Origin of the sequence: Sphingomonas sp. M1-B02, from assembly GCF_026167525.1 — a bacterium.
Taxonomy (GTDB): Bacteria; Pseudomonadota; Alphaproteobacteria; order Sphingomonadales; family Sphingomonadaceae; genus Sphingomonas.
The window spans coordinates 1303014-1360684 of the sequence record NZ_CP110679.1 but is presented as its reverse complement, the minus strand read 5'-3'; the positions used below and the strand labels follow the sequence as shown (position 1 = coordinate 1360684).

At 66.8% G+C, this 57671-nt stretch carries 51 protein-coding genes and 1 tRNA gene (1 of these 52 only partly in view); 29 read left to right on the top strand and 23 right to left on the bottom strand.

All coding sequences use genetic code 11. The features are described 5' to 3' along the window. The first annotated feature begins 163 nt into the window (after positions 1–163). The 3 genes from OKW87_RS06510 (at position 164) to OKW87_RS06500 (ending at position 3293) form a co-directional block, all read left to right on the top strand. On the top strand, positions 164–1552 hold the full coding sequence (locus OKW87_RS06510; RefSeq protein ID WP_265544020.1) for an amidohydrolase: 1389 nt from the start codon (positions 164–166) through the stop codon (positions 1550–1552). Further along, positions 1552–2856, top strand: a complete 1305-nt coding sequence (locus OKW87_RS06505; protein WP_265543249.1) for an amidohydrolase family protein — start codon at positions 1552–1554, stop codon at positions 2854–2856. Before OKW87_RS06510 ends, OKW87_RS06505 begins: the two co-directional genes overlap by 1 nt. Positions 2857–2924: 68 nt before the next feature. Beyond that, positions 2925–3293 carry a hypothetical protein gene (locus tag OKW87_RS06500; protein WP_265543247.1) on the top strand — a complete coding sequence of 123 codons (369 nt, stop codon included), beginning with the start codon at positions 2925–2927 and terminating at the stop codon, positions 3291–3293. Positions 3294–3383: 90 nt separating this feature from the next. On the opposite strand, the gene OKW87_RS06495 is transcribed toward OKW87_RS06500, so the two are convergent. Further along, on the bottom strand, positions 3384–5831 hold the full coding sequence (locus OKW87_RS06495) for a PhoX family protein (RefSeq protein WP_265543245.1): 2448 nt from the start codon (positions 5829–5831) through the stop codon (positions 3384–3386). Positions 5832–5992: 161 nt separating this feature from the next. Between OKW87_RS06495 and OKW87_RS06490 the strand changes: the two genes are divergently transcribed. Genes OKW87_RS06490 through OKW87_RS06480 form a run of 3 tightly spaced genes read left to right on the top strand, consistent with a single transcriptional unit; the run spans position 5993 to position 7397 of the window. Further along, positions 5993–6532: a hypothetical protein gene (locus OKW87_RS06490; protein ID WP_265543243.1), complete on the top strand. Its 540-nt coding sequence runs from the start codon at positions 5993–5995 to the stop codon at positions 6530–6532. A gap of 2 nt (positions 6533–6534) precedes the next feature. Beyond that, a complete protein-coding gene (locus OKW87_RS06485; protein WP_265543241.1) occupies positions 6535–6990 on the top strand; it encodes a hypothetical protein in 456 nt (151 codons plus the stop codon). Then, positions 6987–7397, top strand: coding sequence for a hypothetical protein (locus OKW87_RS06480; RefSeq protein ID WP_265543239.1), 411 nt, complete (start codon positions 6987–6989; stop codon positions 7395–7397). The genes OKW87_RS06485 and OKW87_RS06480 overlap by 4 nt, the downstream gene beginning before the upstream one ends. A 148-nt stretch (positions 7398–7545) precedes the next feature. On the opposite strand, the gene gspD is transcribed toward OKW87_RS06480, so the two are convergent. The 5 genes from gspD to gspG form a co-directional block, all read right to left on the bottom strand. Then, a complete protein-coding gene (gene gspD, locus OKW87_RS06475) occupies positions 7546–9606 on the bottom strand; it encodes a type II secretion system secretin GspD (RefSeq protein ID WP_265543237.1) in 2061 nt (686 codons plus the stop codon). Positions 9607–9617: 11 nt separating this feature from the next. After that, complete coding sequence (locus OKW87_RS06470; protein WP_265543236.1) at positions 9618–10412, bottom strand: type II secretion system protein N; 795 nt, start codon at positions 10410–10412, stop codon at positions 9618–9620. After that, a complete protein-coding gene (gspI, locus tag OKW87_RS06465; protein ID WP_265543233.1) occupies positions 10409–10777 on the bottom strand; it encodes a type II secretion system minor pseudopilin GspI in 369 nt (122 codons plus the stop codon). Before gspI ends, OKW87_RS06470 begins: the two co-directional genes overlap by 4 nt. A gap of 110 nt (positions 10778–10887) precedes the next feature. Continuing rightward, positions 10888–11373 carry a prepilin-type N-terminal cleavage/methylation domain-containing protein gene (locus tag OKW87_RS06460; protein ID WP_265543231.1) on the bottom strand — a complete coding sequence of 162 codons (486 nt, stop codon included), beginning with the start codon at positions 11371–11373 and terminating at the stop codon, positions 10888–10890. 4 nt (positions 11374–11377) lie between these two features. Next, positions 11378–11848 carry a type II secretion system major pseudopilin GspG gene (gene gspG, locus OKW87_RS06455; RefSeq protein ID WP_265543229.1) on the bottom strand — a complete coding sequence of 157 codons (471 nt, stop codon included), beginning with the start codon at positions 11846–11848 and terminating at the stop codon, positions 11378–11380. Between the two features lie 21 nt (positions 11849–11869). Between gspG and gspL the strand changes: the two genes are divergently transcribed. From gspL to OKW87_RS06435, 4 genes are all read left to right on the top strand, one after another. Next, positions 11870–12988 carry a type II secretion system protein GspL gene (gene gspL / locus OKW87_RS06450; protein ID WP_265543227.1) on the top strand — a complete coding sequence of 373 codons (1119 nt, stop codon included), beginning with the start codon at positions 11870–11872 and terminating at the stop codon, positions 12986–12988. After that, a complete protein-coding gene (gspM, locus tag OKW87_RS06445) occupies positions 12985–13479 on the top strand; it encodes a type II secretion system protein GspM (RefSeq protein ID WP_265543226.1) in 495 nt (164 codons plus the stop codon). Before gspL ends, gspM begins: the two co-directional genes overlap by 4 nt. Continuing rightward, positions 13476–14963 carry a type II secretion system ATPase GspE gene (gene gspE, locus OKW87_RS06440; protein ID WP_265543225.1) on the top strand — a complete coding sequence of 496 codons (1488 nt, stop codon included), beginning with the start codon at positions 13476–13478 and terminating at the stop codon, positions 14961–14963. The genes gspM and gspE overlap by 4 nt, the downstream gene beginning before the upstream one ends. A gap of 146 nt (positions 14964–15109) precedes the next feature. Continuing rightward, positions 15110–16339 carry a type II secretion system F family protein gene (locus tag OKW87_RS06435; RefSeq protein ID WP_265543224.1) on the top strand — a complete coding sequence of 410 codons (1230 nt, stop codon included), beginning with the start codon at positions 15110–15112 and terminating at the stop codon, positions 16337–16339. Between the two features lie 109 nt (positions 16340–16448). Here the strand turns inward: OKW87_RS06435 and OKW87_RS06430 are convergent, their stop codons facing one another. Continuing rightward, positions 16449–17081: a hypothetical protein gene (locus tag OKW87_RS06430; protein WP_265543222.1), complete on the bottom strand. Its 633-nt coding sequence runs from the start codon at positions 17079–17081 to the stop codon at positions 16449–16451. A gap of 83 nt (positions 17082–17164) precedes the next feature. Between OKW87_RS06430 and OKW87_RS06425 the strand changes: the two genes are divergently transcribed. The 3 genes from OKW87_RS06425 to OKW87_RS06415 are packed head-to-tail and all read left to right on the top strand — an operon-like array spanning position 17165 to position 19628. Beyond that, complete coding sequence (locus OKW87_RS06425) at positions 17165–18208, top strand: ABC transporter substrate-binding protein (RefSeq protein WP_265543220.1); 1044 nt, start codon at positions 17165–17167, stop codon at positions 18206–18208. Further along, on the top strand, positions 18205–18753 hold the full coding sequence (locus OKW87_RS06420; protein ID WP_265543218.1) for a PulJ/GspJ family protein: 549 nt from the start codon (positions 18205–18207) through the stop codon (positions 18751–18753). The genes OKW87_RS06425 and OKW87_RS06420 overlap by 4 nt, the downstream gene beginning before the upstream one ends. Next, a complete protein-coding gene (locus OKW87_RS06415) occupies positions 18750–19628 on the top strand; it encodes a general secretion pathway protein GspK (RefSeq protein WP_265543216.1) in 879 nt (292 codons plus the stop codon). The genes OKW87_RS06420 and OKW87_RS06415 overlap by 4 nt, the downstream gene beginning before the upstream one ends. Positions 19629–19634: 6 nt before the next feature. Here the strand turns inward: OKW87_RS06415 and OKW87_RS06410 are convergent, their stop codons facing one another. Both OKW87_RS06410 and trhO read right to left on the bottom strand, forming a co-directional pair. Beyond that, positions 19635–20234 carry a glutathione S-transferase gene (locus tag OKW87_RS06410; protein ID WP_265544018.1) on the bottom strand — a complete coding sequence of 200 codons (600 nt, stop codon included), beginning with the start codon at positions 20232–20234 and terminating at the stop codon, positions 19635–19637. After that, positions 20231–21157 carry an oxygen-dependent tRNA uridine(34) hydroxylase TrhO gene (gene trhO, locus OKW87_RS06405; RefSeq protein WP_265543214.1) on the bottom strand — a complete coding sequence of 309 codons (927 nt, stop codon included), beginning with the start codon at positions 21155–21157 and terminating at the stop codon, positions 20231–20233. The genes OKW87_RS06410 and trhO overlap by 4 nt, the downstream gene beginning before the upstream one ends. Positions 21158–21285: 128 nt before the next feature. On the opposite strand from trhO, the gene OKW87_RS06400 reads away from it, so the two are divergent. Continuing rightward, positions 21286–21362: transfer RNA gene (locus tag OKW87_RS06400), tRNA-Pro, on the top strand. 11 nt (positions 21363–21373) lie between these two features. Here the strand turns inward: OKW87_RS06400 and OKW87_RS06395 are convergent. Beyond that, on the bottom strand, positions 21374–22675 hold the full coding sequence (locus tag OKW87_RS06395; protein WP_265543212.1) for an FAD-dependent oxidoreductase: 1302 nt from the start codon (positions 22673–22675) through the stop codon (positions 21374–21376). Positions 22676–22776: 101 nt separating this feature from the next. Between OKW87_RS06395 and pnuC the strand changes: the two genes are divergently transcribed. Then, entirely contained in the window at positions 22777–23334 is a 558-nt protein-coding gene (gene pnuC / locus OKW87_RS06390; RefSeq protein WP_265543210.1) for a nicotinamide riboside transporter PnuC, read from the top strand. After that, on the top strand, positions 23331–23867 hold the full coding sequence (locus tag OKW87_RS06385; RefSeq protein WP_265543208.1) for an ATP-binding protein: 537 nt from the start codon (positions 23331–23333) through the stop codon (positions 23865–23867). Before pnuC ends, OKW87_RS06385 begins: the two co-directional genes overlap by 4 nt. On the opposite strand, the gene OKW87_RS06380 is transcribed toward OKW87_RS06385, so the two are convergent. Then, entirely contained in the window at positions 23868–24653 is a 786-nt protein-coding gene (locus OKW87_RS06380) for a CsgG/HfaB family protein (RefSeq protein WP_265543206.1), read from the bottom strand. It abuts the gene before it with no gap. Positions 24654–24766: 113 nt separating this feature from the next. Here OKW87_RS06380 and lepA point away from each other — a divergent pair, with 113 nt between their 5' ends. Next, positions 24767–26560 (top strand): translation elongation factor 4, encoded by a 1794-nt coding sequence (gene lepA / locus OKW87_RS06375; protein WP_265543205.1) that lies wholly within the window; start codon positions 24767–24769, stop codon positions 26558–26560. A 1-nt stretch (position 26561) separates the two neighbouring features. Here lepA and OKW87_RS06370 read toward each other — a convergent pair whose 3' ends face one another. Next, positions 26562–27098 (bottom strand): hypothetical protein, encoded by a 537-nt coding sequence (locus tag OKW87_RS06370; RefSeq protein ID WP_265543203.1) that lies wholly within the window; start codon positions 27096–27098, stop codon positions 26562–26564. A gap of 132 nt (positions 27099–27230) precedes the next feature. Here OKW87_RS06370 and OKW87_RS06365 point away from each other — a divergent pair, with 132 nt between their 5' ends. The 5 genes from OKW87_RS06365 (at position 27231) to OKW87_RS06345 (ending at position 33092) form a co-directional block, all read left to right on the top strand. After that, positions 27231–29738, top strand: coding sequence for a DegT/DnrJ/EryC1/StrS family aminotransferase (locus OKW87_RS06365; protein ID WP_265543201.1), 2508 nt, complete (start codon positions 27231–27233; stop codon positions 29736–29738). Next, positions 29735–30784, top strand: a complete 1050-nt coding sequence (locus tag OKW87_RS06360; RefSeq protein ID WP_265543199.1) for a glycosyltransferase family 2 protein — start codon at positions 29735–29737, stop codon at positions 30782–30784. Before OKW87_RS06365 ends, OKW87_RS06360 begins: the two co-directional genes overlap by 4 nt. A 161-nt stretch (positions 30785–30945) precedes the next feature. Continuing rightward, positions 30946–31323, top strand: coding sequence for a hypothetical protein (locus OKW87_RS06355; protein WP_265543196.1), 378 nt, complete (start codon positions 30946–30948; stop codon positions 31321–31323). A gap of 74 nt (positions 31324–31397) precedes the next feature. Then, entirely contained in the window at positions 31398–32720 is a 1323-nt protein-coding gene (locus OKW87_RS06350; protein ID WP_265543194.1) for a PepSY-associated TM helix domain-containing protein, read from the top strand. 111 nt (positions 32721–32831) lie between these two features. After that, entirely contained in the window at positions 32832–33092 is a 261-nt protein-coding gene (locus tag OKW87_RS06345; RefSeq protein WP_265543192.1) for a hypothetical protein, read from the top strand. 12 nt (positions 33093–33104) lie between these two features. Here OKW87_RS06345 and map read toward each other — a convergent pair whose 3' ends face one another. Together map and OKW87_RS06335 are read right to left on the bottom strand one after the other, a co-directional pair. Then, positions 33105–33893, bottom strand: a complete 789-nt coding sequence (gene map / locus OKW87_RS06340; protein WP_265543190.1) for a type I methionyl aminopeptidase — start codon at positions 33891–33893, stop codon at positions 33105–33107. Then, positions 33890–34102: a ParD-like family protein gene (locus tag OKW87_RS06335; protein WP_265543189.1), complete on the bottom strand. Its 213-nt coding sequence runs from the start codon at positions 34100–34102 to the stop codon at positions 33890–33892. Before OKW87_RS06335 ends, map begins: the two co-directional genes overlap by 4 nt. A gap of 370 nt (positions 34103–34472) precedes the next feature. Here OKW87_RS06335 and OKW87_RS06330 point away from each other — a divergent pair, with 370 nt between their 5' ends. Continuing rightward, entirely contained in the window at positions 34473–35063 is a 591-nt protein-coding gene (locus OKW87_RS06330) for an opacity protein (RefSeq protein WP_265543188.1), read from the top strand. Positions 35064–35166: 103 nt separating this feature from the next. On the opposite strand, the gene OKW87_RS06325 is transcribed toward OKW87_RS06330, so the two are convergent. Genes OKW87_RS06325 through OKW87_RS06305 form a run of 5 tightly spaced genes read right to left on the bottom strand, consistent with a single transcriptional unit; the run spans position 35167 to position 38463 of the window. Beyond that, the gene (locus tag OKW87_RS06325) at positions 35167–35937 is read right to left on the bottom strand and encodes an SDR family NAD(P)-dependent oxidoreductase (RefSeq protein ID WP_265543186.1); all 771 of its coding nucleotides are present in this window, start codon (positions 35935–35937) and stop codon (positions 35167–35169) included. 53 nt (positions 35938–35990) lie between these two features. Further along, entirely contained in the window at positions 35991–36731 is a 741-nt protein-coding gene (locus tag OKW87_RS06320) for a sulfite exporter TauE/SafE family protein (RefSeq protein WP_265543184.1), read from the bottom strand. A gap of 5 nt (positions 36732–36736) precedes the next feature. Next, positions 36737–37594 (bottom strand): 2-dehydropantoate 2-reductase, encoded by an 858-nt coding sequence (locus OKW87_RS06315; RefSeq protein ID WP_265543182.1) that lies wholly within the window; start codon positions 37592–37594, stop codon positions 36737–36739. After that, complete coding sequence (locus OKW87_RS06310) at positions 37591–38100, bottom strand: DUF1993 domain-containing protein (RefSeq protein ID WP_265543180.1); 510 nt, start codon at positions 38098–38100, stop codon at positions 37591–37593. Before OKW87_RS06310 ends, OKW87_RS06315 begins: the two co-directional genes overlap by 4 nt. 57 nt (positions 38101–38157) lie before the next feature. Beyond that, positions 38158–38463, bottom strand: a complete 306-nt coding sequence (locus tag OKW87_RS06305) for a DUF6894 family protein (protein ID WP_265543179.1) — start codon at positions 38461–38463, stop codon at positions 38158–38160. A gap of 237 nt (positions 38464–38700) precedes the next feature. Between OKW87_RS06305 and OKW87_RS06300 the strand changes: the two genes are divergently transcribed. After that, positions 38701–39447, top strand: coding sequence for a Crp/Fnr family transcriptional regulator (locus OKW87_RS06300; protein WP_265543177.1), 747 nt, complete (start codon positions 38701–38703; stop codon positions 39445–39447). Between the two features lie 116 nt (positions 39448–39563). Next, a complete protein-coding gene (locus OKW87_RS06295) occupies positions 39564–40286 on the top strand; it encodes a Crp/Fnr family transcriptional regulator (RefSeq protein ID WP_265543175.1) in 723 nt (240 codons plus the stop codon). A gap of 22 nt (positions 40287–40308) precedes the next feature. On the opposite strand, the gene OKW87_RS06290 is transcribed toward OKW87_RS06295, so the two are convergent. The 3 genes from OKW87_RS06290 to rpoB all read right to left on the bottom strand — a co-directional run bounded on the left by OKW87_RS06290 (position 40309) and on the right by rpoB (position 50612). Beyond that, positions 40309–41355, bottom strand: coding sequence for a hypothetical protein (locus OKW87_RS06290; RefSeq protein ID WP_265543173.1), 1047 nt, complete (start codon positions 41353–41355; stop codon positions 40309–40311). Between the two features lie 620 nt (positions 41356–41975). Beyond that, entirely contained in the window at positions 41976–46259 is a 4284-nt protein-coding gene (gene rpoC / locus OKW87_RS06285; protein WP_265543171.1) for a DNA-directed RNA polymerase subunit beta', read from the bottom strand. A 168-nt stretch (positions 46260–46427) separates the two neighbouring features. Next, positions 46428–50612, bottom strand: a complete 4185-nt coding sequence (rpoB, locus tag OKW87_RS06280; RefSeq protein ID WP_265543169.1) for a DNA-directed RNA polymerase subunit beta — start codon at positions 50610–50612, stop codon at positions 46428–46430. Positions 50613–50948: 336 nt separating this feature from the next. On the opposite strand from rpoB, the gene OKW87_RS06275 reads away from it, so the two are divergent. The 4 genes from OKW87_RS06275 to OKW87_RS06260 all read left to right on the top strand — a co-directional run bounded on the left by OKW87_RS06275 (position 50949) and on the right by OKW87_RS06260 (position 57087). Then, a complete protein-coding gene (locus OKW87_RS06275; RefSeq protein ID WP_265543166.1) occupies positions 50949–52865 on the top strand; it encodes a CocE/NonD family hydrolase in 1917 nt (638 codons plus the stop codon). A gap of 240 nt (positions 52866–53105) precedes the next feature. Then, positions 53106–54503 carry a M16 family metallopeptidase gene (locus tag OKW87_RS06270; RefSeq protein WP_265543164.1) on the top strand — a complete coding sequence of 466 codons (1398 nt, stop codon included), beginning with the start codon at positions 53106–53108 and terminating at the stop codon, positions 54501–54503. Continuing rightward, on the top strand, positions 54503–55909 hold the full coding sequence (locus OKW87_RS06265; RefSeq protein ID WP_265543162.1) for a M16 family metallopeptidase: 1407 nt from the start codon (positions 54503–54505) through the stop codon (positions 55907–55909). Before OKW87_RS06270 ends, OKW87_RS06265 begins: the two co-directional genes overlap by 1 nt. A gap of 71 nt (positions 55910–55980) precedes the next feature. Beyond that, positions 55981–57087, top strand: a complete 1107-nt coding sequence (locus tag OKW87_RS06260; RefSeq protein ID WP_265543160.1) for a hypothetical protein — start codon at positions 55981–55983, stop codon at positions 57085–57087. A 15-nt stretch (positions 57088–57102) separates the two neighbouring features. Here the strand turns inward: OKW87_RS06260 and OKW87_RS06255 are convergent, their stop codons facing one another. Beyond that, positions 57103–57671 carry the 3' portion of a DUF808 domain-containing protein gene (locus tag OKW87_RS06255; RefSeq protein ID WP_265543158.1) on the bottom strand. 373 nt of this gene lie beyond the right edge of the window, so the window shows 569 of its 942 coding nt (coding positions 374–942); its start codon lies beyond the right edge, outside the window — the gene reads right to left on this strand; the stop codon is at positions 57103–57105.

The window sequence follows — 57671 nt, the reverse complement described above, 5'->3', positions numbered from 1 at the left end:
AGGCCTTTCATCGATCCGCCGGCGGCGCGTGTGCACCTGTCCCTATTCGCCGGCTTGCCAAACTATGCAGTTGCCGCGATCACCGGAGTGCGCCGGGCGACCCCGACGCCAGGGGAGGGAACCACCTTTGTTACGAACTACTGCAATCCTGGGGGCGGCCGCGATGCTGGCCGCCTGCACTTCGAACGGCGACAAGCCGCAAAGCGCCCTGGGCCAGCCCGGCGCGCCAGCGCAGGCGCCGGCCAAGGGGCAGGGCTATGCGCACGATCCCTATCCTTCGACCTATCGCGCCTATCCCGGCGCGCCGACGCTGGTCACGAACGTGACGATCCTCGACGGCGAGGGCGGGCGGATCGACAAAGGCTCGGTGCTGTTTCGCGACGGCAAGATCGTCGAGGTCGGCCAGATGATTGCCGCGGGCTCAGGCGTGACGGTGATCGATGGCGGCGGCAACTATCTCACCCCCGGCGTGGTCGATATCCACAGCCATCTGGGCGACTATCCCTCGCCGGGGGTTGAGGCGAATTCGGACGGCAACGAGATGACCGCGCCGGTCACCGCCGAGGTGTGGGCGGAGCACAGCGTCTGGCCGCAGGATCCGGGTTTCGCCCGCGCGCTGACCAATGGCGGGGTGACCACGCTGCAAATCCTGCCCGGCTCGGCCAACCTGTTCGGCGGCCGTTCGGTGACGGTGAAGAACGTCTATGCCCGCACGATGCAGGCGATGAAATTCCCCGGCGCGCCCTATGGCTTGAAGATGGCGTGCGGCGAGAATCCCAAGCGGGTGTACGGCAGCAAAGGGCGGGCGCCCTCGACCCGGATGGGCAATGTCGCGGTCGACCGCCAGACTTGGGCGCGCGCGCAGGAATATCAAAAGCGCTGGGCCAAATATGAGGAGAAAGGCGGCGATGCGCCGGCGCGGGATCTGGCGATGGACACGCTGCGCGGGGTGCTCGACGGCGAGATCCTGATCCAGAACCATTGCTACCGCGCCGACGAGATGGCCATCGTCATGGATATGGCCAAGGAGTTCGGCTACAAGGTCACGTCGTTCCACCATGCGGTGGAGGCCTACAAGATCGCTGATCTGCTCAAGGCGAACCAGGTTTGCGCGGCGGTGTGGGCCGATTGGTATGGCTTCAAGATGGAAGCCTATGACGCGATCAACGAAAATCTCGCCATCCTCGAGAAGGAAGGCGCCTGCGCGATGATCCATTCGGACGACGCCAACGGCATCCAGCGGCTCAACCAGGAAGTCGCCAAGGCGCGCTCGGCGGGGATCAAGGCGGGCTTCGACATTTCCGAGGCGACCGCGTGGAAATGGCTCTCGCTCAACCCCGCCAAGGCGATGGGCATCGGCGACAAGACCGGCAGCCTGGAGGCCGGCAAGATGGCCGATGTCGTGCTTTGGAACGGCAATCCGTTCAGCGTCTACACCCGCCCGCAGATGGTGTGGATCGATGGGGCATTGCTCTACGACGCCAACAATCCGAAGCTGCGCCCGGTATCCGATTTCGAGCTCGGCCAGCCGGGCGAGGGGGACGTGAAGTGATGAAGCATCTCCTCCTTTGCGCCTGCGCGATGCTGGCAGTCGCAGCGCCGGCTGCGGCGCAGGACGTGGCAATCATTAACGCCAAGCTAGTGATCGGCGACGGCCAGGGGCCTGCGGATGGCGGGACCGTTGTGATCCGCGCGGGGCGCGTCGTTGCGGCGGGCGCCGGGGTGGCGGTGCCGGCGGGCATGCGGGTGGTCGATGCCGGCGGGCGCTATGTCACGCCGGGCATCTTCGCTGGCTTTACCCGGATGGGCATCGTCGAAGTCGATGCGGTGGGTGACACCAATGACAGCGCGGCGCAGACCTCGACGTTCAACGCCGCGCTCGACGTCGCGCCGGCGGTCAATGCGCGCAGCACGCCGCTGGCGATCAACCGGCTCGAAGGGGTCACGCGCGCCGTGGTCGCGCCCGACAATAGCGGTTCGATCTTCGCCGGGCAGGGCGCGATCATCGACCTGGGCGTCGACATGGATCCGGTCAGCAAGCCGCGCGCCTTCCAGTTCATGGAGTTCGGTGAGGCGGGCGCGCGCGCTGCGGGGGGCAGCCGGCCGGCCGCGCATGCGATGCTGCGCAATGCCCTGTTCGAAGTGCGCGACTATATCCGCAGCCCGGCGAGCTTCGCCGATCGCGGCAAGGACGCGCTGCTGACCCGCGCCGATGCCGAGGCGCTGGTGCCGGTGGTGCAGGGGCGGGTGCCCTTGCTGGTCCATGTCGAGCGCGGCTCAGACATATTGGCGGCGCTCGAGCTCAAGCGGCTGATTCCGGGGGTCCGGCTGGTGCTGGTCGGCGCGTCCGAGGGCTGGACCGTCGCGCGTGAGATCGCCGCGGCGGGGGTGCCGGTGATTGCCTCCGCGCTGGCGGATCTGCCCTCGAGCTTCGAGCAATTGGCGGCGACGCAGTCCAATATCGGTCGGCTCAAGGCGGCGGGGGTGCTGGTCGGCATCGGAACGCTCAACGAGGATGAAGCGCGGCAGGCGCGGTGGGAAAAGCAATATGCCGGCAATCTGGTCGCGCTGGGGCGTATTCCGGGGGCGAGTGGGCTGAGCTGGGGCGAGGCGTTCGCGACGATCACGTCGCGTCCTGCCGAGGCACTGGGCATGGGCGGCGAGTTCGGATCGCTCCGCGCCGGGCGTCGCGGCGACGTGGTGATCTGGGACGGCGATCCGCTCGAAATCGGGACGTCGGCCGTGTCGGTCTATATCGACGGCGCCGAACAGCCGATGGCGAGCCGCCAGACGCGGCTGCGCGACCGCTATTGGGAGCCGAAGGAGGGCGCGCTGCCGAAGGCGTACGAGCGTTGATCGGCGGCAGCGCGGAACAGGATCCGGCCTCTGGTATTGGTAGATCGAGCCCCAAAAAGGAGAGAGATATGCGCATGCGAACCCTGGTCCCGGCGTTTGGCGCAATTGCGCTGATCGGTTGTCAGGCGGCGGACGAGCCGAACGCGGCGACCAACGCCGCGGTTTCGGACGATGCCGAGGGCAAGGTCGTCGGCAATGCGAGCGCGGACAATGCGCTGGCCGCGGTGCTGGGCATGACCGATCGGCAGCGCAACGTGGTGTTCATCCGGGCGCTGCTCGATGCCGATATTCCGTGCCAGGGCGTCGACTCCTCGACGCGGCTGCCCGACCAGGACGGCAAGCCGCTATGGCGGGTCAATTGCCAGGGCGGGACTGCGCATATGATCGGAGTCACGCCCGACGGGACCGCGAACATCGTCAGCCGTACGGATCGCTGAGCCGGAAGCGCTTGCGTTTCGACTGAGGCGGTACGCACAAAAATGGGGAGGCCCCGCTAAGGGCCTCCCCTTCCTTCGCTCGAACCTAGATCAGAGCCCGACGACGCCGCCATCGGTCTTGGTGACCACGACCACTGCCGAGCGCGGACGCACGGTGGCGCCGGCGGTGCCCGTGGCCTGGCTGTCGGGCCAGTGGCTACTGGGCGCCGCGGGGGTGCCGCCCTCGCCCGGATGCTGGATGCCGACGAAAATCGTGCGGCCATCCGGGGTGGTATCGACGCCGGTGATCTCGCACTCGATCGGGCCCACCAGGAAGCGCTTGAGGTTCGCGCCCGGTGCGGCGCCGATGCGGGTAGCTTGGGTGGTGGTGAGCGCGCCGGAGGTGTTGGTGATCGTGCGGGCGCCACCGTCGCCGACGGTGCCGGGCATGGCGGCAAGCATCTGGTTGTTGGTGACGTCGGTGAAGGCGCCGTCGTCGGTCTGGAGCCACAGCAGCGGCTTCACTTGGCCCGAGGCGTTGCTGGTGCGGGCGAAATAGAGGCCGTCCGGGCTGGAGAAATCATTGTCGGCGGTCAGGCCCGAGACGTTGACGTTCGCGGCGGGCAGATCGGAGCCGGCGCCAAACACATAGATGTCCCAGGTGAAGGCGGTCGCCTCGGTCGTGTTGCCGGTTTCGCGCAGGCGGATGACATGGCCGTTGCGGTTGCTCACCGAGGTGCTGGGCGGATCGAGATAGGCGCGCGGGTTGGCCGCATCGGTGTTCGACACGGTGCGCGTCGAATTGTTGGTGAGGGTAAGGTAGACCTCGCCGGTCACCGGGTTGACTGCGGTCCATTCGGGACGATCCATCGGCGTGGCGCCGACTGCGTCGGCGGCGAGGCGGGTGTTGACCAGGATATCGGTCTGGCTGGCGAAGACATATTCCGGATCCGTGCTGCGCGCGGTGCGGTTCGGCACGCTGCCGAAGGTCAGCGGAGCCCAGCTGCCGGTGCCGTCGGCGTTGAACTTGGCGACATAGAGCGTGCCGGCGTCGAGATATTTGTCGCCCATCGCCAGGCGATTGGTCGACGTGGCGTCGGCGGCGACCCAAGGCGTGGCCGAGACGAACTTGTAGAGATACTCGTTCACGGCATCGTCGCCCATGTACCAAGCGGGCTTGCGACCGGCGACGAATGCGCCGGGCCAGCAGCCCTCATGACCCATGCGGCCGAGCGCGGTGCGCTTGCGCGGAGCTGCTGCGCGATCATAGGGGTCGATCTCGACCACCCAGCCGAACTGGTTGGGCTCGTTGCGATAGTCGGCGGTGGCCGAGGCGCCGGTCGCGCGCGCGTCCCAGCGACGGAAGATCGTGCTGGTGGCGGTGGCGGGAACGACGCTCGACCAGCCGTAATTGCCGGTGGCGCTGGTGACGCCGTAGCGCGCCAGAGCAGTCAGCTCGCGGGCGCTGCGGGCGGCATTGTCGCCGCTGCGGCGGAAATAGCCGGCCCAATTCTCTTCGCAGGTCAGGTTGGTCGCCCAGGGGGTGACGCCGTTCGCGCAATTGTTGATCGTGCCACGGCCGGTCGTGCCCTCGGGCGCGAACGCCGTCTTCAGGAAATCGCTGCCGCGCACCGGGCCGTTGAACACGACCGGCGTCATCGGCGTGATACGACGATTGAAGCTGCTGCCCTGGACGACGGACCAGGCGCGCGACGCGCTCTCGATCACTTCGGTGACGCTGACCCCGTGGCACTCGATTTCCTTGAGCGCTTCGGCTTCGGGGCGCACGCCGCCGACGTTGGTGGCGCCTGCGGGGTGAAGATATTGCTGATTGATATTCTCATGGTTCTGCACGAGCAGGCCGCGGGTCGAGCTGGCGTCGTCGCGGGCACCGGTGGCGCTGAGGCCATACCAATAGAGCGCGTCGCCATGATCGCCGATACGCTGGGCGAAATCGGTGTCGGTGCCGTCATTCTTGTAGGCGGAGACGTTGGCGGCGATCGGATCACCAAGGCGGTTGACGACCTGCACCGTGTAGCCGGTCGGGACGGTGACGACGTCATTGCGGTTCTTCGCGACGGCGGTGAAGCCGAGCGTGGCGGGGCTGACGGTGACCGTGGTCGAGGCAGTCGCGGCGGTGCCCCCGCTGGATGCCGAGAATTGGAAGGTTAGCGGGGTCGCGGCGGCAACGCTGGGCGCCAGGAAGGTGACCGTGTTGCCGGTCGTGCCGTTGAGCGTGACCGCAGTGCCGCCGGTCTGCGTCCAGGCGCTCGCGGTGCCGCTGCTGGTGCCGGTGAGGGTCACGACCTGCCCGGAAGTGGCCGTCGCATTGGCGCCGGCGCTTACGGTTGGAGCCGGAATTGCTTCCAGCTCTTCTGCCGAGTCGCAGGCGGCGAGCGCGGAGGCGCCGAGCGTGGCGGCGATGATCGCCGATCCGCCGCGCAGTGCGCTGCGGCGCGAGATGCGCTGCTCGGCCAGCTCGTTGAGCGTCAGGGCCGTGCTCTGGTTCGTATCGATATCGCCGTCGCTATAGGCGAAGGTGTGGGTCAGCTCGTTCATGGAATCCCCCAAGGCTCGCGAGTCACGTTCGACCCGCCGTCCGCCTGCCTTTGCGAGGGGCGCTTTACCGGGTGATGCAATTTGCGCGTCGGGACGAAGACTCTTGGGGGTGGCTTTGTGACACTTTGCTCTCATGCCAGGCAGCCGCTAAGCGAGCGGGCATGAAGGTCGGCAAGCCGGATCCCCAGACCGCTATGGCGCCCGAGCCGACGCTTGCGCAGCGGATCGGCGAGCGTGCGCGGGGCTGGCGAGCGTATGAACCGGCGCGGGGGGGCGATCGAAGGCTGGCGGTTGCGGTTGCGTTGCTGATCGCGGCGGCGCCGGTGCTGACGATCTCGGGCGGCACCTTGCTTGCAGGGCGCGAGCGGGCGGCGACGACGAGGATCGAGGCGGCGTTGGCGCCGCGCATCGCGGCCGAGCGCACGACGGCGCAGGCCAGGATCGAACTTGAAGGCGCGCTGCGCCGGCCCTCGCTCGCCGCGACGGTCGAGATGCTTGCGCGCGCGCTGCCTACGGATGCAACGCTGGTGCGGGCCGAGCGGACGCGCGAGGGCGTGCTGGAGTTCGACGTGGCGTCGCCTGATCCGGACTTGCTCCGCGCGGCATTGCGGCGAACCGCGGGGCTGGCGCGGGCGCGCAGCATCAGCGAGCGACCGGGGGAAAGCGGGATGATCGTCTCGTTCCGCGGGGGCGCGGAATGAGGGTGCCCGAACTGGCCATAGGCGTTGGCGCGGGGCTGCTCGTGCTGCTCGCGCTCGCGCCGGCGACGGGCAATGTGCTGGGGACGCTGGCGAAGGTGCGCGCGGCGCGGGCGGCTGTGGCGCAGGCGGGGGCGGGGCCGGCAGCGACGGGCGCGATCGTGGCGCCCGGGTTCGCGCTTCGGGCACGCGATCCGGCGGCTGCGCGGGCGCTGATCGTGGCGCGGATCGAGCGGCTGGCGCGGGCCGGGGGCGTGCTGGTCGAAGAGAAAAGCGCGGTGGGATCGGCCGAAGGCCTGGTGGCGCTGCGGTTGCGGGTGTCGGGCGCGGAGAAAGCGGTGCTCGCCTTTGCCGACGCGTTCGAGCGCGAACGGCCGTTGGTGCGGCTGCGCAACTGGCGACTGGAGCCGGTGGCGGGCGGGGTGCGGCTGACCGGCGATGCCTTGGCGGCGAGGCAATGACGCGGCGCGATCTGTGGGTGCTCGGCGCGGCGGGGGGCTTTGCGGTGCTGATGCCCGCGTTGCTGCTGATGCCGCGCGAGGCGACGGTGGCGGCGGTTCAATCTGCGGCATCGGTTCCACTCACGGCCAAGCCGGCGGCGCCCTTGGCGGTAGCCTATGAGCGGGCTCTGTTCGGGGCAGCGACAGAAGCGGAGGCGGTGCCGCCGCAGGATGCGCCCGAGCTGGTGGGGATCGTCGGGCGGCTCGGGGCGGACGCGGTGGCGCTGGTGCGGACTTCCGAAGGCTCGACGCGGACGCTTGCGGTAGGGGAGAGCGTCGACGGCTGGCTGCTCGCGTCGCTGGCGATCGATGCGGCGTTTTTTACGCGGGGGTCGGAGCGGATTCGAGTGGCGTTGCCGGCAGGGTAAGGGCTTGATTCAGCTTTATGGAACCAGCCACCCCGGCGAAGGCCGGGGATGGTATCGGCGCGCTCGCGACACCCCGCCGTCTCGATATGCTCGCAACTGGGCCCCGGCCTTCGCCGGGGTGGGAGATCCAAGTGAGCCGAATCCGACGCTAGTAAATCCCGTCAATCTCCACCGTCAGTCGCGGCGTTGGCGGCGCGAGCAGCAGGCTCGACCGCCGGTTGTTGTCGCGCTCGTCGGCGCGCAGGCGGGCGTAGCGGGCCTTGGCGGCGGCGGAGGCGTCGGCGCCGTCGCGCAGGATCGTCGGCTTGAGGAAGATGAACAGCGTGCGCTTCTGGCGGCTCTCGCGGCGGCTCTTGAAGAGTTCGCCGACGATGGGCAGGTCGCCCAGGATCGGGACCTGGCTGCGCGTGTCCATATAATCGTCGCTGATCAGACCACCCAGGACGATCGTCTCGCCATTGTCGGCCAGTACGGTGGTGTTGATCGCGCGGCGATTGGTGATGAGATCGGACGCGCCGGCCACCGCGGTGGTCGCGATCGACGAGGCTTCCTGGTTGACCTGGAGGCGGATCGTGTCGCCGGCATTGACCCGCGGCAGGATGCGCAGGGTGATGCCGACATCCTTGCGCTCGATCGTGGTGTAGGGGTTCACATTGGTCGAATCGGTGAGGATCGAGCCGGTCACGAACGGCACGTTCTGGCCGACAACGATCTCGCCGACGACATTGTCGAGCGTGGTGATCTGCGGCGTGGAGAGCAGGTTAGCCTTTGTGGAGGTGCCGAGCGCCTGGACGAGGATCGAGAAATTGTCGCCGATCGCGAGATTGCCGCTGAAGCCCTCGCCGATCAACGAGGCAGCGGGGACGCCGAGCAGCCCGAGGATGCGGCCGAGCGAGGGTCCGATCTGGCCGAACGAGGTGCCGGCACCTTCGACCTGGGTCAGCGCCGCGGCGCTGGTGCCGAGCTGGATCGCGAGCGCTTCGGCATCGTCGCCGGTGATCTCGGCGATTGCCGCCTCGATGATGACCTGCGGGCGACGGACGTCGAGATCGGCGATCAAGCTCTCGATCGAGGCGATCGCCGTGGGGGTTCCGCGCACGACGACGGCGTTGAGCTCGGGCGCCGGCTGGACGGTGAGATCGGGGGTGGAGAAGCCGCGCGGGGTTGCCTGCACCGGATTCTGCATCGCCGGCTGGCTGGTGGCGGCGCCCTGCATCGCGTCGAGCCCGCCCGCTGCGCCGGCACCCGCTGCCGCGGCGCTGTTGGGCAAGGCGGAGAGGATCTGCGAGCTATTCTGGCGCGCGAAGGGGTTGGCCGAGCCCTGCGACAGGCTGCGCGCGACCGGATTGTCGGCCTCCTCGCCCTGGTTGAGAATGCCGCGCAGCACGTCGGTGACCGATTCGGCGTCGGCATAGCTCAGCCGGAACATCCGGGTGATCGGAGTCGCGCCGCCGGGCGAATCGAGCGAGACCGCAATCTTGCGGGCTTCGGCAACTGCTGCGGGGGTGCCCCGGACGATGACGGTGTTGCTGCGTGGATCGGCGGCGACGCGCGCGCCGCCATCGCCGAGCACGGTGGTCAGCGACTGGGCGACGTCGGCGGCGTTGCCGTTGCGCAGCGTGATCGTGGCGAAGGTCTGGCCGCTGCCGCCGTCCAACTGGCGGGCGATGGCTTCGATGCGGCGGACATTGTCGGCATAATCGGTGACGACGATCGCGTTGGGGCTGGTCATCGGCTCGACGCTGCCGAAGGTCGCCACCAGCGGGCGGACGACGCGGGCGACGTCGGCCGAGGGGACGTTCGAGAGGCGGACCATCCGCGTGACCAGTTCCTGCCCCGAAGCGCCGCGGCTGGGGACGCCGCCGTCGCGCACGGCATTGGCGGCGGGGACGACTCGCCAGGCGCGGCCCGAGCGGACGGCCGCGAAGCCGTTGGCGCGCAGCACCGACTGGAAGAGCTCCCAGACGCCGCCGGGGGTGAGCGGGGTGGCCGAAGTGACGGTGACGACGCCCTTGACCGCGGGATCGAGGATCAGGGTGCGCCCGGTGATGCGCGAAATCTGATCGGCGACGTCGGCGATCTCGACTCCGCGCATGTTGATGACGACGTCGGCCGCCGCCTCCTGCGGTGCGGTCTGGGCGGCTGTGACCGCGTCGAACGCGATGCCGGCGAGTGCCAAAGCGGCGAAGGTGGAGCGAATCTTGGTCACAGGGTGTCTCTTTAGCGCAGCGGTACGGTAAGCGTGAGACGCTTCCCGTCGCGGAGGATCTGGATCTGGGCGGAGCCGCTCGACTGGGCGGCGGCGAAGGCGGCATTGGCGGCGGCGGGATCGGTAAGCGGGGTGCCGTTGACCGATTGGATGACATCGCCCGCGACCATGCCCGGCGGGCCGTTCTCGCCGATCCGATAGCCCGTGCCAACAGGGACGGCATCGAGCCGCTGGAGGACCGCGGCGGTGCTGGCTGCCGGCGGCATTGTTGCAGCAGGGGCAGCGGACGGTGCACCGGGGGCGGCCTCGGCCGGCTGCGCGTTGGCTGCCGCCGTGCGCTGCTCGGGCGAGAGCGAGGGATCGGGGAAAGCGAGATATTCGCTGCGGCCGTTGACCGAGAGGATGACTCGGTCGCGCAGGATCGCCTGGATCGTCGCGCCGCCGACGCTCTCGCCGATATGATAGGGCTTGGCGGGCTGGCCGTCGGCGGCAATGAATGCCGTCGAGAGCGCGGCGGGGACCGCGGCGAACACGCCCTTGAGCTCGAGCGCGAGGCTGGTCGCCTGCGAGGCGTCGCCCGCCACCGGCTTGCCGAAGGGGGCGAGCGCGAGGAGCGGGGCGATATCGGGCGCCACCGCGGGGCCGCCGCGCCCGGCGGGGATCGTGATCGCGCCGCTGCTCGCGTGCCCCGCCATCCGCCAGGTCAGCCCGGCGAGCGCGACGGCGACCGAGACGACGACGAGGCCGGTGAGCAGATCAAGCGCGGTGCGCGTCTGGCGCGGGGTGAGGCTGCGTTCGGCGATCATGTCTTGCGACCGTCCACGAAGCCGTCGAGCGATGCAAGAGGCGCGCTCTCGTCGCCGGGGAACACATTGATGCGGACGCGGACGATCTCGGGATCGTCGGTGCGCCGCCGCTCGACTGCGATCCGCCATTGCTGGCCCAGCATTTCGGTCTGCTCGGCCTGGGCGGTCGGACCGCTCACCTCGAGTTCGGCGAGGCGATTTTCGGCGATCCACATCGCCGTGGTGCGCCGCTCGACCGCGCGCGTCGAATCGATATGCGATTCGACCGTGCGCATCAGCCCGACCGTGGCGATGGCGAGCACCGCGAGCGCGACGAGCGCCTCGATCAGCGAGAAACCGCTGTCGTCGGCATCTGTGTGTTCCACCCCGGCGAAGGCCGGGGCCCAGTTGCGAGCCGTGATCGAGGTAAGGACGCCGCTTCGAGTTCGCCGAAGCTGGGCCCCGGCCTTCGCCGGGGCGGGAGATGGGAAAGGGTTCACGCCGCGGGCGCCGGGGCGGCGCGGGCGGTGAGGCCATCATAGGTGACGCCCCAGCGCTGGGCGCCGCTTTCGATGATCGCAGACAAGGGCTTGCCCGAGCCATCGACGCCGAGGACGACCGGCGGCTTGACGCTGAGCGTGACGACCATCCCGCCGGGCAGGCGGTGGAAGCCCAGCGCATCGTCGGTGCGGACGACCATCGCGCCATTCGGACCGATCGTCGCGAATCCGTAGCCGTTGCGCTCGACCGTGAAGGCGATGATGCGATCGCCGAGCATGGCGTCGTCGGCGGCCGACTGGAGGCGCGTGGCGAGGCGCCGGGCCTCGGTCTCGACGCTGGGCGCGCGGGTGACGCTGCCGATGCCAACCGACACCGCGCCCGCCATCACCCCGATGATCGCGAGGACGACCAGCATTTCCATCAGGGTCATGCCGGCTTCGCCCCTTCGGGCCGCGCGTCTCGGAATGCCGGCCCCCCGCATCCGTCTAGCGCTTGCGGGCGATATCGGCGTCTACGCCTTCGCCACCGGGCTTGCCGTCGCGGCCGAGCGACTTGATCTCATAGGTCGTGCCGTTCGATTCGTAGACATAGGGCTTGCCCCACGGATCCTGCGGCATCGTCGAAATATAGCCGCCGTCGGGGAAGGTGGCGGGCAGCGGCGGCACCGCGGTCTTCTCGACAAGAGCCTTGAGCCCCTGTTCGGTAGTAGGGAAGGCGCCGTTGTCGAGCCGGTAGGTGGTCAGCTGGCTGGCGATCGTCGCGATATCGGTGCCCGCGGTGGTGACTCGCGCTTGGTCGGGGCGACCGATGACGTTCGGGACGATGAGCGCCGCGACCAAAGCGATGATCGCGAGCACTACGATCATCTCGACCAAAGTCAGGCCGGCTTCGTTTTCGGGAACCGGGCGGCGCTTGCTTGTGCTGCCTTGTGGTGCAATGTCACTAAACTGTTTCACAACTATGCGCATCCCCGGCCCATGCGTCCTACCCATGAAGCTAATGTGACAAACTTTTCCAGCGCCATCGGCGCGCCAGATGTAGATCGACCGCCCGCCGGGGGAGTGTGGACGCTGGCGAGCGGACGGCTGACCATAGCCGAGCGCGACGGGCCTGTAACCATGCTTGTCCCCACCGAGCAGGTGCGGCTGCTTGCAGTCGACCTGCCGCTGGCGAACCGCGCCAAGCGGTTGGAGGCATTGCCCTTCGCGGTCGAGGATCTGATAGCCGAACCGGTCGAATCGGTGCATCTCGCGCTCGGCGCGGAAATCGGACCGCGGCGCTATCTCGTCGGCGTGGTGGGGCACGAGCTGATGGCGGGCTGGGTCGAGCGGGCGGAGGAAGCGGGGCTGGGGCAGGCGGCGATCGTGCCCGACGCGCTAGCGCTGCCGCGGCCGGCCACTGGGCAGTGGGCGGTGGATGTCGCCGCGGATCGTGCCGTGGTGCGCTCGGAGGCCGGGTTCGCGCTTCCCGCCGCGATGTTGCGGCCCGCGTGGGAGGCGGCGGGCAAGCCCTTCATCACCAGCTTCGGCGAGGCGCTGCCCGAGGGTGTAGAGCCGGGCGAGATGGGGCGCACGGGGGCGTTTTCGGGACTGGCGGTCCCCGCGCTCGATTTGCGGCAGGGGCTCTATTCCCGGCAGGCCGGCGGCGCGAACCTTTGGCGGAAGCTTGCCTGGATCCTGGTGCTGGGCGCGGCGGCGCATGTCGTGATCGCGACTGCCGACACGCTGATGCTCCAGTCGATCGCCGACCGGCGCGAGGCGGATACGCGCGCTCTGGTGGCGCTGGCGGCGCCCGGGACCAATTTGAGCGGCGATCTGGCCGATAGCGTCATTACCTTGCTGCCCACGGGAAGCGGCGCGGTGCCCGATGCCTTCCTGCCGCTGCTGGGCCGGGTGTCGAGCGCCTTGACTCCGCTCGGCGGGGCGATCGTGGTGCGCAGCGTGGGGTTCGAGGCGAACATGTTGACGATGGAAATGGACGGGACCGATCCGGCGCTGGCGGGGCGGATCGACGCGGCGCTGCGCGCCGGCGGGGTGGCGGGGAGCGCAACGCGCGCAGCCGACGGCAGCATCCGGCTGACGGCGCGCGGGGCATGAGAGTGATCCTGACCCGCATGCCCGCGCTGGAAGCGGCGTTGCTGCGCTTCGATCTGTGGTGGGGCGGATTGTCGCATCGCGAGCGGGTGCTGCTGAGCGTGCTCGGCAGCCTGCTGGCGCTCACCGTGCTGATTTTCGGGGTGGTGAAGCCGCTGCAGGCGGCGCGTGCGCAGGCGATGGCGGATATCCGCACCTATGAGACGCTGAGCGCGCGGGTCCGCGCGGCGGGGACGCTCGCGCCCCCCGCGCCGCGGCGGCAAGGGCCGGCGGTGGAGGTCGTCAACCAGTCGGCGACGGCGTTCGGGCTGGTCGTGACGCCGGAGGCAATGACGGGCGGGGTACGCGTGGCGATTGCCGATGTGACCTATGATTCGCTGATGGCCTGGCTCGCCGATCTGAGCGCGACCAGCGATCTGCGCGTGCGGCGGCTGTCGATCCAGCGGCGGCCCGAGGTGGGGCGAGTCTCGGCCAATGTGGAGTTCGGCGGATGAGCGAGACGCTGATCCTGGTCGACGATACGGCCCCGACGGCGCTGCCCTACAGCTTCGCGCGGCGCAACGGCGTGCTGCTGCGGCCCGGCGCGGCGGGGCTGGAATGCGTGCATCGGCAGGGGGCGGGGCTCGACGCGTTGCTCGAAGTGCAGCGGATCGCGCCGGGAGCGGGCTATCTTGCGGTGCCCGACGAGGCGTTCGATGCGGCGCTTAGCGCGGCTTATGGCGGCGCGGGCGCGGCGGCGGACATCGATTTGGGCGACATGGACCTCGCGGCGCTGGCCGACAGCGCGGCCTCGGTCGACGATCTGCTCGACACGCGCGACGATGCGCCGGTGATCCGGCTGATCAACGCGCTGCTGCTCGAGGCAGTGAAGGAAGGCGCGTCGGACGTGCATATCGAGACGCAGGAAAAGCGGCTGGTGGTGCGCTTCCGCGTCGATGGCGTGCTGCGCGACATGATCGAGCCGCCGCGCGCGCTGGCGCCCTTGCTGGTCAGCCGGATCAAGGTGATGGCCAAGCTCGACATCGCCGAGCGGCGGATTCCGCAGGACGGCCGCGTGACGCTGCGGATCGGCGGGCATGATGTCGATGCGCGCGTCTCGACCATCCCGACCCAGCATGGCGAGCGGGTTGTGATGCGCTTGCTGGAGAAAGGCTCGCTGCGGCTCGACCTCGAAGCGCTGGGCATGAGCAACCGCGACCGCGACGTGTTCAACCGGTTGCTCGAGCGGCCGCACGGGATGCTGCTGGTCACCGGGCCGACGGGTTCGGGCAAGACGACGACGCTCTATGCGGGGCTCAACACGCTCAACGACCGCAAGCGCAACATCATGACGGTGGAAGATCCCATCGAATATGAGCTTGCCGGTATCGGCCAGACCCAGGTCAATCCGCGCACCGACCTGACCTTCGCGCGCGGGCTGCGGGCGATCCTGCGGCAGGATCCGGACGTGATCATGGTCGGCGAGATTCGCGACCAGGAGACCGCGCAGGTAGCGGTGCGATCGTCGATGACCGGGCATTTTGTGCTGTCGACGCTGCATACCAACAGCGCGGTGGGATCGGTGACGCGGCTGATCGACATGGGGGTGGAGCGCTATCTGCTCGCGCCGATGGTCGTGGGGCTGGCGGCGCAGCGGTTGGTGCGGAAGCTTTGCCCGAGCTGCCGGCGCGCGGATGTGGCGAGCGATGCCGATGCGCTGTTGATGGGCGGGACGATCGCGGTCGGCGAGCCGGTGTGGCGGGCGGTGGGCTGTGACGAATGTCATGGCGACGGCTATCGCGGGCGGGCGGGGCTGTATGAGGTCGTGGCGGTGGACGATCGGTTCCAGAAATTGATCCATGACGGGGCTTCGGAGGCCGAGCTCGAGGCGGCGGCGCGGCGGGATAATCCGAGCTTGCTGGACGATGGCGTGGCGAAGATCCGCTCGGGGCTTACGACGGTGGACGAAGTGGCGCGCGTCGTGCGGGACGAGGCGTGAAACCCCGCGAACCAATATACGCATGTTCCCCGGCGAAGGCCGGGGCCCAGCCCTCTGACACAATTGCACGCCGTAGCGTGCACTTCGGCGCGGTGCGCCGAGTCTGGGCCCCGGCCTTTGCCGGGGAACAGAGTTTGCGGGGCTAGATGCCCGCTTACGCTTATCGTGCGGCGGATCGGGCCGGGGCTGCCAAGCGGGGCATCATCGAGGCTTCGAGTCCCTCGGCGGCGCGGGCGTTGCTGCGGGAGCAGGCACTCTTACCGCTGTCCGTCACCGCGACGACCGATCGCGGCGGCGCGGCGCCGGGGAGCATACAGCTTCCGCGCTTCGGCCGTGCGCCCATATCGTCGAAGCAACTGGCCACGGTCACCCGCCAGATCGCGACGCTCGTCGGCTCCGACATCGCGATCGAGGAGGCGCTGCGCCTGGTCGGCATGCAGTCTGAACAGCCGCGGGTGAGTTCGCTGCTGCTCGAAGTGCGCGGCGCGATCCTCGACGGGCGCAGCTTTGCCGCAGCGCTGAACCAGCATCCCAAGGCCTTTCCCGAATTCTACCGCGCCTCAGTCGCGGCGGGGGAGGCGTCGGGGAAATTGCCCGACGTGCTCAACCATCTCGCCGAATTCGTCGAGAATCGGCAGGCGAACGGGCAGAAATTGCAGCTGGCGCTGCTCTATCCGGCGCTGCTCGCGGTCGTCTCGTTCGGGATGATGGCGCTGCTGATGGTCTATGTCGTGCCCGATATCGTGCGGGTGTTCGTGTCGCGCGGCGCCGATCTGCCTCTGCTGACGCGGGTGATGATCGGGATCAGCTGGTTCCTGCAGAATTTCGGGCTGTATCTGATCATCGGCATCGGCATCGCGTTCGTCCTGTTCGGGCGCTGGTCGCGGGTGCCCGCGAACCGGCTGCGGCTGGATAAATTCTTCAGCGAGCGGCGGCCGTTCCGGCGGTTCAGCCGGCAGTTGAATGCGGCGCGCTTCGCCGGGAGTCTGGCGACTTTGGTGGGGAGCGCGGTGCCCTTGGTCGAGGCGCTGCATGCGGCGGCGGCGGTGACGCCCAATCGCTGGGTGCAGGGCAAGGCGCTGGGCGTGGCGCAGCGCGTGCGCGAGGGCGTGAGCCTGCGCGCGGCGATGCAGGAAGCCGGGGTCTTCCCGACGATGCTGGTCGCGATCGTCGCGTCGGGCGAGACCAGTGGGCGGCTGGCGCCGGCCTTGGGGCGCGCGGCGACCGAGCTGGAGCGCGAGCTGGACGGGCTGGTGGCGACTCTGGTCGCCTTGGTCGAGCCGCTGGTGCTGCTGGTGATGGGCGGGCTGGTGCTGATGATGGTGCTGGCGATCCTGCTGCCGATCATCAATTTGAACAATCTGGTGACGATTTAACTGCCCCCATCGTCATCCCGGCGCAAGCCGGGATCCAGAGTCACGCACGAGTCGGCAGAGTAACCCTGGATCCCGGCTTCGCCGGGATGACGGTTGTGCGTTCGGCGGTCTACATCCCTCCCTGGATGCGTGCCCCGGCAGGCAGGCCGATGAAGGGCAGCATTGCCGCGCCGTCGGGGGTCACCCCCAGGTCGACAGTGCCATCTTCCGACAGGTTCAGGTTCACCAGCGTCTTCCGGCGCTGCCCCGTCGGCGCGATGCGGATTTGGGTCTGGGTGCCGATATGCTCGGCGGTGAGGATCAATGCCGGGACCGCGGTCGCTGCCCCAGCGGTTTTGGGGCGGCAGCTGCCGGGATCGCTGATCGCACTACCCGAAAGCATGCGCGCGCCGCCGCCGACCGCGACCCGATCCATCTCGACCTGCATCGTCAGGTCGCAGGTGAAGGGCAGGTTGGGCTGGAGCGCCTGCAGGAGCGTGCCGTCCGCCGAGCCGCTGACCTTGTCGAGGATCGTCCGCCCGCCGGGATGGACGAGCAATTGCCCGCCGAGATCGGTGTTGGGCCCGGTCGCCTTCCAGTCGGCGGCATAGGCCAGGCTGGTCAGCGAGCGGAGCGGCGCCATGCGCCATTCGAGCTTGGCGCCGCCGGCCACCCCGACTTCGCCGTTCCAGATCGTACCCGCAACGCCGGTGCGCCAGGGGCGGTTCTTGAGCACCGCGCTGGCCGGGATCGTGGCGATCATCGTGAGCAGATAGGCGGCTATCCCCAGGCTCGCGAAGAGGATAATAGGCCGTCGTGCCAAACGCCCCCTATCCGGAGTCGGCAATGGACCGGCGGTCCCTGCTGAAGTTGCTGCAATCAGGCCTGGTCGCTTCAGCGGCATCGGTCGTGGTTCCCACGTCAGCGTTCGCAACAGCCGAGAAGAAGGACAAGCGCCCGATCGCCCTGCTGGTGCCGCTCACGGGACCGCGAGCGCGGCTGGGCTTTAGCATGCAGCAGGCGGCGTTGCTCGCGGAAAACGGGCAATTTGTGCTGAGTTTCGACACCGGCGGGACCGCGGCCGGCGCGGCGGCGGCGGCGGCGAATGCGCTGAAGAAGAAGCCCGCGCTGATCCTGGGGCCGCTTTCGGCGGAGGAAGTGCCGGCGGTCTCGAGCACCATCGCCGGACGGGTGCCGATCATCGCCTTCAGCAACGATTCGGTGCTGCGGACGCCGGGCACCTATATTTTCGGGATCACCGCGGGGCAGGTGACCAGCGCGATCCTGCGCTACGCCCGCTCGCGCGGGATCCGATCGCTGGTGGTGATCGACGACGGTTCGCCGTGGAGCGCGGCGGCCTCGCTTTCGGCGGGGCAAATGGAAAGCGAGCTCGGGCTGGCGGTGCGCGTGCTGGAAGTGCGCGCCGGGCAGCCGACGCCCGATCCGGGCGAGGCGCCAGATGCGGTGTTGCTGCCGGGAAGCGGCGAGGCGGTGCTGGCGGCGGCGCGGCAGCTGAAGGACAGCGGCGTCCAGTTGCTGGGCACGCTGCAGGGGCTCGATCATCGCCCGGCGGCGCTGGAGGCGTTGGACGGGGCGTGGATCGCCAGCCCCGATCCGGTGGCGTTCGGCACCTTCGCCGCGGAGTTTTCGGCGCGCAACGGTGGTGCTGCCGGGACGATCGCGGCTTTGGCCTATGACGCGGCGGGGATCGCCAACACGCTGCGCGCGGCGAACACGCTGAACGGCGCCGGACTGCTCGACAGCAAGGGCTTCCGCTGCGTGACCGGGCCGGTGCGCTTCCGCACCGATGGATCGGTGGCCCGCGACTTCGCGGTGCTGCGCGCGACCCGGCAGGGCTATGAGCCGGTGGCGGTGAGCTCGGGGTCGTGACCCAGCAGCCCGAGGCCGGGGAAACCGGCTTCACGCTGATCGAACTGATGATCTCGCTCGGGCTGTTCGGGCTGATCGCGGTGGCGGGGCTGGCTTTGGTTGAGGGGATCATCAACGTCCAGGGGCGGACCGAGACCCGGCTCGATCGGCTGGCGGATCTGCAGCGGACGATGTTCGTGGTGTCGAGCGATCTCGAGCAGATTGCCGGCGGGGAGCTAACCGGTGGGGGCAACGCGATTTCCTTTACCCGCGCCGCGCCGGGGATGGGCGGGGCGGCGGTGCCGCTGCGCTACGCGGTGACCGGCGGCGCGCTGGTGCGCTCGGTCGGGGCGGCGCCGCAGGTGGTGCTGGGCGGAGTCGCGCTGGCGCGGTGGCGCTTCTGGGACGGAGCCTGGGTGGATCGCTGGCCGGTCGACGAGGCGAGCAAGGAGCGCTGGCCGCGCGCGGTCGCGCTGGAGATGCAGGTCGCCGGGCCGGGCGGGGCGCCGGGATCGCTGCGCCGGGTGATCGCGCTGCCGGTGCGGCCCATGGAGGCCGCGCGATGAAGCGCGACGAGGAAGGGATGATCCTCGTCAACGTGCTGATGTTCGTCGCGATCGCGGCGGGGCTGGTGCTGCTGATGATCAACCGCGAGGAACTGGCGCTCGACCGGGCGCTGCGCACGCGCGAGGCGGCGCGGGCGCTGGCCGTGGTGCGCGGCGGCGAGCTTTCGGCGCTGGTCGCGCTGCGCCGCGATGCCGAAGTCGCGCCCGACATCGATCATGTCGGCGAGCCCTGGGCGCGTCTGTCGGAAGCGGGGGCTCGAATCGAGGGCGGCAGTTTCGATCTGGCGATCGCGGATGCCGAGGGGCGGTTCAACATAAACGCGCTGCGATCGGGCGAAGTCGCGTCGGTGATCCTGTTCCAGACGATCGCGACCGAGGCCGGCTTGCGCCCCGAGCAGATGATCGCGGCGGTCGAATATGTCCGGCTCTATGGCCCGGTGACCGATTTGCGGCCGCTGCGGATGGCGGGGGTGGACCCCAAGGCGGCGGCGATGCTCGAGCGGCTGGTGACGGCGCTGCCCGGCACCACCTCGCTCAACCTCAACGCCGCGGACCAGGAGATGCTGCGCATCCTGTTTCGTGATCCCCAGGTGGCGGAGCGGCTCGCGGCGGTGCGTGCGCGGCAGGGCTATCTAACGCTCAAGGACCTGACCGACCAGAATGTGACAATGCCCTGGGGCGCGTCGTTCCGCTCCAACAATTTCTGGGTGCGCACCCGCGCGACGATCGGCGGGACGAGCCAGCAGGCGGCGACTTTGATCCAGCGGCGGCGGACCGCGGACGGACTGGTCGAAGTTGTGCCGGTCGAACGCTGGCGCAATGCCGCAGTGCCGCCGGGGGCGCCGGCCTTGCCGATCGCGGCCCCGGCCTCGTAGGGCGGCTCAGGGGCGCCACTGCAAGCGGACCTGCATCGTCTCGACGAACAGCGGCGACGCGATCTGGAGCGCCAGCCAGCGCTGGAGTGCGGGCAGCGGCTGGGCGTCGAACCAGGCGCGATCGACTGCGGCGAACTGGCGGACGAAGGGCATCAGCGCGGCATCGGCGAGCGTGTGACGGTGGCCGCAGAGCCAGGGGGTCGCAGTGAGGCGCGCTTCGAGTTCGGCGAGGATCGCGAGGGCCGCGGCGCGGTGCTCGATCGGGCCCGAGCCGTGGCGATCGGGATATTTGTAGCGATCGAGGTGATGCTTGAACGCCCCGTCATTGGCGGCGATCAGGTCGCTGTCGTCGCCTTCCAGCCAGCCTTCGGGATCGTGGCGGTCGAGCGCCCAGCGCATGATGTCGATGCTCTGGTCGATCACGGCGCCGTCGGGGAGGACGAGCACGGGGACGGTGCCCTTGGGGGAGGCCGCGAGCATCTCGGCGGGCTTTTCGCGCAGCTTCACTTCGCGGATCTCGACCGGCTTATCGCTGACGATCAGCGCCATCCGCGCGCGCATCGCATAGGGGCAGCGGCGGAAGCTGTAGAGGATCGGCTCGCTCAGGGTTCGCGGCCGAGATGGGTTTCGCCGCGCGCCTCGGCCAGCTCGGTCTGGCGCTGGCGTTCGGCATAGCGTTCGCGCTGTTCGGGGGTGCGATCGGCGTGGCAGACGGGGCAGCTTACCCCTTCGACGAACAAAGGCGAGGCCTGTTGCTCGGGGCTGAGCGGCATGCGGCAGGCGCGGCACAGCGCGTGGCTGCCGGGGGCGAGGCCGTGGCCGACGCTCACCCGCTCGTCGAACACGAAACATTCGCCCTGCCAGCGGCTCTCTTCGAGCGCGACGGTCTCGAGATAGCGCAGGATCCCGCCCTGGAGGTGATAGACTTCGTCGAGCCCTTGCGCCTTGAGATAGGCGGTGGATTTCTCGCAGCGTATGCCGCCGGTGCAGAACATTGCGATGCGCGGCGCGGCGGCGATTTCCTCGCGATGCGCTTCGAACCAGGCGGGGAAATCGCGGAAGCTCTGGGTTTGCGGATCGACGGCGCCGGCGAAGCTGCCGATCGCGACTTCATAGTCGTTGCGGGTGTCGATCACGATCGTCTGGGGGTCGTCGATCAGCGCGTTCCAACCCTCGGGGGCGACATAATGGCCCGTGCCCCGGAGCGGATCGACATCCGGCTGGCCCATCGTCACGATCTCGCGCTTGATGCGGACCTTCATGCGCAGGAAGGGCATCTCCGCCGCGCGCGAGTCTTTCACTTCGATGGCGGCGCAGCCGGGGAGCGTGCGGATGTGGGCGAGAACCTGCTCGATGCCTTCGTCGCTCCCGGCGATCGTGCCGTTGATCCCCTCGGGCGCGACCAGCAGCGTGCCCTTCACGCCCTGCGACGTGCAGACTTGCGCGAGCGGGGCCCGGAGCGCGGCGCAATCGTCGAAGCGCGTGAACTGATAGAGCGCGGCGACGCGAATGGGCAAAGGGTGGGTCAACGGCTGCGTTCCGGGTTGCGCGGGAAGCGCTCACCTAGAGCGTGCGACCGCGGATTGCCATGGCCGGCCGCCACTTTTGACTTGATAGCGCAGCGTCGCCCCGCTACGCGCACGCCCCTGCAATGTGTCGGGAAGTGGCGCAGTCTGGTAGCGCACTGGTCTCGGGGTCCAGGGGTCGCAGGTTCGAATCCTGTCTTCCCGACCATTGCAGCAAAGTCAGGCGCCGCGCGCGCCGAGCAGCCCCTCGATACTGGTGAATTTCTCGCGCGGGGCGCCTTCGCGCGCCGCCGCGACTTCGGCCGCCTCGATCCTCTGCCAATCGGCGAAGGTGACGACGTCGACGTCGCGGCTCGCGAGCAGCGCGTCCAGCCCTTCGCGGCCCGCCTTGCCGCTGCCGACGGGAATGTCCGCGCCGATCTTTTCCGCGATCGCATAGCCGTCGGGACGGTTGGTGCCGATCGTCCCGCTGGGGCCGCGGCGCGCCCAGCCGACAGCATAGAGTCCGGGCAGGACGCGGCCTTCCTCGTTGGCGAAGCGGCCGGCGCGCTCGTCATAGGGGACCCCCTCGATCGGCGGGGTGCGATAGCCGATGCAGCTCACCACCAGCCCCGCGGGGATCGCATACGTCTCGCCCGTGCCGTGCGCCCGGCCCTCGGCGTCGATCGCGGTACGTTCGACGATGATGCGCTCGACCCGGCCGTCGCCCTCGATCGCGATCGGCATGGCGTAGAAATCGAAGACGATGCGGATCGGCTTCGCTGCATCGGGATGCTCGGCGAGCTGCCGCAGGAGCATAACCGATTTTCGCTGGCCGGGATCGAGTGCGGCGTCCGCTCCCGGGGGCGGGAGGTCGGCGGGATCGACGATCGGCGCGGCGCGTACGAGATGGCCGAGCTCGTCCAGCTCCTTCGGAGTCATCGCGATCTGGTGCGGCCCGCGGCGGCCGAGCAGGGTGATCGTGTGAATCTTCGCCTCGCCGAGCAAGGCCAGCGCGGGGCCGACGATGTCCGATCCGCCGAACTCGGCCTCGGTCTTGGCGAGGATCCGCGCGACGTCGAGCGCGACATTGCCGTTGCCGATGACCACTGCCCCGGGATCGTCGAGCAGCGGGCCGAGTGCGGCATGATCGGGGTGGCCGTTATACCAGCCGACGAACGCTGCCGATCCGACCACCCCGGGCAACTCGGCGCCGGGGATTTCGAGCGGACGATCGCGCGGCGCGCCGGTGGCGAGGACGACTGCGTCGTAGAGCGTGCGCAACTCGTCGATCGAAAGGTCGCGACCGATCGTGACATTGCCGACGAAGCGGACATTTTCGGTCAGCGCGACCGTCTCGTAGCGGCGCGCGACGCCCTTGATCGACTGGTGATCGGGCGCAACGCCGGTGCGGATCAGTCCGAAGGGAACGGGCAACCGATCGATGATATCGACCTGGATGTCGTTGCCGAATGCTTTCTGGCAGGCTTCCGCGGTATAATAGCCCGCCGGCCCCGAGCCGACGATCGCGATGTGACGCAAACTCTTTCTCCGTCGGCGAATGCGACGATGGTAGCGCCCGGGACAGCGGGGGCAAGGCGGTTCGGCGTTGACGCGGGGGTGCGGGCTGCTAGGCGCGGCGCGTGAGCCCGATCGAGATCGCTGCCGTCCTGCTGGGGCTCGTGAACGTTACGCTGGTGGTGCGGCGAAGCCTGTGGAACTATCTGTTCGCGCTGGCGATGGTGTCGCTCTACGGCTTCATCTTCTTCGAGGCCAAGCTCTACAGCGACGCGTTGCTACAAGGCTTCTTTTTCGCGGTGAATATCTATGGCTGGTGGAACTGGACGCGATCGCGCGCCCAAAGCGGTGAGGTCCGGATCGTCTCGCTGGGGGTGCGGGGGCGTACCGCCTGGCTGGCGGGATGCCTGATCGTAACGGCGATCTGGGGGCTGCTGATGCACCACTACACCGATGCGGCCTATCCCTGGTGGGACGGCAGCATCGCGGTGCTGAGCGTCGCCGCGCAGACGCTGCAGTCGCGGCGCAACTGGGAGACCTGGGTCTTGTGGATCATGGTCGATCTGATCGCGGTGCCGCTCTATGCGGTGAAGGGGCTGTGGCTGACCGCGGGGCTCTACCTGATCTTCCTCGCGCTCTCGGCCTGGGGGCTCCGCGACTGGGTGAAGGCGCGGCGCGCATGATGCCGCGCACGATCTGCCTGCACGGGCCCGAAAGCACCGGAAAGTCGACCCTGGGTCCGCTGCTGGCGGCGCATTTGGGAGGCGTGCTGCTCGACGAATATGGCCGCGATTTTGCCGAGGCCGAGGGCACCGACTTCACGATGCCCGATCTGGTGACGATCGCGCGGGCCCACGACGCGAAGGCCCGGGGGCTGCTCGCGGCGGGCGCCGATCCGCTGATCGTCGACACCGATCCGCTGATGACCGCGGTATGGGCCGACATGCTGTTCGGCACGCGCGATCCCTGGTTCGATGCATGGACCGGGACCGCGGACCTCTATCTGCTGTTCGACATCGACTTGCCATGGGTCGAGGATGGCACCCGCATGTTCGGCACCCCCACGCTGCGCCAGAAATTCTTCGATCTGGCCAAGGCCGAGCTCCATCGCCGCGGGCTCAGCTGGGCGCTGGTCAATGGACAAAGCGAGGCGCGCTTCGCCAGTGCACTCGCCGCGATCGAAGCGGCGGCCGCCCAAGCGACCGCCGCGCGTTGATCAATTCTCGACGATGTTCCCGCCGAGCTGGTCGACCATCTTAATATAGGCATCGAGGTAGGCGAGCACGATCACCTGGCCGATCTCGGTGTTCTGGTATCCGCCGCCGCCTGCAGCAGCCAGGCCACCCCACCAGCCTGCACCGCCGCCGCCGCCGAAGCCGATGTCGGTCTTGCGCGCATAGCCTTCGCTGACCTGCTCCTCGGTGCTCCGGGTGTCGACCACCGACAGCGTGACGTTGGCTTCCTTCTTCTTGATGCTGATCGCGCCGCCCAGCGCCCCGCCGACGCGCCCGCCGAGCATCCCGCCCAGTGCGGCACCGATGCCGCCGCCGCCCGAATTGCGGTTCGAGCTGACGATGTCGGGCTCGAGCAGGAAGTCGGCGGCGCGGACCTGCCCGCCGCCCATGTTCGAATTGGCGCGCAGCTCGCCGCTTTCCGCCATCGCCCGCTCCATCGCCCGGCTCTGCATCGCGCGTCCGCGGTTGACGAGGGTGAAGCAGCGCGATTCCTGGACGAACACCTTCAAAATCGCCTCCGGATTGCCGAGGTTGAACTCGCGCCACCACTGGTTTTCGGGCGAGACCATGCCGATCGTGCCGAGCGGCCTCGCGCAGCGGGGGATGTCGCGCATGCCGCGCTCTTGCGCCTTGCGGCCCGACGAAGCGCCCTTGGTGTCGCCGCGTTTATCCTGCTTGCCCGACGACATCGAGGTCTGGGCGGTGGCCGGCGCGGCTGCCGCGACCATGAAAAACGCGGCTGCACCCGCCAGCAACAAACTACGCATATCTTTCCCCTCTGCTGAATTCCTTTTGCCCGAGCGATGTCGTAGCAGAGGCGCGCGATCAACGGTAGCAGATGCTTTGGCTTTGGCGCGCAAGCTGCTAAGCGCGCGCGCCTATGGCCACCGAAATCTCCCGCATCCGCAACTTTTCGATCATCGCGCATATCGATCATGGCAAATCCACGCTTGCCGATCGGTTGATCCAGACCACCGGCGGCCTCCAGGCCCGCGAAATGTCGGCGCAAGTCCTTGATAACATGGACATCGAGAAGGAACGCGGGATCACGATCAAGGCGCAGACGGTGCGCCTCGACTGGAAGGAGCATGTCCTCAACCTGATGGACACGCCGGGGCATGTCGACTTCGCCTATGAGGTGAGCCGCAGCCTGGCCGCGTGCGAGGGTGCGCTGCTGGTGGTCGACGCCGCACAGGGCGTGGAGGCGCAGACGCTCGCCAACGTCTACCAGTCGATCGAGCACGATCATGAGATCATCCCGGTCATCAACAAGATCGACCTCCCCAGCGCCGAGCCCGAGAAGGTGCGGCACGAGATCGAGGAGATCATCGGCATCGATGCGTCGAACGCGGTGCTGGCAAGTGCGAAGTCGGGGATCGGCATCGAGGAAATCCTCGACGCGATCGTCGCGCGCATCCCCCCGCCCAAGGGCGATCCCGATGCGCCCTTGAAGGCGATGCTCGTCGACAGCTGGTACGACCCCTATCTGGGCGTCGTCATCCTGGTTCGCGTGATCGACGGGGTGATCAAGAAGGGCCAGCAGATCAAGTTCATGGCCGCGGGCACTACCCATCTGATCGACCGGGTCGGCGCCTTCCGCCCCAAGATCGAAGTGCTGCCCGATCTGGGCCCCGGCGAGATCGGCTTCATCACTGCGCAGATCAAGGAAGTCGCGCAGGCACGCGTCGGCGACACGCTGACCGACGCCAGGCGCCCCGCGCTCGAGCCGCTGGAGGGCTTCAAAGAGGTCCAGCCGGTGGTGTTCTGCGGGCTCTTCCCGGTGGACGCCGCGGACTTCGAGAAATTGCGTGAGAGCATCTCGCGGCTGCGGCTCAACGACGCCTCGTTCAGCTTCGAGATGGAGACCAGCGCGGCATTGGGCTTCGGCTTCCGCTGCGGCTTCCTGGGGTTGCTACATTTGGAGATCATCCAGGAGCGGCTGACCCGCGAATATGATCTGGACCTGATCACGACGGCGCCGTCGGTGGTCTATCAGATCGACCTCACCCATGGCGGCGGGCATATCGAGCTGCACAATCCCGCCGATATGCCCGATCCCACCAAGATCGCGACGATCTCCGAGCCGTGGATCAAGGCGGTGATCTATGTCCCCGACGAATATCTGGGCAGCATCCTGAAGCTCTGCCAGGATCGCCGCGGCATCCAGCGCGACCTGACTTATGTCGGCGGGCGCGCGCAGGTGACCTATGAGCTGCCGCTCAACGAAGTCGTGTTCGATTTTTACGATCGGCTGAAGAGCATCAGCCGCGGCTATGCGAGCTTCGATTATGAGCAGATCGGTTACCGGGAAGGGGATCTCGTCAAGATGAGCATCTTGGTCAATGCCGAGCCGGTCGACGCGCTGAGCATGATCGTCCACCGCGGCACCGCCGAGGCGCGCGGCCGCGGCATGTGCGAACGGCTCAAGGATTTGATCCCGCGGCACCTGTTCAAGATCCCGATCCAGGCGGCGATCGGCGGCAAGGTGATCGCGCGCGAGACGATCGCGGCTATGCGCAAGGACGTCACCGCGAAATGCTATGGCGGCGACATCAGCCGGAAGAAGAAGCTGCTCGACAAGCAGAAAGAGGGCAAGAAGCGGATGCGCGAATATGGCTCGGTGAGCATCCCGCAGGAGGCGTTTATCGCCGCGCTGCGGATGGGCGAGGAATAAGTCAGCGCATTGCCGCGAGCAGCTCACCCATCCGCAAGTCGATCGGCGCCAGGCGCGCGCGGTCTTCGGGGGAGAAGAGCGGGAGTATGTCCATGCCGGGCTCCCAATAAGCGCGGGTGATCGCCGAGCGGGCGGCTACAAGCTCGATATATTCGCGCGCATGCGGGTTGCCGGCGTCGGGGGCCAGGATGTTCGCGCGGAAGGTGGTCGGATCGTAGGGCGCGGTCGGATCGGGCAGGAAGAGGATGCGCGCCGGCTCGCCGGTCTGGGGCGTGACGTCCACCAGTTCGCACGTCGGGCTGCGCCAGACGGCGTGGTGCTCGGCCTCGAACCAGCGGCCGGGCCAGTGCCAGATCGCCCAGCCATAGAGTGCCTCGCCGCCGTGTAGGCGGGCCTGGGCGACCGAATTGTCGAAGCAATAGGCGACCTTGGTATCGGGCGCGGGCTCGACGCGGACGTAGAGCGGCTCGGACGCGGAAATGATGGCGCAAAAGGCGCGGGTGGCGGCGTCGATCTGTTGTGGGGGCCCGAGAATCATCCCCTGCGGCTAGGCGCAGTGCGGGGCCGCGTCCAGCCGGCTCGCGCGCCTTTACCAAATGCTAGGGCAGGGGGTGCCATGGTCGCCGCGAGTTGGTCCGCGTGAGTGGGCCATGAGGCTGGGGAATATCTTATGGGTCAGCTGCCGCTGATCGCACCGCGACCGCCGCGGCTGAGCGAAATGGGCGCGGGATTGCGCGCGATCGAGGAACGGGGAATCTATTCGAACGGCGGGCCGGTGGTGCGCGGGTTCGAGGCGGATGCGACCGCGAAGTTGTTCGGCGGGGCGGGGGACTGCTTGGCGGTAGGCAACGCCACGCTGGGGCTGATGCTGGCGATCCGCCAGGCGGCGGGGCCGCGCGCGGGGACCGGGGCCTATGCACTGATCCCGAGCTTCACCTTCGCCGCGACCGCGCATGCGGCCGAATGGGCGGGCCTTACGCCGCTGCTGTGCGATATCGATCCCGAGGATTGGGCCTCGAGCGCCGCGGCCGAGGCCGAGGCGTTCGCGCTGCACGGCGAGGCAATCGCAGTCGTTGTTCCCTATGCCGCATTCGGCATGGGGATCGATCTGGCGCGCTACCGGGCGTATCATGCGCGCGGCGTGGGCGTGGTGATCGATGCCGCCGCCTCGCTGGGCGCGCTGGATGCCGAGGGCGGCCAGTTCGGTGCGGGCGCGCCCTTTGCGATCGTCTATTCGATGCACGCGACCAAGGTGTTCGCGACTGCCGAGGGCGGGCTGATCCATTCGGGCGACGCCGGGCTGATCGACGCGCTGCGGCGGATGACCAATTTCGGCTTTGCCGGCGGGCGATCGGCCGAGGGGCCGGGGATCAACGCCAAGCTTCCCGAGATATTGGGGCTTTCTGCGGCGGCGAAGCTGGGGGAGATCGAGGGTGTCGCCGCGCACCGCATGACGCTGGATGCCGCCTATCGCGAGATGCTGGGCGGATTCGCGGCGGACAAGGGCTTCGAGTTCCAGAATCTGCGCGGCAGCCGGCCGGCGCTGCAATTCCAGTCGCTGCTGCTGCCGCGCGCCTTTGCCGGGCACCGCCGCGCGATCATCGCGATGCTGGCCGAGCAGGGGATCGGAGCGGCGCATTATTTTAGCCCGCATCTGGCGGAGCAGCCCTGGTTTCGCGCGCATAGCGTGTTCGGCGCGCTGCCGGTGAGCGACGAGGTGAGCGGGCGGATATTGTCGCTACCGGTGACCGACGGGATGACCGTCGCCGATGTCGAGCGGGTGTGCGGCGCGCTGATCGACGCCTGCGCGCGATCGGGGCTCAACGGGATCCAGCGCGAGCGGCGCGGACGGGGGGTGCATGCGGCGCTGATCGTCGGTGGCGGGCCGGCGGGCACGGCGTTGCTGACCGCGGCGAGCAAATCGGAGTCGCTGGTTGAACTAGCGCGCGGCGGGCTGGCGGTGATCGAGCGCGACGCGGTGCTCGGGCGCGGGCTTATCGGGACCTATGCGATCACGTCGGACAGTACGGCGGAGACTTTCCTGACTGCGGTGAAGGATAACAGCCATGCGGGGCTGGCGGCGCTGACCCGGCATCATGGCGCGCAGGAAGTGGCGATGCATATCGGCCGGCTGGGCGTGCCGCTCGCGCGCGCGACGCCGTTGCTGGAGGCGACCGGGGCCGAACTCGGCGCGATCGTCGCCGGCAATGGCGGGACGGTGGCGACGCGGAGCGAAGTCGTCGAGGCGCGGCGGACTGCGGACGGGTTGTGGGCGGCGCGCGTGCGCAACCTGCTGACCGGCGAGGAACGGGTGATGCGCACCGCGGCTTTGGTGATCGCGACCGGCGGCTATCAGGCGCGCGAGCATATCGCCGCCGAGCAGATTGCCGGATTGACGCTGGGCGAACTGGCGGGCGATCGGCTGATGCTGGGGGACGAATTTCTCAAGATCGGCGGGCTCGACGTGCTCCGCGCGCGGATCGCGGACAAGCGCGCGCCGCGGATCGCGATTGTCGGCGGATCGACCAGCGCGATGGCGGCGGCGGCCCTGATGCTCAAGGCGGCGCCGGCGCTGCCGCTGGGGGCAGGCGGACTGGCGCTCTATCATCGCCGGCCGCTCAGGCCCTTTTACCATTCGGTGGAGGCGGCGCGCGACGACGGGTTCAGCGATTTCGGGCCCGAGGACATCTGCCCGGTGACCGGCTTCGTCTATCGGCTCGCGGGCTTTCGGCTGGAGGCGCGCGAGCTGGTGCTGCGGATGCTGGGCGTCGGCAGGCGGGCACCCGATCCGCGGATGATGCTGCGGCAGATTTCGGAACTGGACGACGCGACGGTGCGCGAAGAACTGGCGGCGGCGGACGTGGTGATCGGCGCGCTCGGCTATCGGCCAAGGGCGATGCGGCTGTTCGATGTCGACGGCGTGCCGATCGCGCTCGCGGCCGACGAGCCGGGACGGCCGCGGCTGGTCGATCAACAATGCCGGGTGATTGATGCCGACGGCGTGCCGGTGCCGGGCGTCTATGGCATCGGCCTGGCCTCGGGGCATGTCCCCGATGGCAAACTCGGCGGCGAATCCTCCTTCAGCGGCAAGGCCAACGGGTTGTGGCTGTGGCAGAACGATATCGGCCAGATGATCGTCGATCAGTTGCTGGGCGAGCGCGCCCGGGCGGTCGCATGAGCGCCCCCACCGTATCGGTGATCATGGCGGTCTATAATGGCGCGGCCATGCTGCCCGAGACGCTGGCGAGCCTGCAGGCGCAGACGCTGACCGACTGGGAGCTGATCGCGGTCGACGATTGCTCGAAGGATGACAGCGTCGGAGTGCTGGAAGCGCTGGGCGATCCCCGCATTCGTGTGATCCGGTCGCGCGAGAATGGTGGCCCGGTGGTGGCGCGCAACATCGCCTTCGCCGCGGCGCGCGGGCGTTATGTCGCCGGGCTCGACCAGGACGATATAAGCCTGCCCCAACGCCTTGCGCGTCAGGTGAGCTTCCTCGACGCGGACCCGGGCACGGTGCTGGTGAGCAGCGCCGCCGACTATCTGATCGACGGGCGGCGCGCCCCCGGCAACTGGCCGCGGCCGCTGACCCCGGCGCTGATCGACTGGCTGCTGCTGATCCGGAATCCGATCGCCTGGTCGTCGGTGATGTTCCGCGCCGATGCCGCGCGGCAGCTCGATCCGTTCGAGCGGCCGGAGATGCGCTATGTGGAGGATTTCGACCTTTACCAGCGGATCCGGGCCTTCGGTCGCGTCGCGCAGATCGACGAGGTGCTGCTGCTCTATCGCTGCCATGAGGGCGGGGCGTCGAACATGTTCAACAGCACGATGTGCGCGCATGCCGAATTGCTGCTGCGCGAGCGACACCGCGCGCTGCTGGGCCCCGCAGCGCCGGAAATAGCGCCGCTGCTGGTGCGCCACGTGATGGATGGCGCGCCGGTGCCCGACGTTGCGACGCTCAACGCATTGTTCGTCGGCATCGGCGCTCTGCGCGCCGAATTCGGCAAGGGCGATTACAGCGCTGTCGAGCTTGCGCAGATCGACGATATGATCAGCCAGGGATGGTGGCGCCTGTGCCGTACCGGGGTGCGCGCCGGCACGCTGCTGCTCCACCGCGTGCTCGAGCGGCGGCCCACGCCGGTTCCGGTCCGCGAGGCGGTGGATCTGGTGGCGAGCCAGGCGATCGGCGGGGTACGGGCAGTTTGGAGACGGCTCGCCCGAGGGTGAAGGCGCATCGATGGCTGGACATATAGCCGAGTCAGGCTGACCCATTTTCGACTCTGACTGTTTGGTCCGCGGCAGTGTTGCGGCGATTGCGATGGGATCGCCGAGTGACAGCGGCGTGCTTCCGCATTAAGCGCGCGGATATGCAGGCATTGCGAGCCTTTTTGCGCGCGCATCCGGCGCTGTTGCTGCTGATCGTCGGGGCGGCGCTGGCGCTACGCATCGCCGTGCCCGCCGGTTTCATGCCCATGCTCGATGACGGGCGGATGATCGTCGGGCTGTGCGGCGGCAATGGTCCAGCCCGTATGGTGATGGAGATTCCCGGGCTCGAGCATAAGTCGGCGGGGTTGCAGGCCGAGGGTGGGTGCGCCTTCTCCGATCTCTCGCTGCCGTCGCTCGCCGGCGCGCACCGGATCCCGCTTGCCGCGCTGATCGTCTTCCTGCTCGCCCTGGGGCTGGACTTCGCCGTCGCGCCTGCGCCCGGTGCGACGCTTCGCCTGCGTCCGCCATTACGCGGTCCGCCGGCGCACGCTTTGCGCTAGATCGTTGCGGCACGCTATCGCGACACAACGGGGTATAAGGTGCGGCGGGGCCGCGCCTGACAAAGGCTATCGACATGACGACCATCGCGGCGGGGACGCCGGGCGCCCTCTATCGTACGATCTGGCGGTGGCATTTCTATGCCGGGCTGTTCGTGCTGCCCTTCATCCTGATCCTGTCGGTCACCGGCGCGATCTATCTTTTCAAGCCGCAGCTCGATCGGTGGGAGGAGCGCTCCTTTCACGGCCTGGCGACCGCGGGAGCAGTCTCGCCCGACGTGCAGCTGGCGGCGGTGACGGCGCGCTTTCCGGCGGGTCGGTTCAACCGCTATCGCGTGCCCGAGCAGGCCGGCGATGCGGCGATGATCGAGCTTGGTTTCGCCGACGGCGCAAATCGCGAGATCTTCGTCTCGCCGCAGGGGCAGCTGCTTGGCGCGCGCGATCCCGATGACAAAATTTCGGAGACCGTGGCACGTATCCATGGCTCGCTGCTGCTGGGTTGTCTGGGCGACTGGCTGGTTGAACTCGCGGCAAGCTGGACGATCGTGCTGATCCTGACCGGCCTTTATTTGTGGTGGCCGCGGCCGTTCCGGGCGGCGGGGACACTTTATCCGCGGCTGTCGCTGCGGGGGCGGCCGTTGCTCAAGGACGTCCACCGATCGACGGGCTTCTGGATCGCCGGGCTTGTGCTGGTGATGCTGGCCAGCGGCCTTCCCTGGGCGGGGGCGTGGGGCAAGGCGTTCCAGTGGGCGCGGGCCGAACTCGGGCTGATCGAGGGGGTACAGGACTGGAAGCTAGGCGCGAGTGCGCATCATGGCCCTGGCATGATGGTAATGCCGGCGTCGCCCACAGCGTCGCCCGGGGGCTTGCCGCTAGCGCAGTTCGTGGCGAAGGCGCAGGAAGAGCGGATGGCTTTTCCGGTGCTGGTGACCCCGCCGCATGCGCCGCAGCGCTTCGGGCCGCCGACCGGCGCCGTCTGGACGGTGAAATCCGAGGCGCAGAACCGGCCGCTGACCCGTCAGGTGACCTATGATCCCATGACCGGGGCGGAAATCGGTCGCAGCGGCTTCGGTGACCGGCATGTGATTGATCGCGTCGTTAATACCGGCATCGCGTGGCACGAGGGCCAGCTGTTCGGCTGGGTGAACCAATTGATCGGGCTCCTGACTGCGATCGCGCTGGTGACGATCAGCCTACTGGGCACGCTGATGTGGCTGAAGTGGCGGCCAAGGGGAAGCTTCGGCGCTCCGCCGAAGGTCGACGGGGTGCGGATTCGCTGGGCGCTGCTGATCACGATCGCGATGGGGATTTTGTTGCCGCTTTTCGGCCTTTCGTTGCTGATTCTTCTGGCGCTGGACAAGATCCGCCAGCTCAGGCTCAGGCGCCGGCGCCGGCGCTGATCCTTTGAGGGAATTACGTTTCTGGATCGTTTCTGCGCCGGAAACCATTTGCAATGCATTACGACGCCGAGATCGCGCGAACGGATGGAATTTCTTCGGCAAGGCGCTTCGATGCGTGTCTCGCCGAGCATGGTGCTTGCGAGCCACGTATTCGCGGGCGTGGGCACAAGCCTTGCGGCAAGTGCATTCGCTTGCGGCGCGGCCGCGCTCGATGCCGATGATCGAATCGTCTACGATGCGAACACAGGCCGCATTTCCTACGATGCCGACGGCAGCGGGGCGGGCGCGGCGATCCTGTTCGCGCTGGTCAATCCCGGCACTGCGCTGACGAGCGCCAGCTTCGAGATCGTGCCGACCACCGTGATGGTCTGAGGATCGGCCGGCTCAGGCGGCGATCTTCATCCGGGCGGGCAGCTCGCGTTCGTCGGCACGCAGCGTGAGCACCTGCACGCCGGTCGCGGTGACGGCGACGGTATGTTCGAACTGGGCGGAGAGCGAGCCGTCCTTCGTCACCACGGTCCAGCCGTCCGCCTCGGTCTGGACGCCGCGGCGGCCGCGGTTCAGCATCGGCTCGATCGTGAACACCATGCCTTCGCGCAACTCCATGCCCGTACCCGGCTTTCCGAAATGCAGGATCTGGGGCTCCTCGTGCATCTCGCGGCCGATGCCGTGGCCGCAATATTCGCGGACCACCGAATAGCCGTTGCGCTTGGCGTGGCGCTCGATCGCCCAGCCGATGTCGCCGAGCCGTGCGCCGGGGCGGACCGCGGCGATGCCCATCCACAGGGCGTCGTACGTGGTCTGGACGAGGCGCCGGGCGGCGGGGTTCACGGCGCCGACGAGATAGGTCTTGCTGGAGTCGGCAATGTAGCCGTTCTTCTCGAGCGTGATGTCGAGATTGACGATGTTGCCATCGCGCAGAACGTCGATCGGGGAGGGCACGCCGTGGCAGACTACGTTGTTGATCGAGCTATTGAGCACGAAGCCATAATCATATTGCCCCTTGCTCGCGGGGCGGGCGTGAAGATCGTCGACGATGTAGCGCTCGACCATCGTGTCGATATCGAGAGTCGACTTGCCGGCGAGCTGGGTGCGATCGAGCAGTTCGAAAACCGACGCCAGCAGCCGGCCGGATTCGGCGAGCAACGCGATCTCCTGCGGCGACTTGGTCACGCCAGGCTCATCGCCAGCGGTTGCGCGCGAACGCCCGCGGCGCGGAGCTCGCGATCGACGATCTCGGTGAAGCTGAGCGTTGGATTGGTCTCGCACAGCATGCCGACCTTGATCCAGAAGGCGGCCTGGGCATTGATCGAGCGACAGGAGACCTTGCTGGCGCGGCGTAGCTGGTCGTGCAGCTCGTCCTCAATGTTCACGATACCCATGCCGACGCTTTCAATATGCGAATCATATACATATTTTATATGATTCGCATAGAACATCCAACATTTTTCTTCCCTAGAGCCAGCGCGTCCATTACGCCCGAAAATTGCGGCTAGGGCTGCCGCGGCGATATAAAGCTGTCGACGGTGGTGCCGCAGCGACGGAAGCTGTCGGCTGCGGTTGATCGAGGATAAGAAGGGAGAAAGTCCCGGATTCCAGACTGTTGCTCTAATGCAACGCAAGGCGGTGTTTCAAGAAACTGTCACTTGTTGCGGCGCAGCAGCGCCCCATCTTACGAGCGTCGACAACGTTGACGCCCGCAAGGGGTGAAAGCGCGATTGTCGGCGAGTACCGCGTACCAAGGTATTTCATATGCGTAAGATTCTCGCAGCTGCGGCGCTCGCCGCGGCACTTCCGACCGCCGCTTTCGCGCAGGACGCCGACACCGGCACCACCGCGACCGCGCCCGATGGCACCCCCGCATTCGGCATCGAACCCTATTTCGGCGTCATGGGCGGATATGAGCGCTTCGACAACGAAATCGGCGACGCGGGCATCCCGCTGGTCGGCCGCGATCTCGACGGCGGTCTCGTCTCGGCAGTTGCCGGCGTCAACATTCCGATCGGCGGCTTCTTCGTCGGCGCGGAAGGCAATGTCGCCAAGGGCTTCAAGGGCGATATCGATTGGGAATATGGCGCAGCGGGCCGTTTCGGCGTGCGTGCGGGCGACAGCGGCCTGATCTACGGCAAGGTCGGCTATCAGTGGGTGAAGTTCCAGCGCCCGGCCAACCCCGATCGCCACTATAACGACATCACCTATGGCGTCGGCGTCGAAGTCGGCCCGAAGGACATCGGCCTGGGCGGCATCACCGGCAATAGCGGCATCCGCTTCCGCCTCGAAGCCAGCACCTTCGGCGATGCGAACTCGTTCCGCCCGATGGCAGGCGTGATCGCACACTTCTAAATCGGGCTTTGGTCTAATCAGACCATGGTTTGATCCAGAGATTGGACGGCGGGGCTTTAACGGACAGCATCCTGTCCCGCCGTCCATACTCTCTTCTGCGGTTTCAGTCCGCTCGCGCGATCTTCGTGACCAGCGCCGTCGGCAAGATGCTTGCCGCTGCCGCCTTGAGCTTCCCCGGAAAGCTCGGCGCCACGACATGGTCCTTGCCCTTCAGCATCGCTTCATAGCCCGCCTTCGCAACCGTGGCCGGATCGGCCTTGGGCTCGCGCGCGGTTAGCGAGTCCGGATCGACATGCGCGCGCTCGAAGAAGCCACTCTCGGTCAGATCCGGCATCAGCGAAGTGATGGTTACGCCGCTATCGGCAATCTCCTCCCGCACCGCCTCGGCGAAGGTGTGGAGGAAGGCCTTCGTGCCCGAATAGACCGCCAGCCGCGGCGAGGGGCCGAGCGCGGTCACCGACGAGGTGATCAGCACCCGGCCCGATCCGCGTTTCACCATTTCGGGCAGGAACAGCTTGGCCGCCTGGACCACCGAGACGATGTTGACCTGGATCGACTCCAGCTCGAGCGCCAGATCGGTCTGGCCGACGAAATCGCCCCAGGCGCCGGTGCCTGCATTTAGCAAAAGGAAATCGGGGAGGGTCGCGCGCTGGCGCACCTGCTCGAACATTGCCGGCGCGCCTTCGGACCTTGAGAGGTCGATCGACCAGGTCTCGACCTTCGGAGCGCCCGACGCATAGAGTTCGGTGGCGGCCCGCTCGAGCTTAGCAACGTCCTGCGCGACCAGGATCAGGCCGTGGCCGTCGCGTGCCAGGCAGCGCGCGAGTTCCAGGCCGATGCCGCTCGACCCGCCGGTAACCAGTGCCAGACCCATATTTTCCTCCGAGGTTGCCGAGCGCCAACCGATGGGGAGGGGCGGCGGGTCCGTCAGGAGAAAATGAGCTTTGCGCCGGCGACGAGAAGGACCAGGCCGAGCGCCTGGAGAAGGCGACCGGTGGGGAGGCGCGATACGCCGAATTGCGTGCCGATGGCAGCGCCCAGCACCACTGCGGCGATGAACCAGGCAAGCTCGTCGGGCAATCGGCCCAAGCTGGCAAGGTTGCCGGCAAGACCCGCGATCGAGACACAGAGGATGAAGCCCGCTGCGGTGCCCGAGGTGCGCCGCACCGCCTCCCAGCCGAAGAACAGGATCAGCGGGCTGAGGAAAATGCCGCCCCCGGTGCCGGTGAGGCCCGAGAGCGCGCCGACCGCCGCTCCCGACAGGATCATCAGCGCCGGATGCGGCGGGCGCGGCGCTTCGAGCCGGACGAGCTTGCGCGGCAGAAACAAGCGGATCGCGGCAATCCAGAGGACCACCCCCACCAGGGGCCGGTAATAATGGCCCGGAAGGGTGATGCCACCGGCGACGAAGGCTGCCGGGATCGCGCCGATCACGAAAAAGGCCAGCATCCGCCAGTTGACCTGCCCCGCGCCGCCGAAGCGATAGGTGGCCAGGCTGGCGACGATGATGTTGAGGACCAGCGCCGTCGGGCGCATCGTGGCGGGGGCGACGGCGAACAGCGCCATGATCGCGAGATAGCCCGAGGCGCCGGCATGGCCGACCGAGGTGTAGAGCGCCGCCGCCAGCGCCATCAGCGCCGAGATCAGCAGGATCGTCTGGCCGTCCATCGCCGTCAGACGGCGGCGGCTAGCAGGGCGGCGCAGGCGCGGTTGAGCGGGGTGGAGATGCCATGCTGCGCGCCGAGGCGAACGATCACGCCGTTGCGCGCGTCGAGCTCCATCGGGCGGCCCGCCAGGCGATCGGCGTGGAGCGAGTTGACCGATTGCGAGTCCGATCCGCGCATCTGGGCGACGACGCTTTCGGGCACCTCGTCGGGCATGTCGGCGCCCTGGCTGCGGCCGACGGCGCAGCATTCGGCCACCAGGCCGCGGATCAGATCGGCGATAGCGGGATCGTTCGCGACTTCGGCGGGGCGCAGCGTGATCGCGTTGACGACTCCCGCGCAGTTGATCGCGAGCTTGCGCCAGGCGGCGGTGACGAAATCGGCGGTGGTGGAGGCGGCGATCGGCGTATCGGCGAAGAGGGCGACGAAATCCTCCGCCCCCTCGGGCACCAGGATCGTGCCGGTGCGGCGCTGGAGGACGCGGCCGGGGGCGCTGCGTTCGGCCGGAATGTCGACGATTGCCGGCACGATCCGATCGTTGGCGACGATGCCGGCAAAGCGCTCGCGATGCTCGACTCCGTTCTGGAGCACTGCGAGCCGAGTCTTCGGGCCCATCAGGCCGGGGAGCCAGGCGGCCGCGGAAACGGAGTCATAGGTCTTGGTCGCGGCGAGTATCCAGTCGACCGGTTCGGCGTCGGAGGGGTTGGTCAGGATGCGCGGCGTCGCGCGGATCGTGCCCTGCGGGGTTTCTACCTCAAGATCGACCAGCGGGCTGCGCGCGCACAGGATCACCTCTTGCTTCTGCGCCAGCCATGCGGCGACGGTGCCGCCGATCGCGCCGGCGCCGATGACCGCGATCCGGCTCAACCCATGCCGCCGAGATAGTCCATCTTGCCCAGCGGCACGCCCTTGTGGCGCAGGATCGCGTAGGCGGTGGTCAGGTGGAAATAGAAATTGGGCAGCGCGAAGCCGAGGAGATAGTTGCGGCCGCTGAATTCGAAGCTGCGCGAGGGAGTCTTGAGCTGAACCTCCGCATCCTCGCGGCCATCGATCGCCCCGGGGGCGATCGATTCGAGGAAGGAGACGGTCTTGGCGATGCGATTTTGGAGCGCTTCGAAACCATCCTCGGTATCGGGCATCGAAGGCGCATCGATCCCGGCGAGGCGCGCGCCGGCGAACTTGGCGGAATCGCTGGCGCGCTGGATTTGCGAGGTAAGTGGCGCCATGTCTTCGTAGAGCCGCGCGCCGAGCAGTTCCGCGTGGGGAATGCCCTGCTCGTCGGCAAAGGCGCGACCCTTTTCGAGAATGGCGGACATCGCCTTGAAGCCGCGCAGGAAGGCGGGGACGGAGAGCGCGTGGAGTTCGGTAGCCATGTCTGGGCGATACTGTGCGGGCGTGCGCTTGGCTAGATCGGGTCGAAGCGGGTCGCCTCAGGACCGCGGCGAGAGCGTGGGCGAGCGGCTGTCGCCCGGCGCGGCTTCGGGACCGTCCTTGCTGGGCCAGACGATATCGAGCGCATCGATGAAATGGAGTCGGTGGACGATCGCGCCCGCCTCGTCGACGACGTCGATGACCTGATCGAGCATCAGATGCCCCTTGCGGGCGTCTTCGCTCAATATGGCGCGCGCCTCGTGCAGGGCCGTGTCGACGATGGCGGCTTTGGTTTCCAGCTCGCGGCCTTCCGGATCCAGCACGATATCGGTGCCGTCGCGAAGGTGGAAATAATATAGGGACAATGGATATGCTCCACCGGGAGGGCGGGAGCGCATCGTCTCTCAGCCGTCGAGGCCCTAGCCAAGCTCGACGATGCGCTATCCTAACTACATATCGGATATTAATCTATAGCTTTGGTGCAGATACAACACAGGTTGTGAGTGCTGGACTAGCTTATGTTATGGTGGAAAAATCGCCATAGGATAATATCCGGCGCTGGCGACTGAGAGATGCTTGTGCTCCCGCCTTGGGAGGTAACGATGGCAGACGCCGAGCACCCGCTGCAATCGCTGAACCGACGATTGCAGACCAACTATTCGCTTTCGGACTCCGACAGCAACGCCATTCTGGCGCTGCCCTTCAAGCTGCGCACGCTGGAAGCGTCGACCTATATCGTCCGCGAGGGCGAGATTCCGCGGATCTGCAGCGTGCTCATCACGGGCTTCGCGTTCCGCCAGAAACTAACGGGCGAGGGCGCGCGCCAGATCATCGCGCTGCACATTCCCGGAGAAGCGTTGGATTTCCAGAACCTGTTCCTCGACGTCTCCGACCATAATGTGCAGATGCTGACCCGCGGGCAGGTGGCCGAAGTGCCGATCACGGCGTTCCAGGAGATCGCCATGGAGCGGCCTGCGGTGGGCCGCGCTATCCTCATCACGACGCTGATCGAGGCGTCGATCTTCCGCGAATGGGTGCTCAACATCGGCCGCCGAGATTCGCGTACCAGGCTGGCGCACTTGCTCTGCGAATTCGCGCTCAGGCTGGAGGCGCAAGGGCTCGAGGCCGATCATGGCTATGTTCTGCCCATGACGCAGGAGCAGATTGCCGACGCGACCGGCTTGACCCCCGTGCATGTCAACCGGGTGCTCAAGACCATGGAGTGCGAGGGGCTGATCGTGCGGAATCGGCGCAACATCAGCTTCCCCGACTGGCACCGCCTGCGCGAGGTCGGCGATTTCAACCAACGTTATCTGCACCTTGAGGCCGGCGGGCCCCGACCTTATTGAGCCCGTGCGCCTAACATGCATTAGTGCGGCTAACATGGTGCAAGGACGCCTGCTGGCCGACAGGATAAAATAGGGTGGCGTATCGATCGGCACGCATGCCCCGAAAGCACCCGCCGTTGGAACAACCCATCCTCGCCCCGCTTGCCCAACGATGGGGACGTCGCGCCAACCTGCCGGTCGAGGACATTGAGGCAATCGAGGCACTGCCCGCGCTGCGACGGAGTTTCAGCAAGGACGGCTTCATCGTTCGCGAGGGCGAGACCGGAATCTATTGCAGCCTGCTGCTCAAGGGCTTTGCCTATCGCCACAAGCTGGTGGGGCAGGGCGCCCGTCAGATCATGGCGCTGCACATTCCGGGCGAGTTCGTCGATCTGCAGAATTGCCTGCTGCCCGTGGCAGATCATAATGTGCAGAGCCTCGACCAGTGCGAGCTCGCATTGATCGCCAAGGCCGATCTGCTCGCATTATCCGACAGTCGCCCCACGATAGGCAGGGCGATGTGGCTCGACACATTGATCGATTCCTCGATCTTTCGCGAATGGGTGGTAAATGTCGGTCGGCGCGATGCCAAGGCGCGGATCGCGCATCTATTGTGCGAGCTGGTGACGCGGCTGGACGCGACGGGGATGGGACAGAACGGGCTGTATCGCTTCCCGATGACGCAGGAACAGATCGCCGACGCCACCGGGCTGACCCCGGTCCACACCAACCGTACGCTGCAGACGCTGCGCAAGGAGGATCTCATCAGCCTCGCCGGCAACGTGCTGATCGTGCGCGACTGGGACCGGCTGCGCGACGTCGGCGATTTCAGCGCTCGCTACCTGCACCACCCCGCCTGAGCCGTCGCCCTGCCGGCACCCCTCACTGCTTGCCGGGGGGCAGCGAATAAGCCGTATCGACCACCGCCACCGACATGCGATTGTTGTTCCACGGGGTCCAGGCCGCAACGCTGGTGAGATTGGCGCCCGCGAGCATCTGGACGACATTGCCGTCGAATTGGCCGCTGCCCGGCCCCCAGGGATCGTACCAGTTCATCCGCGTGGTGATGGTCGGCGTGCCGCTGTTGCTGAACACCCGATAATAAAGGTCCATCGTCTGGGGCGGATCGTCGCCCTCGGGTCGGGCATGCACCCAGTGGCCGAGCTGGACCTCGGCAGGATTGGCGGAAGGGGTGACGGTGACGATCTGATTGTCGGTCGGGCTGCCAAACGCCCAGTCGAGCGAATACCAGACCTGGACATGCGCCTGGCCGCGCCCGACCCAACCAAGCATCGGCAGCAGCAGCGGCGAGATCTCGTACCAGTCGACGCTGCCGGCATTGGCGGCGAGCCAGCGTATGTCGCGAATCCGCAACCCGGCGATCCGGGCGAGCCTGTCCTGTGCATAATTTGCGAGCTGGTGGAGGAGTGGGACATAGGCGTTGACCACCGCGCCGGAGCCCGCGAGCCGGTTTGCCGTCGCGACGACATAACTGAGCTGCGCATATTCGAGGGATAGCCGATCGAGCGTCGACTGCAGGTCGACAAGCTGGAGCTTCTGGAGCACCGTCTGGCTGCAGGTGGCCTGGATCTGTCCGACCTGATCCCAGGTCACGCACACCACCGCGATCGGCTTGCCGGTGACGCCGGCGATGCCGCTCGATGCGGGGGCGAGGCTTGAGACCGTATTTTCCAGGCTGCTGACGTTGAAGTCGCCGGTGACCGTCACCGGATCCATGCCGGTGGCGACATAGCCCATCTCGGTGGTCTTGCTCACCTGCGCGCTGTTGACGTCGCTCGACCAGGTGGCGTCGATCGACCCGTGGGTGACGAGCCCGTTGATCGACGCGCTCATGGAGGCGGCGATGCTCTCTTTGTCGCTCACCGAATCGCTGTTGACCCGGACATAGCCGCTGAAGGTCGCCCCCATAGGCGATGCCGATCATGCAATGCGTGCCGTAGCGATCGATGAACCCGTCAGGGTCCTGCTGGAGTAAACTCATCGCCGCGTCGGAAAGCGCGACAGAGGCCTGGCTGGTCGAGATCAGTCGATCCTGGGTACGAATCTTGCGCATCCAGGTGAAGGTGAGCGCGGTCTCGTCCCCGGTATGCTGGCGCATGTAGCTGGCAGTGGCGGAGGCCGACCAGCTCAAGCCCGATCCGCTGATCGTCGCGCTGGCTTTCATCGTGTCGCTATAGTCGCTGCTGTTCTGCACGACCTTGTAGAAGCTCGAATCCTCGCCTTCGCTGCCGCTGACCGAGATGGTGGTGGGGATCGTCTCGATGGGCGTCGCATTGATTGCGCCCTCGGTCAGGAAGTTGGCGCCATAGCCGAAGATCGAGCTTTCGGCGAGTTCGGGAACCGGGATCAGGGTGATCATGCTGGGCCTCCAGGACGGTGAGGACGCGCACTGGCCGGCCCTGAAAAGGATGGCTGCATGACTATGCATCGTTTCGGCTGCGTAGCAATCTCCCGACAAGAAAAGCCGCCGCCCGGATCCGGACGGCGGCTTTTCTGTCTTCAGCGCCGGAACGGCTGAACCGGAGCGATTACTCGCTCTTGTTCAGATACTCGCCGGCATCCTCGTCGGTGCCGTGGCCGCTGGGAACCACGCTTGCCAGCGCGTCGTCACCGGTGCCACCGGCGTCCCGGGTCGAGCGGGCATGCTCGGCTTCACGCTCTTCGGCGGCCGAGTTCGGCGCGATCAGGGCTGCGGCATCGACGCGGCGCTGGGCCACGCGGAGTGCCGCATCCCGCGACGAAGCTGCCACGCGCAGGCGGTTCATGCCGGCGCCGGTACCTGCCGGGATCAGCCGGCCGACGATGACATTCTCCTTGAGGCCGATCAGCGTGTCCTGCTTGCCCTGCACGGCGGCCTCGGTGAGGACGCGCGTGGTTTCCTGGAACGACGCCGCCGAGATGAAGCTGCGGGTCTGCAGCGACGCCTTGGTGATGCCGAGCAGGATGGGCTTGCCCTGCGCCGGAGTCTCGTTCTTGCCGAGCTTGGCGTTCTGCTCGTCCATCTCGTCGCGGTCGAGCTGTTCGCCCACGAGCAAGGTGGTGTCGCCGGACTCGGTGATCTCGACCTTCTGCAGCATCTGGCGAACGATCACCTCGATATGCTTGTCGTTGATCTTCACGCCCTGGAGACGATAGACCTCCTGGATTTCCGACACGAGATATTCCGCGAGCGGCTCGATGCCGAGCACCTCGAGAATGTCGTGCGGATCGGGCGAACCGCCGATCAGATTGTCGCCGCGCTTGACGTAATCGCCTTCCTGGACGTCGATGACCTTCGACTTGGGCACCAGATATTCGACCGTCTCGCTGCCGTCCTCGGGCTGGATGCCGATCTTGCGCTTGGCCTTATAGTCCTTGCCGAACACGACACGGCCCGAGACCTTTGCGATGATCGCATTCTCCTTCGGCTTGCGTGCCTCGAAGAGCTCGGCGACGCGCGGCAGACCGCCGGTGATGTCGCGGGTCTTGGCGGATTCGCGGCTGACGCGGGCGAGAACGTCGCCTGCATGCACCGTGGCACCATCCTCGACCGAGAGCACTGCGCCCGCCGCCAGCATGTAGCGACCGGCCTCCTCGGCGGTTTCGCCGGTGAGGGTCAGGCGCGGACGAAGATCTTCCTTCTTCGCCGACATGCCGCGATTCTCGGTGATGACGCGCTGGGCGATGCCCGTCGCCTCATCGACCTGCTCGGTCATCGTCTTGCCTTCGATGATCTCGACGAACTTCACGATGCCGGGATTCTCGGTGATCACCGGCATGGTGAACGGATCCCATTCGGCCATCCGATCGCCCTGCGAGACGATGTGTCCATCGTCGAACAGCACATAGGCGCCGTACGGAATACGGTGCACCGCCAGCTCGCGGCCGTCCATGTCGACGATCGCCAGCTCGGCCGAACGCGACGTCACCACCCGGCGGCCGCGCTGATCCATGATCATGCGGACGTCGCGGAATTCGACCTTGCCGTCCGAAGTCGCCTCGAGGTTGGACTGCTCGTTGAGCTGCGCCGCGCCGCCGATGTGGAAGGTCCGCATCGTCAGCTGGGTGCCGGGCTCGCCGATCGACTGCGCCGCGATGACGCCGACTGCCTCGCCGATGTTCACCGGCGTACCGCGGGCGAGATCGCGCCCGTAGCATTTGCCGCAGACACCGATCTTGGCTTCGCAGACCAGCGGCGAACGGATCTTCATCCCCTGAAGCCCGATCGCCTCGATCTGCGTGATCATCGCCTCGTCGAGCAACGTGCCCGAAGGGATGACGACCTCGTTGGTCTTGGCATCGACCACATCTTCCGCCGTGGTGCGGCCGAGGATGCGCTCGCCGAGCGACGCGATGGTCGAACCGCCCTGGACGATCGCGCGCATTTCGAGCGCACGCTCGGTGCCGCAATCATTCTCCATGATCACGCAATCCTGCGACACGTCGACGAGACGCCGCGTGAGGTAGCCCGAATTGGCGGTCTTCAGCGCCGTATCCGCGAGACCCTTGCGGGCGCCGTGGGTGGAGTTGAAATATTCAAGGACGGTCAGGCCTTCCTTGAAGTTCGAGATGATCGGCGTCTCGATGATCTCGCCCGAAGGCTTGGCCATCAGGCCGCGCATGCCGGCGAGCTGCTTGATCTGGGCCTGCGAACCGCGGGCACCCGAGTGGGCCATCATGTAGATCGAGTTGATGTCCTTCTCGCGGCCGTTCGGAAGCTTCCGGACTGCCTTGATCTCGTCCATCATCGCGCCCGCCACCTGATCGCCGCAACGGCTCCAGGCGTCGATCACCTTGTTATACTTCTCCTGCTGCGTGATCAGGCCGTCCTGATATTGCTGCTCATAGTCCTTCACGAGCGCCTTGGTCTCGTCGACCATGCCGACCTTGGCGTCCGGGATGATCATGTCGTCCTTGCCGAACGAGATGCCCGCCTTGAACGCGTGCTTGAAGCCCAGTGCCATGATCGCGTCGGCGAACAGCACGGTCTCCTTCTGGCCGGTGTGGCGATAGACCTCGTCGATCACGTCGCCCACATCCTTCTTGGTGAGGAGGCGGTTGACGGTCTCGAAGGGCACCTTGTGGTTCTGCGGCAGGGTCTCGCCCAGCAGCATGCGGCCCGGGGTGGTCTCGTAGCGCTTGAGATAGGTCTTGCCCTCCGCATCGGTCTGCGGGACGCGGCTGGTGATCTTCGTGTGGAGGGTGACCGCGCCGGCGTTGAGCGCCTGGTGGACCTCGGACATGTCGCCGATGATCATGCCTTCGCCCGGCTCGTTCTCCTTCATCATCGACAGATAATAAAGGCCCAGCACCATGTCCTGCGACGGCACGATGATCGGCTTGCCGTTTGCGGGCGAGAGGATGTTGTTGGTCGACATCATCAGCACGCGCGCTTCCAGCTGCGCTTCGAGGCTCAGGGGTACGTGCACGGCCATCTGATCGCCGTCGAAATCGGCGTTGAAGGCCGAGCATACCAGCGGATGCAGCTGGATCGCCTTGCCCTCGATCAGCACCGGCTCGAACGCCTGGATGCCCAGACGGTGCAGCGTCGGCGCGCGGTTCAGCATCACCGGATGCTCGCGGATCACCTCGTCCAGGATGTCCCAGACTTCCTTCCGCTCCTTCTCGACCCACTTCTTCGCCTGCTTGAGGGTCATCGACAGACCCTTGGCGTCGAGGCGCGCGTAGATGAACGGCTTGAACAGCTCGAGCGCCATCTTCTTGGGCAGGCCGCACTGGTGCAGCTTCAGCTCAGGCCCGGTCACGATGACCGAACGACCCGAATAGTCGACGCGTTTGCCGAGCAGGTTCTGACGGAAGCGGCCCTGCTTACCCTTGAGCATGTCCGAGAGCGACTTGAGCGGACGCTTATTGGCACCCGTGATCGTGCGACCGCGGCGACCGTTGTCGAACAGCGCGTCGACGGCTTCCTGCAACATGCGCTTCTCGTTGCGGACGATGATGTCCGGCGCGCGCAGTTCCATCAGCCGCTTCAGGCGGTTGTTACGGTTGATCACGCGGCGATACAGATCGTTGAGATCCGAAGTCGCGAAGCGGCCACCGTCCAGCGGCACCAGCGGGCGCAGCTCGGGCGGGATGACCGGAACGACGTCGAGGATCATCCATTCGGGGCGATTGCCCGAATCGATGAAGCTTTCGACGACCTTCAGCCGCTTGATGATCTTCTTGGGCTTCAGCTCGGACTTGGTGACCGCGAGCTCGTCGAGCAGCTCCTTGCGCTCGCCTTCGAGGTCGAGATCCATGAGCATGATCTTGACCGCTTCGGCGCCGATCCCGGCGGAGAAGGCGTCTTCGCCATATTCATCCTGCGCGTCGAGCAGTTCGTCCTCGGTGAGGAGCTGGAACTTCTCGAGCGGAGTCAGGCCCGGCTCGGTGACGATGTAGCTCTCGAAATAGAGCACGCGCTCGAGCTGCTTGAGCTGCATGTCGAGCAGCAGGCCGATGCGCGACGGCAGCGACTTCAGGAACCAGATGTGCGCTACGGGCGCGGCGAGCTCGATGTGGCCCATCCGCTCGCGGCGAACCTTCGAGACGGTAACCTCGACGCCGCACTTCTCGCAGACGATGCCCTTATATTTCATGCGCTTATACTTGCCGCACAGGCACTCATAGTCCTTGATCGGACCGAAGATGCGCGCGCAGAACAGGCCGTCACGCTCGGGCTTGAACGTGCGATAGTTGATGGTCTCGGGCTTCTTGATCTCGCCGAACGACCAGCTGCGGATCTTGTCCGGAGACGCGATGCCGATCTGGATCTGGTCGAAGGTCTCCGGCTTGGCCACCGGGTTCGCGAAGTTGGTCAGTTCGTTCATGGGTGATTACCCTCTTCTGAATTCTGTCTCTCCTCTCCCGTTGGGAGAGGAAGGGGCCCGCTCGGCGAAGCCGAGAGGGAAGGTGAGGGCGATCAAATCGGGGTCGCCCTCACCCTTCCGGCGCTTCGCGCCTCCCTCCCTCTCCCGATGGGAGAGGGAGAAGAAGCTTTACTCCGCCGCGATCTGGACACCGTCCGAGTCAAATCCCGGCTCGTCGTTCTTGAGTTCGACGTTGAGGCCCAGCGAGCGCATTTCCTTGACGAGAACGTTGAAGCTCTCGGGAATGCCGGCCTCGAACGTGTCGTCACCCTTGACGATCGCCTCATAGACCTTGGTGCGCCCGACGACGTCGTCCGACTTCACCGTCAGCATCTCCTGGAGCGTGTAGGCGGCGCCATATGCCTGGAGCGCCCACACTTCCATCTCGCCGAAACGCTGTCCGCCGAACTGGGCCTTGCCGCCCAGCGGCTGCTGGGTGACGAGGCTGTACGGCCCGATCGAACGCGCGTGGATCTTGTCGTCGACCAGATGGTGCAGCTTGAGCATGTAGATGATGCCCACGGTGACCTTGCGATCGAACTGATCCCCGGTGCGGCCGTCGAACAGGTCCGACTGGCCCGACGTATCGAGACCGGCCAGCTCCAGCATCGCCGACACGTCGGCTTCGCGGGCGCCGTCGAACACCGGGGTTCCCATCGGGATACCGGTCTTCAGATTGTTCGCCAGCTCGATGATCTGGGTCGAATCGCGGCCCTGGATATCGTCCGCATAATGTTCGCCATAGACTTCGAGCAGCCGCGCCTTGACCGCCTCGGGCATGTCGCCCGGCTTGGCATCGGGATTGGCTTCGCGCCAATCCTCGAGGGCACGGCCGACCTGGTGACCCAGCTCGCGCGCGGCCCAGCCCAGATGGGTCTCGAAGATCTGACCGACGTTCATCCGCGAAGGCACGCCGAGCGGGTTCAGCACGAGATCGACGGGGGTTCCGTCGGCGAGGAACGGCATGTCCTCCGCCGGCAGGATCCGCGAGATCACGCCCTTGTTGCCGTGACGGCCGGCCATCTTGTCGCCCGGCTGCAGCTTGCGCTTCACCGCGACGAAGACCTTGACCATCTTGAGCACGCCCGGCGGAAGCTCGTCGCCCCGCTCCAGCTTCTCGCGGCGATCCTCGAACTTCTCCTTGATGCGGCTCACGGCCTCATCATACTGGCCCTTCACGGCTTCGAGGTTCGACTGCATGCCGTCGTCGGCCACAGAGAATTTCCACCATTCGTGCCGGTCGACGCTGTCGAGCAGGTCGGCGTCGATCGTGGCGCCCTTCTTGAGACCCTTCGGCGCCGCGGTCGCGACCTGGCCGATGAGCATCTCCTTCAGGCGCGACCAGGTCGCGCGGTTCAGGATGTTGCGCTCGTCGTCCGAGTCCTTCTTCAGCCGCTCGATTTCCTCGCGCTCGATCGCCATCGCGCGCTCGTCCTTGTCGATGCCGTGGCGATTGAACACGCGCACTTCGACGACGGTGCCGGCGACGCCCGGGGGCAGCCGCAGCGAAGTATCGCGCACGTCCGAGGCCTTCTCGCCGAAGATGGCGCGGAGGAGCTTTTCCTCCGGCGTCATCGGCGATTCACCCTTCGGCGTGATCTTGCCGGCGAGAATATCGCCGGGCTCGACCTCGGCACCGATATAGACGATGCCCGCTTCGTCGAGGTTGCGGAGTGCTTCCTCGCCGACGTTCGGGATGTCGCGGGTGATGTCCTCCGGCCCGAGCTTGGTGTCGCGGGCCATGACTTCAAACTCTTCGATGTGGATCGAAGTGAAGACGTCGTCCTTGACGATGCGCTCGCTGATGAGGATTGAATCCTCATAATTATAGCCGTTCCAGGGCATGAACGCGACGAGCGCGTTGCGGCCCAGCGCCAGCTCGCCGAACTCGGTCGACGGACCGTCGGCGATGATGTCGCCGGCGGCGATCACGTCGCCCACCTTCACCAGCGGACGCTGGTTGATGCAGGTGTTCTGGTTCGAGCGCTGGAACTTCATCAGCGTGTAGATGTCGACGCCGCTGGCATTGGCATCGACTTCGCCCGAAGCCCGGATGACGATGCGGGTCGCGTCGACCTGATCGACCACGCCGGCGCGCTTGGCGCCGATCGCGGCGCCCGAATCGCGCGCAACCGTCTCTTCCATGCCGGTGCCGACGAACGGCGCCTCGGCCTGGACGAGCGGCACGGCCTGCCGCTGCATGTTCGAGCCCATCAGCGCGCGGTTGGCGTCATCGTTTTCCAGGAACGGAATGAGCGATGCTGCAACCGAGACGAGCTGCTTGGGGCTGACGTCCATCAGCGTGATCTGATCGGGGAAAGCCATCAGGAATTCGCCCGCCTGACGCGACGAGACCAGCTCCTCGGTGAAGCGGTTTTCCTCGTCGAGCTCGGCCGATGCCTGCGCGATCGTGTGCTTCGCCTCTTCCATCGCCGACAGATAGACGACGTCGTTGGTCACCTTGCCGTCGATGATCTTGCGGTACGGCGTCTCGATGAAGCCGTACTTGTTGACGCGGCTGAAGCTGGCCAGCGAGTTGATCAGGCCGATGTTCGGGCCTTCCGGCGTCTCGATCGGGCAGATGCGGCCATAATGGGTCGGATGCACGTCGCGGACTTCGAAGCCTGCGCGCTCACGCGTCAGACCACCTGGCCCAAGCGCCGACACGCGGCGCTTGTGGGTGACTTCCGACAACGGATTGGTCTGGTCCATGAACTGCGAGAGCTGCGACGAGCCGAAGAACTCGCGAACCGCGGCGACTGCCGGCTTCGCGTTGATGAGGTCGTTCGGCATGACCGTGGACACGTCGACCGAGCTCATCCGCTCCTTAACGGCGCGCTCCATGCGGAGCAGGCCGACGCGATACTGGTTCTCGAGCAATTCGCCCACCGAACGCACGCGGCGGTTGCCGAGATTGTCGATGTCGTCGACTTCGCCCTTGCCGTCCTTGAGGTTCACGAGCGTCTTGACGACCTCGAGAATATCCTCGGTGCGCAGCGTCGTCACCGTGTCCTCGACGTCGAGGTCGAGGCGCATGTTGAGCTTGACGCGGCCCACGGCCGAAAGGTCGTAGCGCTCGGGATCGAAGAACAAGCCCGAGAACAGCGACTCCGCGGTCTCCAGCGTCGGCGGCTCGCCGGGGCGCATGACGCGGTAGATGTCGGACAATGCCTGCTCGCGCTCCTCGGCCTTGTCGACCTTGAGCGTGTTGCGGATCCACGGACCCGTGGTGACATGATCGATGTCGAGCAGTTCGATCCGCTCGATGCCGGCCTTGTCCAGCGCCTCGAGATTCTCGGCCGAAATCTCGTCGCCGGCTTCGATATAGATTTCGCCGGTGGCTTCGTTGATCAGGTCATAGGCGCTGTAGCGACCGAAGATTTCCTCGGTCGGGATCAGCAGCATCTCGAGCCCGTCCTTCTGCGCCTTGTTCGCGGCGCGCGGGGAGATCTTCTGGCCCGACGGGAAGATCACTTCGCCCGACTTGGCGTCGACGATGTCGAACATCGGCTTCTGGCCGCGCCAATTCTCGACGACGAACGGAACCTGCCAGCCGCCCTGGCCGCGGACATAGACCACGCGACCGTAGAAATAGTTGAGGATGTCCTCGCTGTTCAGGCCCAGCGCATAGAGCAGCGTCGTGACCGGCAGCTTGCGCTTGCGATCGATGCGGACGTTGACGATGTCCTTCGCGTCGAACTCGAAATCGAGCCACGAGCCGCGATAGGGGATGACGCGCGCGGCGAAGAGATACTTGCCGCTGGCGTGGGTCTTGCCGCGATCATGATCGAACAGGACGCCCGGCGAACGGTGCATCTGGCTGACGATGACGCGCTCGGTGCCGTTGATGAAGAAGGTGCCGTTGCCCGTCATCAGGGGCATGTCGCCCATATAGACATCCTGCTCCTTGATATCGAGGACCGAACGGGCTTCCGTATCGGGATCCACCTCGAACACGATCAGGCGCAGGGTAACGCGCATCGGCGCCGCATAGGTGATCCCGCGCTGACGGCATTCCTCGACGTCGAACTTCGGCGGCTCGAGCTCGTAATTGACGAAGTCGAGCTCGGCGGTGCCGGCGAAATCGCGGATCGGGAAAACCGAGCGCAGCGTCTTCTCGAGGCCCGAGACATAGCCGATCGACGGATCGGAGCGCAGGAACTGCTCGTAGGATTCGCGCTGAACCTCGATCAGGTTCGGCATCTGCACGACTTCGTGGATGTTGCCGAACACCTTGCGGATGCGGCGCTTCATCGTGCCGCCTTCGCCGCCGCGCTGCTTTACAGTGCCGCCTTCGATTGCCTTGGTAGCCATGGGTTTTTGTGCCTCGTCAGCCAAATTTCGTGCCCCTTTCCGGGGCGGGGACGTGCAGAAAGACGCGAAAAGGCCGCGCGACTTCCTGTTCGGAATTCGGCAGCTTTCGGCGTCCTCAAGAAACCCCAACTCCTATTCGACCGATGCACTGCGCGAAGGCGCATCATTTCCCGAAGCTGTGGTGTGAGGGCGGATATAGGCGGACTGCAGGATTTGTCAAATGGCGGGAACCATTTGCGGGGCCCGAAAGTGCGCCGGTTCCGCGCAAAGAAGCATTCGCTTCCATTCGGGCTGCAGGGGCGGCTATCCACGGTACACCAACCGGAGGCTGACCGCATGACCAAGACGCTCGCTGCACTGTTCGTGGCTTCCCTGATCGTATCGCCCGCCATGGCACAGACCGCGCCCTTCAACGACATTCCTGCCAAGTTCGTTGCGCCCGATCAGGGCAGCGACTATATCCGCCGCGAAGTGATGATCCCGATGCGCGACGGGACCAAGCTGTTCACCTCGATCGTGATCCCGAAGGGCGCCAAGGGCGCGCCGATCCTGCTCACTCGCACCCCCTATAACGCCGCAAACCGCACCCGCCGCAGCGACAGCACCTCGATGCTTCAGACGCTGCCCGAGGGGGACGAGGTTTTCGTCAAGGAGGGCTATATCCGCGTCTTCCAGGACATCCGCGGCAAATATGGCTCCGAGGGTGACTATGTCATCACCCGCCCGCCGGTCGGCCCACTCAATCCGACCAAGGTCGATCACACCACCGATGCCTGGGACACGATCGACTGGCTGGTGAAGAACCTGCCCGAGAGCAATGGCAAGGTCGGCATGCTCGGCTCCAGTTATGAGGGCTTCACCGCGGTGATGGCGCTGCTGAACCCGCACCCCGCGCTCAAGGTCACCGCGCCCGAAAGCCCGATGATCGACGGCTGGATGGGCGACGACTGGTTCCATTATGGCGCGTTCCGCCTCGCCAATATCGGCTGGATCGCCAGCCAGACCGGCTACAAGGGCGCAGGCAAGGCGCCGCCGCTGGGCGCCTATGACGATTATGAGACCTTCCGCCGGGTCGGCTCGGCGGGCGATTGGGCCAAGAAATATGGCTACGACCAGCTGCCCGCCTGGAACAAGATGACTGCGCATCCGGCCTACGACGCCTTCTGGCAGGGGCAGGCGCTCGACAAATTGCTCGCCGCCAATCCCTCCAACGTGCCGACGCTCTGGGAGCAGGGCATCTGGGATCAGGAGGATATGTATGGCGCGGTCCACGCCTTCGAGGCGCTGCAGAAGACGCCCCAGGCGAAGAACAACTTCCTGATCATGGGGCCGTGGCGCCACTCGGGTTTCAACTATAACGGCTCGAAGCTGGGCGTGCTGGAATTCGAGGGCGATACCGCGCTCCAGGCCCGGCGCGACGTGCTGCTACCCTTCTTCAACGCCTATCTGAAGGACGGCGCGCCGCCCTTCACCCCGGCCGCCGCGACCTTCTACAATACCGGCGAGAATCGCTGGGACTATCTCAGCAAATGGCCGATTGCCTGCGAGAAGGGCTGCGACGCCAAGCTGACGCCGATCTATCTCAAGCCCGGCATGGCGCTGGGCTGGGAGAAGCCGGGGCGCGGCGAGGACAGCTATGTCTCCGATCCCGCCAAGCCGGTGCCGCATCTGCCGCGGCCGATCTCGTTCAAGGACGGTCGCTGGCCGACCTATCTGGTCACCGACCAGCGCTTCGCCGACGGGCGCACCGACGTGATGACCTATACGTCCGACGTGCTGACCCAGCCGGTGCGCGTGACCGGCGCGCCGCTGGCCGAAATCTTTGCCAAGACGACCGGCACCGACGGCGATTTCGTCGTCAAGGTGATCGACGTCTATCCCGACGATCTTGCCACCAAGCCCGAAATGGGCGGCTTTCAGCTGCCCATCAGCATGGACATCTTCCGCGGCCGCTATCGCAACTCGTTCGAGCATCCAGAAGCGATCCCGGCGGGCAAGGTCCAGAAATACAAGTTCCGCCTGCCCAGCGTGAACCATGTGTTCAAGCCGGGGCACCGGATCATGATCCAGGTCCAGTCGAGCCTGTTCCCGGTCTATGACCGCAACCCGCAGAAATATGTTCCCAACATCTTCTTCGCGAAGCCCGGGGACTATCAGAAGGCGACCGTCTCGCTGGTCTATGGCGGCGCGCAGTCGAGCGCGGTGTTGCTGCCGGTGGTGGCGATGGATCAGAGCGCGGTGGCGGCGAAATAGCCCTCTCTTGCTCCCCTCCCTGAAAGGGAGGGGTAGGGGGTGGGTTTAGCAGCGGAGCGGGTTCGATGCCCGCTCCGGTGCTTCCGTCGCGAGGTTACTGAGTCTCCTGGGCGCGCAGACGCGCGCACCCACCCCCAGCCCCTCCCTGCGAGCAGGGAAGGGAGTGAAAAATCGGGGCTTCCGCATGCTTCGCCGTATTGATAGACTAACACACACCGAAATCCTCCGGGGGAAATCCGCATGAAGACATGGAGCCTCGCACTCGCGCTTGCCGCCACGGCGCTGTCCGCGCCGGCCATCGCGCAAACGCCCAAGCCCGCCGCCGAGAAGCTGCATGTCGACATGCAATATTTCACGCTGCCCAACGGGCTGAAGGTCGTCCTCGCCCGCGACACGCTGGCGCCGACGGTGACGGTGGGGGTCTATTACGGCATCGGCTTCCGGGTGGAGCCCAAGGAGCGCACCGGCTTTGCGCATCTGTTCGAGCATCTGATGTTCCAGGGATCGAAGCATGCGCCCAAGGGCGTGTTCGACAAGACGATCACCAATTCGGGCGGGGTCAACAATGGCTCGACTCGCTTCGACTTCACCAATTATTTCGAGATCGTCCCCTCCAGCGCGCTCGATCGGATGCTGTGGCTCGAGGCCGATCGCATGGCGAACCCGGTGATCGACGAGGTGGTGCTCAAGAACCAGCAGGGCGTCGTCGGCAACGAGGTCAAGGTCAACGTCCTCAACCAGCCCTACAGCACCTGGCCGTGGATCGACCTGCCGATGCTGGCCAACAGCAACTGGTATAACAGCCACAATTTCTACGGCGACTTGAAGGAGATCGAGGCGGCGACGGTGCCCGACGCCAAGACCTTCTTCGACTCCTTCTATCGCCCGAGCAACGCCGTCCTGGTCGTCGCCGGCGACCTCGATTATGCCGCGACCCGCGCGACGATCGAGAAATATTTCGGCCCGCTGGCGAAGAAGCCGGCGGTGGTCCAGCCCGACATTTCGGAGCCGCGCCAGACCGCGGAGAAATTCAAGAGCCGGGTAGACGCGCTCGCGCCCAAGCCGGGCTATGCCGCAGGCTACCATGTGCCGGCGCGCGGTACTCCCGAATGGTATGCGATGGGGCTGATCGATCAGATCCTGGTCCAGGGCGAGGATAGCCGCCTCTATCGCAAGATCGTCGCGGAGAAGGGCATTGCCGGCGAGATCGGCGGCGGGATCAATGCCGATTTGGGCAATATGTTCAACTATAACGGGCCGATGCTGTGGAGCTTCAGCTTCACCCACGATCCCACCCACAGCACGGCGCAGATCACCGCTGCGGTCAACGAAGTGATCGAGGGTCTGCGCACCACCCCGGTGAGCGCCGCCGAGATCGAACGCGCGCGGACCAAGCTGCGCTCGGGCCTCTACGGCACGATCGACGGGGGAGGGCGGGTCGGGCTGATCGACCTGCTTGCGGTGCACGCTTTGTTCGATAACGATCCGCAGGCGGTGAACCGTATCGAGGAGGGTTTCGCGAAGGTGACGCCCGCGCTGATCCAGAAGACCGCGCAGGAATATCTGCGCAAGACCAACCGCTCCATCTATGTGATCGAGCCCGGCGCGGCCCCCGCCGCCAAGCAGGGAGCCAAGTGATGCGCGCGCTGTTCCTCCTCGCGGCGCTCGCCGTCGCCACCCCCGCACTGGCGCAAGATGCCTTCCCGCCCGCACCGCCGATCGGCGAGCCCAAGCCGTTCAAGCTGCCCGCGACCGAGACCTTCAGCCTGCCCAACGGGCTCACCGTCACGCTGATTCCCTATGGCATCGCGCCCAAGACGGTGGTGTCGCTGCGCATCCGTGCCGGCAACGCGACCGAGGACAAGGAAACCTGGCTCGCCGACGTCACCGGCGAGATGATGAAGGAAGGCGCCGGCGGCAAATCCTCGGCGGCGATCGCCACCGCCGCGGCGGCGATGGGCGGCGATCTGAACATCGGCGTCGGCGTGCAGTCCACCCAGGTGACGATGAACGTCCTGTCCGAACATGCCGCGCAGGCGATCGCGCTGATCGGCGATGTGGCGATGCGTCCCGATCTGCCGCCTGCCGAGCTGGCGCGGGTGAAGGCCAATCTGGGCCGGCGTCTGTCGATCGCGCTCAGCCAGCCGGGGATGCTGGCCGATGCGGCGCTGGCGCGGACCATCTATGGCCCGGACCATGTCTATGGCCGGGTGGTGCCCAGCCAGGCCCAGCTTGCTGCCTACACGATCGCCGACGTGAAGCGCTTCCACGCCGGCCAGTTCGGCGCCAGGCGCGCGCGGCTCTATATCGCCGGCCGGTTCGACGGCGCAGCGGTGAAGGCGGCGATCACCCGGACCTTCGGCGGCTGGACCGCGGGACCCGATCCGGTGAAGCTGGTGAGCCCGCACAATCCCGGCCCGAAGGTCGTATTGGTCGATCGTCCCGGCGCGCCGCAGACGACGGTGCGGCTGGCATTCGATGCGGAGCGAGCGGGCAGCGTGAACGACATTCCGCAGCGCGTGACCAATGCGTTGCTGGGCGGCGCCTTCAGCTCGCGGATCACCACCAACATCCGCGAGGACAAGGGCTATACTTATTCACCGACCTCGGGGATCGGCTTCAATCCCGAGGAGGCGCTGTGGACCTTCGATGCCGACGTGACGACCGAATCGACCGGCGTCGCGCTGACCGAGGTGTTCAAGGAAATCCGGCGGATGCAGACCGAGCCGGCGCCGCTCGAGGAATCCAAGGGCATCCGCACTTATATGGCCGGGCTGTTCGCTATCCAGAACTCGACCTCGGGCGCAGTGGTGAATACGCTTGCGACGCGCGACATGCTGGGTCTGCCCGCCGACTGGACCGATCGCTACGTGCCGTCGGTGCTTGCGGTCGCGCCCGAGGCAATGCTGGCCTCGGCGAAGACGGGCTACCCGCTCGAGAAGCTTACGCTGGTCGTGGTCGGCGATCTCGCCAAGGTCGAGCCGCAGCTCAAGGCCCTGCCCGAACTGGCGAAGCTGCCGTTCGAGCAGGTGACGGTGCCCTGAGGCGGCGAAGCGGGGCCTAAACAAGGCGGCATGCAGCGGACATTCACGTCGGACCAGCTAGAGGTGGTGGCGTGACGTTCAGAAACCATCGGATCGCGGCGGGTCTGGCCCTGGCCTTCGCCGCTACGGGCGCGCCTGCGCAAACACCCCCTGCGCCCGCGCCGACGCCGGCTCCCAGCCGCACGCCGAGCGTGCTCTATCTCCCAAACGTAACGCCCGAGCGCTTCACGCTGGGAACGCCGACCCCCGCCGCGACGCCGACGATTGTGCCGAGCCCCACCCCCACCCCCGCGCCGAGCGCGGTGCCCGTTCCGCGCGCCGCCCAGCAGGCTAGGCGGCCTGTGGTGACCGTGCAGCCGACGCCGCTCGCCACCGCATCGCCTGATGCCGCGGCCGAGCCGCCCCCCGCCATTCTGCCCCCGCCGACGCCGGCCCCGACGCCCGCAGCGCAGCCGCCCGAGCCCGCCGCCACTCCTGCGGAAGCGACCCCCGCCTGGCTATGGATGCTGATCGGGGCGGGGGCTATGGCTGCCTTGTTCGCGGCCTATCTGGCCTATCAGCGTCGGCGCGGCGCAGACGAAGGCGAGCCCGAAGCGATCGAGCCGGTGGCGGTCGAACTGCCCCCTGCTCCGGCGCCTGCTGCACCGTCTCCTGCACCCACGTCTGCGCCAATCGCGTCGGTCCCCGCCGCCCCCGAGCCCTTCGAGATCACGCTCCGTCCGGTCCGTATCGAACTCGGCGCCGACATCATCCTCGATTTCGAGTTGAGCCTGAGCAACCTCCAGCCCTCCGCCGCCGACAATGTCCGCGTCACGCTGGCGCTGATGAGCGCAAGTCCCGATCAGGATCGCAACATCGCTGCGTTCCATGCCACGCCGCTGATCGACCCCGCCGTGCCCCCGTTCGACCTGCCGGCGGGGCAGACGGGCGGCATGCCGGTACGGATCGGGCTGCCGCGCGATCAGCTCCATATCGTCGAAGTCGGCGGACGGCCGATGTTCGTGCCGATGGTGATGCTCGATCTGCGCTGGCGCTCGGGGATCAGCATCCGCCGCTTCGGCGGCGATTTCATGATCGGCACGCCGGGGCAGGGGAGCAAGCTCGGTCCGATCTCGCTGGATCGCGGGCAGGTCGTGACGACGCTGGGCGCCGCGCGCTATACGCCGCGGCCCAGCTGAGGCGAGCCGTCTGCGTCAGGCCGAGCGATGCCGCAGCGTGTGGATCTGGTGTACGGCAAAGGCGATCGCGCCGCCCACCAGCAGCCCGATCAGCCCCGATGCGGCGGCGGTGACCAGCCAGCCCACGAACCCGCCGATCGCGCCGCCGGCATGGGCCACGGCTTCTGCGGCGTGATGGATCGTGCCGGCGGGCTCGTGGACGCCCAGCACTTCGAGCCCATGGACCAGGATTCCGCCGCCGACCCAGATCATCGCGGCGGTGCCGACGATCGAGAGCATCGCCATCAGCACGGGCATGCCCTTCACCAGCCCACGACCCAGCGCCCGCGTCGCCGCCGCGCGGCGCTCGGCCAGGTGCAGCCCGATATCGTCCATCTTCACGATCAGCCCGACCACGCCGTATACCAGCACGGTGATGCCGATGCCGACGACCGCGAGTACGACGCCCTGCGAGACGAGGGGGCTGTCGGAAACGTCGGCAAGCGCGATCGCCATGATCTCGGCCGAGAGGATCAGGTCGGTGCGGATCGCGCCGCTTATCTTGCTCTGCTCGAGCTGCGCAGCGTCCATCGGCGCTGCTTCCT

Excerpts from the sequence above, each read along its gene's own strand:
- gspE (WP_265543225.1), top strand. The coding sequence starts at position 13,476 with ATGAGCGAGACGCTGATCCTGGTCGACGATACGGCCCCGACGGCGCTG.
- OKW87_RS06470 (WP_265543236.1), bottom strand. The coding sequence starts at position 10,412 with ATGATCGCCGAACGCAGCCTCACCCCGCGCCAGACGCGCACCGCGCTT.
- OKW87_RS06360 (WP_265543199.1), top strand. The coding sequence starts at position 29,735 with ATGAGCGCCCCCACCGTATCGGTGATCATGGCGGTCTATAATGGCGCG.
- OKW87_RS06330 (WP_265543188.1), top strand. The coding sequence starts at position 34,473 with ATGCGTAAGATTCTCGCAGCTGCGGCGCTCGCCGCGGCACTTCCGACC.
- OKW87_RS06325 (WP_265543186.1), bottom strand. The coding sequence starts at position 35,937 with ATGGGTCTGGCACTGGTTACCGGCGGGTCGAGCGGCATCGGCCTGGAA.
- OKW87_RS06265 (WP_265543162.1), top strand. The coding sequence starts at position 54,503 with ATGCGCGCGCTGTTCCTCCTCGCGGCGCTCGCCGTCGCCACCCCCGCA.
- OKW87_RS06365 (WP_265543201.1), top strand. The coding sequence starts at position 27,231 with ATGGGTCAGCTGCCGCTGATCGCACCGCGACCGCCGCGGCTGAGCGAA.
- gspM (WP_265543226.1), top strand. The coding sequence starts at position 12,985 with ATGAGAGTGATCCTGACCCGCATGCCCGCGCTGGAAGCGGCGTTGCTG.
- OKW87_RS06380 (WP_265543206.1), bottom strand. The coding sequence starts at position 24,653 with ATGCGTAGTTTGTTGCTGGCGGGTGCAGCCGCGTTTTTCATGGTCGCG.
- OKW87_RS06270 (WP_265543164.1), top strand. The coding sequence starts at position 53,106 with ATGAAGACATGGAGCCTCGCACTCGCGCTTGCCGCCACGGCGCTGTCC.
- OKW87_RS06425 (WP_265543220.1), top strand. The coding sequence starts at position 17,165 with ATGGACCGGCGGTCCCTGCTGAAGTTGCTGCAATCAGGCCTGGTCGCT.
- OKW87_RS06460 (WP_265543231.1), bottom strand. The coding sequence starts at position 11,373 with ATGCGGGGGGCCGGCATTCCGAGACGCGCGGCCCGAAGGGGCGAAGCC.
- OKW87_RS06300 (WP_265543177.1), top strand. The coding sequence starts at position 38,701 with ATGGCAGACGCCGAGCACCCGCTGCAATCGCTGAACCGACGATTGCAG.
- OKW87_RS06370 (WP_265543203.1), bottom strand. The coding sequence starts at position 27,098 with ATGATTCTCGGGCCCCCACAACAGATCGACGCCGCCACCCGCGCCTTT.
- OKW87_RS06290 (WP_265543173.1), bottom strand. The coding sequence starts at position 41,355 with ATGGGGGCGACCTTCAGCGGCTATGTCCGGGTCAACAGCGATTCGGTG.
- rpoB (WP_265543169.1), bottom strand. The coding sequence starts at position 50,612 with ATGGCTACCAAGGCAATCGAAGGCGGCACTGTAAAGCAGCGCGGCGGC.
- OKW87_RS06335 (WP_265543189.1), bottom strand. The coding sequence starts at position 34,102 with ATGGGTATCGTGAACATTGAGGACGAGCTGCACGACCAGCTACGCCGC.
- OKW87_RS06505 (WP_265543249.1), top strand. The coding sequence starts at position 1,552 with ATGAAGCATCTCCTCCTTTGCGCCTGCGCGATGCTGGCAGTCGCAGCG.
- OKW87_RS06480 (WP_265543239.1), top strand. The coding sequence starts at position 6,987 with ATGACGCGGCGCGATCTGTGGGTGCTCGGCGCGGCGGGGGGCTTTGCG.
- OKW87_RS06275 (WP_265543166.1), top strand. The coding sequence starts at position 50,949 with ATGACCAAGACGCTCGCTGCACTGTTCGTGGCTTCCCTGATCGTATCG.
- rpoC (WP_265543171.1), bottom strand. The coding sequence starts at position 46,259 with ATGAACGAACTGACCAACTTCGCGAACCCGGTGGCCAAGCCGGAGACC.
- OKW87_RS06320 (WP_265543184.1), bottom strand. The coding sequence starts at position 36,731 with ATGGACGGCCAGACGATCCTGCTGATCTCGGCGCTGATGGCGCTGGCG.
- OKW87_RS06435 (WP_265543224.1), top strand. The coding sequence starts at position 15,110 with ATGCCCGCTTACGCTTATCGTGCGGCGGATCGGGCCGGGGCTGCCAAG.
- OKW87_RS06385 (WP_265543208.1), top strand. The coding sequence starts at position 23,331 with ATGATGCCGCGCACGATCTGCCTGCACGGGCCCGAAAGCACCGGAAAG.
- OKW87_RS06430 (WP_265543222.1), bottom strand. The coding sequence starts at position 17,081 with ATGATCGCCACGATCCCGGCCAGCGCGGTGCTCAAGAACCGCCCCTGG.
- OKW87_RS06500 (WP_265543247.1), top strand. The coding sequence starts at position 2,925 with ATGCGCATGCGAACCCTGGTCCCGGCGTTTGGCGCAATTGCGCTGATC.
- lepA (WP_265543205.1), top strand. The coding sequence starts at position 24,767 with ATGGCCACCGAAATCTCCCGCATCCGCAACTTTTCGATCATCGCGCAT.
- OKW87_RS06350 (WP_265543194.1), top strand. The coding sequence starts at position 31,398 with ATGACGACCATCGCGGCGGGGACGCCGGGCGCCCTCTATCGTACGATC.
- OKW87_RS06495 (WP_265543245.1), bottom strand. The coding sequence starts at position 5,831 with ATGAACGAGCTGACCCACACCTTCGCCTATAGCGACGGCGATATCGAT.
- OKW87_RS06510 (WP_265544020.1), top strand. The coding sequence starts at position 164 with ATGCTGGCCGCCTGCACTTCGAACGGCGACAAGCCGCAAAGCGCCCTG.
- OKW87_RS06490 (WP_265543243.1), top strand. The coding sequence starts at position 5,993 with ATGAAGGTCGGCAAGCCGGATCCCCAGACCGCTATGGCGCCCGAGCCG.
- OKW87_RS06345 (WP_265543192.1), top strand. The coding sequence starts at position 32,832 with ATGCGTGTCTCGCCGAGCATGGTGCTTGCGAGCCACGTATTCGCGGGC.
- gspL (WP_265543227.1), top strand. The coding sequence starts at position 11,870 with ATGCGTCCTACCCATGAAGCTAATGTGACAAACTTTTCCAGCGCCATC.
- OKW87_RS06310 (WP_265543180.1), bottom strand. The coding sequence starts at position 38,100 with ATGGCTACCGAACTCCACGCGCTCTCCGTCCCCGCCTTCCTGCGCGGC.
- OKW87_RS06415 (WP_265543216.1), top strand. The coding sequence starts at position 18,750 with ATGAAGCGCGACGAGGAAGGGATGATCCTCGTCAACGTGCTGATGTTC.